The following is a 46191-nucleotide window of genomic DNA, read 5'->3' on the forward strand; positions in this document are numbered from 1 at the left end:
TTGTTAGCCTTGTCGTGGCACCGGCTCGATCCAAGCCCCCGGGCCCAACCTTCGTCCCTCAGAGGGACCACTTGCCGCGAGGCGAGCATGGCGGGTCGGTGCCACTTAGATGTATGTACGAAGTTGAGGTCCCCGTCACCCCTGGTGACGGGGGCCTCTTCAGTTTCCCCAGGGGTTCTCGTATGGTGGAAACTACTTTCCGAAAACAAAATGACCGCATTACCTGCTACCGGCGGGTAGGTGCGACCATCGGAGGGCGCCGCCGGGCAACCAGCCGGGGCGGCGTAGCAACGAAGCTCAGGAAAAGCAGAGGAACTCGGCCATGGCAACGGCGCCCAGCGTCTCGTACTCGATGACGGTCCGGCTGGAGGTTCCCGCGAGCGGAACCGCGGTCTCGCAGCTCACCACGGCGGTGGAGTCCCACGGCGGGTCCGTCACCGGCCTCGACGTGACCGCCTCCGGCCACGAGAAGCTCCGCATCGACGTCACCATCGCCGCGACCTCCACCGCGCACGCCGACGAGATCGTCGAGCAGCTGCGCACCATCGAGGGCGTCACCCTCGGCAAGGTCTCCGACCGTACGTTCCTGATGCACCTCGGCGGCAAGATCGAGATGGCGTCCAAGCACCCCATCCGGAACCGCGACGACCTCTCCATGATCTACACCCCCGGTGTCGCCCGGGTCTGCATGGCGATCGCCGAGAACCCCGAGGACGCCCGCCGCCTCACCATCAAGCGGAACTCGGTCGCGGTCGTCACCGACGGTTCCGCCGTCCTCGGCCTCGGCAACATCGGCCCGATGGCCGCCCTGCCCGTCATGGAGGGCAAGGCGGCCCTCTTCAAGCGCTTCGCCGGCATCGACGCCTGGCCGATCTGCCTCGACACGCAGGACACCGACGAGATCGTCGCGATCGTCAAGGCCATCGCCCCCGGCTTCGCGGGCATCAACCTGGAGGACATCTCCGCGCCCCGCTGCTTCGAGATCGAGGCCCGGCTGCGCGAGGCCCTCGACATCCCCGTCTTCCACGACGACCAGCACGGCACCGCCATCGTCGTCCTCGCCGCCCTCACCAACGCCCTGCGCGTGGTGAACAAGAGCGTCGGTGACGTACGGGTCGTCATGTCCGGGGCCGGCGCGGCCGGTACGGCCATCCTGAAGCTGCTGATCGCGGCGGGCGTCAAGCACGCCGTCGTCGCCGACATCCAGGGCGTCGTGCACGCGGGCCGCGAGGACCTCGTGGACGCCCCGGCGGACTCGCCGCTGCGCTGGATCGCCGACAACACCAACCCCGAGGGCGTCACCGGCACCCTCAAGCAGGCCGTCGTCGGCGCGGACGTGTTCATCGGCGTCTCGGCCCCGAACCTGCTCGGTGCGGAGGACGTCGCCGCGATGGCGGACGGCGCGATCGTGTTCGCGCTCGCGAACCCCGATCCGGAGGTCGACCCGGCCCTCGCCCGGCAGACCGCCGCCGTCGTCGCCACCGGCCGCTCGGACTTCCCGAACCAGATCAACAACGTGCTGGTCTTCCCGGGTGTCTTCCGCGGGCTCCTCGACGCCCAGTCCCGTACGGTCAACACGGAGATGATGCTCGCGGCCGCCACGGCCCTCGCGGACGTCGTCACCGAGGACGAGCTGAACCCGAACTACATCATCCCGTCGGTCTTCAACGACAAGGTGGCCGGCGCGGTCGCCGGAGCGGTGCGCACCGCGGCGAAGGCCGCGGGCGGCGGCTCGGCGGCGACCGGCCGCTGACGGCGCGTCGCGATTCGCGGAGCCGTAAACCCGCCTTTAGGGTGGCGTTTCGGCTCCGCTTCGTTTTCGCGGAGTCGACAGAACGTCACCACCAGGGGGCTCTGGCGCTTTTCGTGTGACCCCAGGGGGTGCCGGATTGGCGTTCCCGCCGCTGGTGGGGGCAGGATGCGTGTTTGGGCGCGAGGGTCTGTCATTAGACCCGGGTCCGGGGACTGTCCGAAGGCCCTGGCAGCATCGGCTTCGCTGTACCCAATCACGCGGCTTCCGCCGCGTGGCACGCCTCACAGGCAAGAAGAACACGGGAGTAACAACATGAACCGCAGTGAGCTGGTGGCCGCCCTGGCCGACCGCGCCGAGGTGACCCGCAAGGACGCCGACGCCGTGCTGGCCGCTCTCGCCGAGACCGTCGGTGAGGTCGTCGCCAAGGGCGACGAGAAGGTCACCATCCCCGGCTTCCTGACCTTCGAGCGCACCCACCGTGCCGCTCGCACCGCGCGCAACCCGCAGACCGGCGACCCGATCGACATCCCGGCCGGCTACAGCGTGAAGGTCTCCGCGGGCTCGAAGCTCAAGGAAGCCGCCAAGGGCAAGTAAGGCAGCCTGTAGGCGACGAAAGGGCGGCCACCCTGTCAGGGGGTGGCCGCCCTTTCGTGTGGGCTCGTACGGGCCCCCCAGGGGCCCGTACGGCGCGCGTCACACCAGCGCGCTGCCCGGGAGCTCGACCTTGGCGCCCAGCTCGACGAGCTTCTCCATGAAGTTCTCGTAGCCGCGGTTGATCAGCTCGATGCCGTGCACCCGGGAGGTGCCCTGCGCCGCGAGCGCCGCGATCAGGTACGAGAAGCCGCCGCGCAGGTCGGGGATGACCAGGTCGGCGCCCTGGAGCCGGGTCGGGCCCGACACGACCGCCGAGTGCAGGAAGTTCCGCTGGCCGAAGCGGCAGTCGGAGCCGCCGAGGCACTCGCGGTACAGCTGGATGTGGGCACCCATCTGGTTCAGCGCGGAGGTGAATCCGAGCCGCGACTCGTACACCGTCTCGTGCACGATGGAGAGGCCCGACGCCTGGGTCAGGGCCACGACCAGCGGCTGCTGCCAGTCCGTCTGGAAGCCGGGGTGCACGTCCGTCTCCAGGTGGATCGCGTTGAGCGAGCCGCCCGGGTGCCAGAAGCGGATGCCCTCGTCGTCGATCTCGAAGGCGCCACCCACCTTCCGGTACGTGTTCAGGAAGGTCATCATCGAGCGCTGCTGGGCGCCGCGCACGTAGATGTTGCCCTCGGTGGCGAGCGCCGCCGACGCCCAGGAGGCCGCCTCCAGGCGGTCCGGGAGCGCCCGGTGGGTGTAGCCGTCGAGGCGGTCGACACCGGTGATCCGGATGGTCCGGTCGGTGTCCATGGAGATGATCGCGCCCATTTTCTGCAGGACGCAGATCAGGTCCTCGATCTCGGGCTCCACCGCGGCGTTCGACAGCTCGGTGACGCCCTCGGCCAGGACGGCCGTGAGCAGCACCTGCTCGGTCGAGCCGACCGAGGGGTACGGCAGCCGGATCTTGCAACCGCGAAGGCGCTGCGGGGCCTCCAGGTACTGCCCGTCCGCCCGCTTCTCGATGGTGGCGCCGAACTGGCGCAGCACGTCGAAGTGGAAGTCGATGGGCCGGCCGCCGATGTCGCAGCCGCCGAGGCCCGGGATGAAGGCGTGGCCGAGGCGGTGGAGCAGCGGGCCGCAGAAGAGGATCGGGATGCGCGACGAGCCGGCGTGGGCATCGATGTCGGCGACGTTCGCGGATTCGACGTGCGTCGGGTCGAGGACGAGTTCGCCGGGTTCTTCACCCGGACGGACCGTCACGCCGTGCAGCTGGAGCAGTCCGCGGACGACGCGGACGTCACGGATGTCGGGCACGTTGCGCAGGCGGCTCGGCCCGCTGCCGAGCAGGGCGGCGACCATCGCCTTGGGCACGAGGTTCTTCGCGCCGCGGACGCGGATCTCGCCCTCCAGCGGGGTTCCGCCATGGACGAGCAGTACATCATGGCTGTCTGTGCCGGTCATGAATCTCGCGTTCCGGAGTGGGTCGGTCGGGTGGCCAGTGAAAAGGGTAAGGGGCCATGAGACCTCTGTTGGGTGCTGCGGGGGGCCTGTCAGATGTAATGAATTCGGCACAACACCCTCTGTTCCCGTGATCTTGCGGAGCGTCACGGTCCGCTTCTGTCGGCGCGGCGCCCCCCGGGCCCCCTCCCGGCAGCGGCGGTCACCGAGCTGAACTGCGACGCTCGTCGACTTCCCGCCATCGCGTCCGTCCATCGCCCCGACAACGCCCGCGAACGCCGAAGATGCGGGATCATGTGTCGCATGACCGAGGTGTCCTCGCTCACAGGACGGCTGCTCGTCGCCACCCCCGCCCTCGCCGACCCGAATTTCGACCGCGCGGTGGTGCTGCTCCTCGACCACGACGACGAGGGCTCGCTCGGCGTGGTCCTGAACCGGCCGACGCCGGTGACCGTCGGCGACATCCTCGCCCCCTGGGCCGGGCTCGCCGGTGAGCCCGGCGTCGTCTTCCAGGGCGGCCCCGTCTCGCTCGACGCGGCCCTCGGCGTCGCCGTGATCCCCGGCGACGAGGGCCCCCTCGGCTGGCGCCGTGTGCACGGCGCGATCGGCCTCGTCGATCTGGAGACCCCGCCTGAGCTGCTCGGACCGGCCCTCGGCTCGCTGCGGATCTTCGCCGGGTACGCGGGCTGGGGCCCCGGCCAGCTGGAGACCGAGCTCGGCGACGGCGCCTGGTACGTGGTCGAGTCCGAGCCCGGCGACGTCTCCTCGCCGCAGCCCGAGACGCTCTGGCGCCAGGTCCTCCGGAGGCAGCGCGGAGAGCTCGCGATGATCGCCACCTATCCCGACGACCCGTCCCTGAACTGAGGCGGGCGGGGCGACGGTCCCTCCCGGGCAGAGGGGAACGCGGCGGTGGTCGCTTCCTTGCGGAAGTGAAGGCTCCGGAGGTTCGAAGTGACGTACGGCTGTCCGAAGGTGGGCGCCATGCGTACGATAATCCGACTCTCCCGAAGCCCAGGTGGCGCGTCGGCGCGCCCAGACGATCAAGAGATGACCACGTGTCTGTCATAACCGCCACCCGGAACGGCCGGGCCTCGAAGCGGATGCCCGTCGAAAGCGCCGGCGCCGTGCTGCCCAACCGCCTCGACACGCTCACGAGTCTGAGGTTCTTCGCGGCCTTCGCCGTGTTCGCCCACCACTTCACGGGAGCGGGCCACCAGACGGGCTTCGGCCTGGCCCCGTCCATCTTCCCGTACTCGGAGATGGGCGGCCACGGTGTGACCTTCTTCTTCGTGCTCTCGGGATTCCTGCTGACCTGGGTGTACAAGCCGCACGAGCACCCGTTCGCCTTCTACATACGCCGGGTGGCGCGCATCTGGCCGGCGACCCTGGTCGCCGCCGTGCTCGCCTACTACGTCTTCTACGAGCGGGCCAACCTGGCCGTGGAGTGGAAGTCGTTCATCGCCTCGATCTTCCTCGTGCAGAACTGGCTCCCCGACGCGACCCCGACGCTTCCCGGCAACCCGGTGACCTGGACCCTCAGCGTCGAGATCCTCTTCTACGCCCTCTTCCCGCTGCTCGCCCGCTTCGTCGTCCGGATGCGCACCCCGCTCCTCGTCGGACTGACGATTCTCGGCCTCGTCTGCATGTGGGCGGTCAACTGGTGGGCGTACGAGAACCTCGCCCCCGGCACGGCCCGCTGGGTCATGCGCCACCCCCTCGTCTACCTGCCGCAGTTCCTCCTCGGCATGACGATCGCCCTGCTGCTCCGCCGGGGCTTCCGGATCCCGATGCGCCCGATCGTGCCGCTGGCGCTGCTGCTCGCCTACGTCTACGGCTTCTTCCAGCTGCGCGCGAGCCTGTCCGCCGACTACGTCGCCCAGCTCGAGTACACGCTGCGGCCCACCGTCGCCGTGATCGCCGGACTGATCATCATCGCCTTCGTGCAGCGCGAGATCGCGGGCCACCGCGGCCTCCTGAACAAGAAGCCGCTCATCCTGCTCGGGGTGTGGTCGTTCAGCTTCTACCTGCTGCACCACGCGGTCATCCGCCTCGCCACCTACGAGTGGGGACGGGGGCAGGACAGGGACTCGGTGCTCTTCACCATGCTCGGAATGGGCCTCGTCATCGTGGCGATGTCCTGGGCGCTCTACCGCTTCGTCGAGGAGCCCGCCAACCGCTGGCTGGTCCGGCGCATCCCCGCCCGCTGGCGGCCCGCGCCCCCGGCCGCTCCCGCCGCCTCGGGGACCCCGGCCGCTCCGGCCGCCTCCGAGGCCTACTCCACCCGTTGAACACCGCCCGCGGGGCACGGGTTCCCGCACCCGCATGGGTACCCTTGGGTCACATGAGCACACTCGAGCCCGAGCGCGGGTCAGGTACGGGGACCCTCGTCGAGCCGACGCCGCAGGTGTCCCACGGTGACGGCGACCACGAGCGCTACGCCCATTACGTCCAGAAGGACAAGATCATGGCGAGCGCCCTCGACGGCACGCCCGTCGTGGCGCTCTGCGGAAAGGTCTGGGTACCGGGGCGCGACCCCAAGAAGTACCCGGTCTGTCCGATGTGCAAGGAGATCTACGAATCCATGGGCGCCGGCGGCGGCGACAAGGACAAGGGCGGCAAGGACAAGTAGCGGGCAGCGGGTGACGATGCCCTGACGTCGGGGACGGCCCCCGTCGTACGTACTCCGGTACGTACGACGGGGGCCGTTTCGCGTCTCGGGGCGAGGAAGTGGTCGAGACCTCTTGTGGGCGTGCCGGAGGCACGCCTAACCTCACGCGTGTTGTGCAGAACGAAACGCGCATTGCGCATGTTGCAACGCACGCATCCGGAGGGGATCCGTCATGAAGCTTCCTGCCCGAGCCGCCGCCCGCCTCACCCCCGGCCTCACCGCCCGCCTCACCGCCCCGGCCACCGCACTCCTGCTCGCCGGCCTCACCGCCACCGCCTGCGCGCCCCAGACCTCCGACGGCAAGGCCACGACGGACGAGAAGACCGGCACCCTGCGCGTCTGGCTCTTCCAGGAGGTGAGCAACAAGCCCAAGGAACAGGTCGTCGAGCAGGCCGTCGCCGCCTTCGAGAAGAGCCACCAGGGGGCGAAGGTCGAGGTCGAGTACATCCCCGTCGAGACCCGCGCCCAACGCGTCAAGGCCGCCTTCAACGACCCGAAGTCCGCGCCCGACCTCGTCGAGTACGGCAACACCGACACCGCCGGATACGTCAAGGACGGCGGACTCGCCGACATCAGCACCGAGTTCGCCGCCTGGGCCGAGGCCAAGGACACCGACCCCACCGCCAAGCAGTCCGTCACCGTCGGCGGAAAGGTCTACGGCGCCCCCCTCTTCGTCGGCGTCCGCGCCCTCTACTACCGCACCGACGTGTTCGGGGAACTCGGCCTCACCGCCCCCAAGACCCAGGCCGAACTCGTCTCCACCGCCAAGAAGATCCGCAAGGCGAAGCCCGAGCTCTACGGCATCGCTGTCGGCGGCGCCTACACCTACGGCGCCATGCCCTTCGTCTGGGCGGAGGGCGGCGAACTCGCCACCGCGAACGGCGACTCGTACAAGGCCGCCGTCAACAGCGAGGCCGCCCTCAGGGGCATCACCACGTACACCTCGCTCTTCGGCGACGACAACTGCCCGGCCGCCAAGTGCGCCCAGATGGGCGGCAACGCCACCGTCACCGCCTTCGCCTCCGGCAAGGCCGCCATGGCCATCGGCGGCGACTTCAGCCACGCCGCCGTCGAGGCCGGCACCGTCAAGGGCAAGTACGCGGTCGTCCCGCTGCCCGGCACCACCCCCGGCTCCATCGCCCCCGCCTTCGCCGGCGGCAACAACATCGGCGTCCTCAAGAGCACCTCGCACCGCAGCCTCGCCGTCGACCTCCTCAAGTCCCTGACCGGCAAGGAGACCCAGGGCCGCCTCTTCGACGCGATGGGCTTCCTCCCCACGTACACCGACGTACGGGCCGCCGCCGCCCAGCGCCAGCCCTTCGTGAAGCCCTTCATCGACACCCTCGGCGCCGGCACCAAGTTCGTCCCGGCGTCCCCCGGCTGGGGGCAGATCGACGCCTCCCTCGTCCTTCCCACGATGTTCCAGGAGGTCGTCAGCGGCCGTAAGGACGTCAAGGCGGCCGCCGACGACGCCGCGAAGAAGATGGACGCGGCCTTCGCGCCGGCGGGCTGAGCGGACCGATACGCATGACGACCCAGACCCCGCTTGCCGAGAAGCAGGCCGCTGCGGCCCCGCGTCCGGCCACCCCCGCCCCGCGCCGCCCCGGCATCAGGGGCCACCGCCCCTGGACCCCCTGGCTCTACCTCCTGCCCGCCCTCGCCGTCATCGGCGGACTCCTCGTCTACCCCGTCTACCAACTCGGCCTGATCTCCTTCCTGGAGTACACCCAGGCCCAGGTCAGCGGCGGCGAACCGACCTCCTTCAAGGGCTTCGGCAACTACACGGCCCTCTTCGCCGACCCCCAGTTCCGGCAGGTCCTCCTCGCCACCGTCCTCTTCGCCGCCGCCTGCGTCATCACCACGCTCGCCGTCGGCTGCGCCCTCGCCGTACTCCTCACGCGCGTGCGTGCCCTGCCCCGGCTCGTCCTGATGCTGGCCGCGCTCGGCGCCTGGGCCACGCCCGCGATCACCGGCTCCACCGTCTGGGTCTTCCTCTTCGACCCCGACTTCGGCCCCGTCAACAAGCTGCTCGGCCTCGGCGACTTCTCCTGGACGTACGGGCGGTACAGCGCCTTCGCCCTCGTCCTCCTCGAAGTCGTCTGGTGTTCCTTCCCGTTCGTGATGGTCACCGTCTACGCGGGCATCAAGGCCATCCCGTCCGAGGTCCTGGAGGCCGCCGCCCTCGACGGCGCCTCGCAGTGGCGGATCTGGCGCACGGTCATGGCGCCGATGCTCCGGCCGATCCTGGTCGTCGTCACGATCCAGTCGATCATCTGGGACTTCAAGGTCTTCACCCAGATCTACGTGATGACGAACGGCGGCGGCATCGCCGGCCAGAACCTCGTCCTCAACGTCTACGCCTACCAGAAGGCCTTCGCCTCCTCCGAGTACAGCCTCGGCTCGGCGATCGGCGTCGTCATGCTGCTGATCCTGCTGGCCGTGACGCTGGTCTACCTGCGCCTGCTGCGACGACAGGGAGAAGAGCTGTGAGCACATTCCGCATCAGGCGGCCCGCACGACCCGGACGCCTCGCCGCCGAGGCCGTCACCCTCCTCGTCGCCGCCGCCGTCGCCTTCCCGCTGTACTGGATGGTCCTCTCGGCCTTCAAACCGGCGGGCGAGATCCAGTCCACGAACCCCCGGCCCTGGACGCTCTCCCCGTCCCTCGACTCCTTCCGGCGCGTCTTCGAACAGCAGGAGTTCGGCCGCTACTTCCTCAACTCGCTGGTCGTCGCGGGCACGGTCGTCCTCGCCTCCGCCCTCATCGCCTTCCTCGCGGCGACGGCCGTCACCCGCTTCCGCTTCCGGTTCCGGACGACGCTGCTCATCATGTTCCTGGTCGCCCAGATGGTGCCGGTCGAGGCGCTCACCATCCCGCTCTTCTTCCTCATGCGGGACGCCGGCCAGCTCAACACCCTCGGCTCGCTGATCCTGCCGCACATCGCCTTCTCGCTGCCGTTCGCGATCTGGATGCTGCGCGGCTTCGTCAAGGCGGTGCCGGAGGCGCTGGAGGAGCAGGCCCAGATCGACGGCGCGAGCCGGACCCGGTTCCTGTGGCAGATCCTCTTCCCGCTGGTCTTCCCCGGCCTGGTCGCGACGAGCGTCTTCTCGTTCATCTCGACCTGGAACGACTTCCTCTTCGCGAAGTCGTTCCTCATCAGCGACACCTCGCAGTCGACCCTCCCGATGGCGCTGCTCGTCTTCTTCAAGCCCGACGAGAACGACTGGGGAGGCATCATGGCCGGGTCGACCGTGATGACGGTCCCGGTGCTCGTCTTCTTCGTACTCGTACAGCGCCGTCTGGTCTCCGGGCTGGGCGGGGCGGTGAAGGACTGACGCGATGACCTCCGACCGTGACCTGATCCCCGTACCGCTCCTCGTGGAGCGCCGTTCCACCCCCGGCACCGCGACGCTCGACGAGCGGACCACGCTCGACGCCGGGCCCGGCACCGGGTCCACCGCCCGCTGGCTCCGCGCCGCCCTCGGGGCCGCCACCGGACTGCCGCTCCCCGACGGCCCCGGCCCGTACGCGATCCGGCTGCGGATCAGCGCCGAGGTGGAGCGGGAGTACGGCCCCGAGGGCTACCGCCTCTCCACCGAGACCGCCGACGCGGCCGTCGTCATCGAGGGCGGCGGCCCCGCCGGGGTGTTCTGGGGCGCCCAGACCCTCCGTCAGCTGCTCGGCCCGGAGGCGTACCGCAAGGCGCCCGTGAGGGCCGGGGGCCCCGTCCTCCCGTACGTGACGATCGAGGACGCCCCCCGCTTCGGCTGGCGCGGCCTTCTCCTCGACGTCTCCCGGCACTTCCTCCCCAAGGACGACGTCCTGCGGTACCTCGACCTCCTCGCCGCCCACAAGCTCAACGTCTTCCACTTCCACCTCACCGACGACCAGGGCTGGCGCATCGAGATCAAGCGCTGTCCCCGGCTCACCGAGGTCGGCTCCTGGCGGGCCCGCAGCAAGTGGGGACACCGGGCCTCGCCGCTCTGGGACGACACCCCGCACGGCGGGTTCTACACCCAGGACGACATCCGCGAGATCGTCGCGTACGCCGCAGACCGGCACATCACCGTCGTCCCCGAGATCGACCTCCCCGGCCACTCGCAGGCCGCGATCGCCGCGTACCCCGAACTCGGCAACACCGACGTCGTCGACACCACCGCCCTCACCGTCTGGAACACCTGGGGCGTCAACCCCAACGTCCTCGCCCCCACCGAGGCCGTCCTGCGGTTCTACGAGGGCGTCTTCGAGGAGGTCCTCGACCTCTTCCCCTCGACCTTCGTCCACGTCGGCGGTGACGAGTGCCCCAAGGACCAGTGGAAGGCCTCCCCGGCCGCGCAGGCCAGGATCAAGGAGCTGGGGGTGGGGGACGAGGAAGGCCTCCAGTCCTGGTTCATCCGCCACTTCGACCGCTGGCTCACCGCCCGCGGCCGGCGCCTCATCGGCTGGGACGAGATCCTGGAGGGCGGCCTTGCGGAGGGAGCGGCCGTCTCCTCCTGGCGGGGGTACGGGGGTGGGATCGCCGCCGCCGAGGCCGGGCACGACGTCGTCATGTGCCCCGAGCAGCAGGTGTACCTGGACCACCGTCAGGCGCCGGGCGAGGACGAGCCGATGCCCATCGGGTACGTCCGCACCCTGGAGGACGTCTACCGCTTCGAGCCTGTCCCGCCGGGCCTCTCGCCCGAGGCCGCCGCCCACATCCTGGGCACCCAGGCCAACGTCTGGACCGAGGTCATGGAGAACCGCGCCCGGATCGACTACCAGGCCTTCCCCCGCCTCGCCGCCTTCGCCGAGGTCGCCTGGTCCGCGCTGCCCGCGCCGGGGGCGCGCGACTACGCCGGCTTCGAGCGCCGTATGGACACGCACTACCGGCGCCTCGACGCCCTCGGCGTCGACTACCGGCCGCCCACGGGACCACGTCCGTGGCAGCGGCGCCCGGGGGTCGTCGGGCGACCGCTGGAGGGCACGCCCCCGATCGTGTGACCTGATCCCGACCCCGCCCCCGACCCGAACCCGAGTCGGCTCCCGAGCCGGCGTCCCCCTGCTCACCCAAGTGCGGCGAAACGGAAGTTACCGTCGCTCCTCGGGGCGTCCCGGACGGAACAGTCCTTCGCGGACCCTCGCGCCGGACCGCTCGGAAGATGTGCCAGAGTTGCCACGTCCGGCGTGTGAGCACGTACGGTACGCCCACACGCAGGCGCGACCGCCGGGCACAGTCGGGGACCACCGGGACACCGGGAAGGGGCAGCGGGTTGACCACGCACGCACCACAGACGGCGCAGTCCGTGACGCTGCCCGCCTCGCTCGACGAGGCCGTGGCGGCGCTCACGGCCATGCCGGCCGCCGTCCCCGTCGCCGGTGGCACCGACCTCATGGCCGCCGTCAACAAGGGCCAGCTCCGCCCCGCCGGACTCGTCGGCCTCAGCCGCATCAACGAGATCCGCGGCTGGCAGTACCAGGACGGACACGCCCTCCTCGGCGCCGGCCTCACCCACGCGCGCATGGGCCGCCCCGACTTCGCCGCCCTCATCCCGGCCCTCGCCGCCGCCTCCCGCGCCGCCGGACCGCCCCAGATCCGCAACGCGGGCACCCTCGGCGGCAACGTCGTCACCGCCGCCCCGACCGGCGACTCGCTGCCCGTCCTCGCCGCCCTCGAAGCCGACCTGGTCGTCCTCGGGCCGCTCGGCAGCCGCGAGATCCCCGTCTCCCACCTGCTCGCGGGCCGCGACCTCCTCGCCCCCGGCGAGCTCGTCGCCTTCGTCCGCGTCCCGCTGCTCCACGCCCCCCAGGTCTTCGTCAAGGCCACCGGCCGCACCGGCCCCGCCCGCGCCACCGCCTCCGTCGCCGTCGTCCTCGACCCGGCCCGGCGCGGGGTGCGCTGCGCGGTCGGCGCCGTCGCCCCGATGCCGCTGCGCCCGCTGGAGGCGGAGCGCTGGATCGCCTCGCTCGTGGACTGGGACAACGACCGGGGCCTCGCGCCCGAGGCGCTCGCGGCGTTCGGCGAGTACGTCGCCGCCGCCTGCATCCCGGACCCGCCGGGCGACGAAGCGTTGCCCCCGGCCGTACTGCACCTGCGGCGCACCGTCGCCGCACTCGCCCGACGGGCACTGGGGAGGGCACTGTCGTGAGCAGCAACGACCAGCAGCACCAGGACTCCGGCGGCTGGGAGCCGATCCCGCAGAGCGAGGGGTACGACGGGGACGCGACCGCGTTCGTCCAGCTCCCGCCGGACTTCATGCTGGACGGCGTACCCCTGGAGGCCCCAGGGCACGGCTACGTACCGCCGATGATCACCCCGCTCCAGCCCCTCACCCCGTCGCCGGCGACGGACCCGGCGGCGACGGGCACGTGGGCGGTGCACCTGCCGACGCAGGCGGAGCAGCCGCGGTACGCCGAGCAGACGCAGTACTTCGACGGGAACGAGTACGCGGAGCAGGGCCAGGCGCGGTACTTCCCGCAGCAGGGCGCCGAGTACGCGGAGCGGCCCGAGCACTTCGGGCAGGCTCCGACGGGGCGGGCCGAGCACTTCGAGTACGGCGAGCAGGACCCGCACGCGACGGCCGAGTGGCGTTTCACGGGGGCGATGGCGCCCCCCGCGGGACCCGGCTCGACGGGCCAGTGGGAGATCCCGGCCGTACCGGCCGCGGTGGACCCGATGGACACGGTGGAGGCTGGAGAGACGGGGGAGGCGGCGGCTGAGACCGAGGCCTCCGGGCCGGGGGCGCCGGGCGACGCGGGCGAGTTCGCCGCGTCGGCCATCAGGCCGTACGCCGAGGCGCCGGCGACCCTGCCGGGCGGCGCGCCCGCGCCGTGGGCGCTCCCGGAGGAGCCGGCGGCGGAGGTCACGGACCGGCAGGTGGAGGCCGGTGGCCCGGTCGAGGCGGAGGCCGAGGCACCGGCGGAGGTGCTGGTAGAGGCCCCGGCGGAGGCTCTGGTCGAGCCGACCGACGACGACGGGACAGACACACCCGAAGGGACGACGGCCGCCACCCCCGAGGACACGCCCACCGCCACGGCCACTGCCAACCAGAGCGTCGACGAGAGCGCAGGCGTCGACGAGAGCGCAGGCGTGGGCGCGAGCACCCACGCCCACGCCTCCACGGACAGCGACGAGCACCCCCACACCTCGTACACCCTCCGGGTCAACGGCGCGGACCGCCCCGTGACCGGCTCCTGGATCGGCGAGTCCCTGCTGTACGTCCTGCGGGAGCGTCTCGGTCTCGCCGGGGCCAAGGACGGCTGCTCGCAGGGCGAGTGCGGCGCGTGCAACGTGCAGGTCGACGGCCGTCTCGTCGCCTCCTGCCTCGTCCCGGCGGCGACTGCCGCCGGGAGCGAGGTGCGGACGGTCGAGGGCCTCGCGGCCGACGGGGAGCCCTCCGACGTGCAGCGGGCCATGGCCAAGTGCGGCACCGTCCAGTGCGGCTTCTGCATCCCCGGCATGTGCATGACCGTGCATGACCTGCTCGAGGGCAACCACGCCCCCACGGAGCTGGAGACCCGCCAGGCGCTGGCAGGCAACCTGTGCCGCTGCTCCGGCTACCGGGGCGTGCTCGAAGCCGTACGGGACGTCGTCGCCGAGCGCGAGGCGAGCGCGGCGGCCACCGCGGCCGAGGGCGCCGACGAGCCCCGTGTCCCGCACCAGATTCCGCACCCGCACGACGGAGGCATGGCGTGAGCACCGACGCGACCACCGCCGTTCCCACGGCTCTGGACATCCCCGGCCCCCTGGGGCCCCTGGGCCAGGAGCAGGCCGCGCACGGCCTCGGCACCTCGCTCCCGCAGGCCGAGGCACGCGCGAAGACCGAGGGCACCTTCCCGTACGCCTCCGACCTGTGGGCCGAGGGGTTGCTCTGGGCGGCGATCCTGCGTTCCCCGCACCCCCACGCGCGCGTGGTGTCCGTCGACACCAGCGCGGCGACGGCCATGCCGGGCGTACGGGCCGTGGTGACGGCCGCCGACGTGCCGGGCGCGGCGACGTACGGCCGCCGGGTCGCGGACCGGCCCGTCTTCGCGTCGGACCTGGTCCGGCACCACGGCGAGGCCCTCGCCGCGGTCGCGGCCGACCACCCCGACACGGCGCGGCTGGCCGCTGCGGCGATCACCGTCGAGTACGAGGTGCTCGACCCGGTGACGGACCCGGAGAAGGCGTTCGCGGCGGAGGCGCTGCACCCCGACGGGAACCTGATCCGGCACATCCCGCTGCGCTTCGGGGACCCGGACGCGGCGGGCGAGGTCGTCGTCGAGGGCCTGTACCGGATCGGGCGCCAGGACCCGGCGCCGATCGGCGCGGAGGCGGGTCTCGCCGTACCGCGCCCGGACGGCGGGGTGGAGCTCTACACCGCGTCCACCGACCCGCACACCGACCGGGACCTGGCGGCCGCCTGCTTCGGCCTGCCGCCCGAGCAGGTTAAGCTGGTCGTCACCGGCGTCCCCGGCGCCACGGGCGACCGTGAGGACCCGGGCTTCCAGATCCCGTTGGGCCTGCTGGCGCTGCGTACCGGTTGCCCGGTGAAGCTCACCGCCACGCGCGAGGAGTCGTTCCTCGGCCACGCCCACCGCCACCCGACCCTGCTGCGCTACCGGCACCACGCGGACGCGGAGGGGCGCCTGGTGAAGGTGGAGGCGCAGATCCTGCTCGACGCGGGCGCGTACGCGGACTCCTCGTCGGAGTCCCTCGCGGCGGCCGTGGCCTTCGCCTGCGGCCCGTACGTCGTGCCGCACGCCTTCGTCGAAGGGTGGGCGGTCCGTACGAACAACCCGCCGTCCGGCCATGTGCGGGGCGAGGGCGCGATGCAGGTGTGCGCGGCGTACGAGGCGCAGATGGACAAACTGGCGGCGAAACTGGGCGTGGACCCGGCCGAGCTGCGCATGCGGAACGTCATGGCGACGGGCGACATCCTGCCGACCGGCCAGACGGTGACCTGCCCGGCACCGGTGGCCGAACTCCTGTCCGCAGTCCGTGACTTCCCGCTTCCCCCCCTCCCCAAGGACACCCCGGAGGGCGACTGGCTGCTGCCCGGCGGCCCCGAGGGCGCGGGCGAACCGGGCGCGGTGCGGCGCGGTGTGGGTTACGCGCTCGGCATGGTGCACATGCTGGGCGCGGAGGGCACCGACGAGGTGTCGACGGCGACGGTACGGGTGCAGGACGGGGTGGCGACGGTCATCTGCTCGGCGGTGGACACCGGTTCGGGCTTCTCGACGCTCGCGCGCCAGATCGTGCAGGACACCCTCGGCATCGACGAGGTGCACGTCGCGCCCGTCGACACCGACCAGCCGCCGGCGGGCCCGGCGGCCCACGGCCGCCACACCTGGGTCTCGGGCGGGGCGGTGGAACGGGCCGCGAAGATGGTCCGCACGCAGCTTCTCCAGCCGCTGGCCCACCAGTTCGGCATGTCGACGGAGCTCCTCCAGATCACCGACGGCAAGATCACCTCGTACGACGGGGTCCTCTCGACGACGGTCACCGAGGCGATGGACGGCAAGGAACTCTGGGCCACGGCCCAGTGCCGCCCGCACCCCACGGAGCCGCTCGACGACTCGGGCCAGGGCGACGCGTTCGTGGGCCTGGCGTTCTGCGCGATCCGCGCGGTGGTCGACGTGGACATCGAACTCGGCGCCGTACGGGTCGTGGAGATGGCCGTCGCCCAGGACGTCGGCCGCATCCTGAACCCGGCCCAACTCGCCACCCGCATCGAGGCGGGCGTCACCCAAGGCGTCGGCGCGGCCCTGACGGAGAACCTCCGCACCGCCCGCGGCCTGGTCCGGCACCCCGACTTCACGGGCTACGCACTCCCGACATCCCTGGATGCCCCGGACATTCGCATCGTGAAACTGGTCGAGGAACGCGACGTGGTGGCCCCCTTCGGTGCGAAGGCAGCCAGCGCGATCCCGGTCGTCACCTCACCGGCCGCAGTGGCCTCAGCGGTACGCGCGGCAACGGGCCGCCCGGTCAACCGCCTCCCGATCCGCCCCCAGGCGGCGGTCGCCGTGCCCAATTCGTAACCATGTGATGTCCGTTGCTTGTGCAACCCCGGGGTGCGCACTGTCGTCGTTCCCAACTACAGTGAACTTCTAGACTTGTGCGGTACACAGCATGGTGGTTCACACGGGGGAGGAGCGCGGGCATGGAAGCCTACGTGGGCGGGGGCGCGTACGGGATGCAGGGCATGAGCGCGGATGCCGTGCGCTACAACACCGAGTCGATGACGGAGTTCAAGTCGAGCATCGACGGTCTGATCGACATGCTCACCTCCTCCGAAGCAGACAAGACCAAGATGAACGCCGAACCGGTGCTGCGCGTTCAGTTCGGCGGCGGCGGTGCGGCCTGGAGCGAGGCGAACGGCGTCCACACGTCGTACACGACCGTCCTCAGGCAGCTGACGGAACTCTCCGGTCTGCTGCAGGACTGCTTGGAGGGCCTCGGGATCGCGGTCGTCGCGTCGAAGGACGGCTTCCAGCAGATGGACGACGACATCAAGCAGAAGATGATCGGGATCCACCAGCGAACCTGGGAAGCCAAGCAGAAGGCCGACCAGGAAGCGGGCCGCGGCGCCTCGGCGAACGAAGCCAACGAGACGGCCGAAGGCGACGACGACGGCCTCAAGTAGGCGGACGCGGACGGAATTTCGGGGACACGGGGAAGAGGCGAAAGATGAGTCCTGCACAGGGCGGCGGAGGCGGCGGTACCAACTTCCACTCCATGACACACCAGGACATGCTGGCCTGGCTGGACGAAGCCAGTGAGCCGGGTGTGAGGATCGCGGGCGACCGCTTGCAGGCGGCGGCCGTGGAACTGCACCGCATCGCCGGCCAGCTCAAGAACCGCACCGGCCGGGTGGAATGGACGGGCAAGGCGGAGAAGGCCTTCACCGAGTGGGCCGAGAGCGTGGTGAGCTCGACGTACAAGCTCGGCGACTACAGCTCCCACTCGGCCGAGTGGATGCACCGCGCGGCGCAGGCCATCGCCCTCGCCAAGAGCGCCATCCCGCGCTACACCTCCCACGAGTCGGCCAAGGCGAACCTGGAAGCCGCGCAGAAGTACCGCAACGACCCCGACTCGGCGACGGTCGCCCGCAACGCCCAGAAGGCGATGGCCGCCAGCGACCAACTCGACGCCATCCTGGCCAAGGAAACGGCGAACAAGCAGGCGGCGGCGGACGAGATGAAGAAGCTCTCGTCCGCGTACCAGTGGTCGAGCTTCCAGATGACGAGCTTCGCACCGCCGACGTTCCCGCCGCCGCCGGGGGACTTCGTGCCGGCGGACCCCGGTCGTAGCCGCATCAGCGAGAACGAGTCATCCGCGTACTCGACGAATCGCGAGAGCAGCACGACAAGCACCACAAGCACCACCAGGGGCGACACGTCGACGACCCGTCAGCAGACCGAGACCCCTGCGACGCCCGACACGCGCACCGTGTCGCCGTCCGATGACCCGACCGGGCCGACGCACGTCATCCGGCCGGAGCCGCGGCCCGACACCCCCGTGGACCTCGGCATCGACAGCGTGGACACCCTGCCGCCGACCACGACCGGTCCGACGACGCAGACCCCCGGCGGTCCGCCGCCGGTCACCAAGCCGGACGGGGCTGCACCCCCGTTCGTCACCACCGGCGTGCCTCCGCTGCAGGTGAAGGGCAACCCGGGGCCCCAGGGCCGCACCATGCCCGTCACCGGCGGCACCGGCAACCCGCGCGGCCCGATCACCGGCGGCCCGCGCGGCCTGCCGGGCGTCCCCGGCCCGCTCGGCGGCACCCGCGAGGGCGTCAGCGGCGGCCGTGCGGTACCCAGCACCACAGGCAGGCCCGCGACTGGCATCCCGCGCAGCACCGTCATCGGCACCGAGGCCGGCGGTCGCAACGGAACGGCCATGGGCCGCGGCCCGATGGGCGGCGGTATGGGCGGCGCGATGGGCGGCGGCATGGGCGCCGGACAGAACGGCATCAGCGGCGGCCGCCGCCTCGCCGGCGAGACCGGCGGAGTGGTCGGCGGCAAGGCGCAGCGCGCCGGCGCCGCAGGTGCCGCGGGTGCCGTAGGCGGTGCCGCACGCCCCTTCACGCCCGGTGGCTCCGGCCTCGTGCGCGGAGGCTCCACGCCGGCCGGTCGCGAGCGCGAGGAACAGAACGGCGAGCGTCCCGACTATCTTGTCGAGGACGAGGAGACCTGGCAGCAGGGCAACCGCCGCACGGCGCCGCCCGTCATCGACTGAACAGCGCGAGGAAGCAGATGCGTACCAGCAGTATTCGTCGGAGCCGTGCCCGAGTCACCGCCTCGGCCGCCTTGGGGATGCTGCTGGTGGGCATCACTTCCGCTCCCGCCCAAGCAGCGGGCGAACGGGATCGTCAGTGGCACCTCACCGCGATGGGCGCCGAAGAGATCTGGCAGATCAGCACCGGTAAGGGCGTCACGGTCGCCGTGATCGACACTGGTGTGGAGGACAACCATCCCGACCTTCGAGGTCAGGTACTCGACGGCAAGGACATGGCCCCCCATGCGCAGGGGGATGAGCACACCGACGTCGAAGGCCACGGCACGGGCATGGCGGGACTCATCGCCGGAACCGGCCAGGCCAATGGAGGCGCGGGCGCCTTCGGGCTCGCCCCTGGGGCGAAGATCCTTCCGATCCGGCTGCCGGCCCCCGATCAGAACGGCAGCGCCGCGGACTCCGACGAGCAGTTCAACAAATTTGCCTCCGAGGCAATCCGTTTCGCCGTTGACTCCGGTGCCAAGGTGCTCAACATCTCGCAGGGTGCCACAAGCGGCTCGGAGCAGCTCACGGACGCCGTGCAGTACGCCTTGGACAAGGGCGCGTTGGTCTTCGCCTCCGTGGGGAACACGGGTGACAAGGCGAACCGGACGGAATATCCGGGGGCGACCCCTGGTGTCGTCGGCGTTGGCGCCGTCGACCGGAAACTGAAGCGTGTCCCGATGTCCCAGTACGGCCCCCAGGTCGACGTCGTGGCCCCCGGCAAGGACATGGTCGCCGCTTGCAGCGGTGGCCGTGTCTGCACGTCGAGCGGTACGAGTGATGCCACCGCCCTCGCCTCCGCCGCAGCCGCGCTGATCTGGTCGAAGCACCCCGACTGGACCAACAACCAGGTCCTGAAGGTCATGCTCAACACGATCGCGGCACCCAAGGACGGCGCGAAGCGCAGCGACTTCATCGGCTACGGAGCCATCCGGCCCCTCCGTGCCCTGAAGACCCCCGGCGACCCCGGCCCGGCCGGCGTCCGGCCCATCGCGGACCTTGAGGAGAACGTGTCCGCCGCACCGTCCGCCTCCGCTTCCGCACCCGCCTCCGCGTCGGCGGACCCGGCGACTTCGGCGCCCTCTGCTCCCGCACCCGCCCCCGCCCCCCAGGCGGCAAGCGCGGACGGCGGCAACAGCGGCCTCTGGATCGGCCTCGGCATCGGCGCGGCGGTGCTGATCGGTGCCGCCGTCGCCGTACCCGTACTCCGTTCGCGGCGGGGCTGAGTCCGACCCGCCGCTGGACGTCCGTAACGCACCCATGGGGAAGTAAGCAGAGATGTCGTTCGACGAGGAGTGGAGCCAAGCCCGCGGCCAGGCCGTGGCGACGAGGCTGAACAGCGTGCCCGCCGACCCCGGCGGTGGCGGTGGCTCCAGCGACTACAAGGTGACGTCCGCCGAGCTCAAGGCGGTCGGCAACGAGGCGCAGGAGCTCTTCCACTGGTTCGAGCGGGACGCGTTCCACGCGGGCGCGCAGACGAACGCGGCCTCCAAGAGCCTGGACGGCGACGGCTTCCTGACCGGGTCGGCGATGTGGACGATGTGGGACACCTGGCGCGGTCAGGCGGAGACGCTCCTCAGCGCCTGCGCGCACATCCACAACCACCTCGAAGACACCGTCATCAGTCATACGAACCATGAAGAAGTGCTGGTCACGAACTTCTCCATCTCCACGATCGACAAGCACTTCAACTGAGCCAAGGCCGGTGACGCCGCCGGCGACGAAGCCGACCGCGTCGGCTGACGAGGGAAACAGATGCTGAAGTTCGACCAGGTCCTCCATGCCCGGCTCGGCAGTCTCAAGGAGGCTGTCACCGTCTGGTCGGAGACGGTGTCCAAGCTGGAGAAGGCCAAGGAGAAGGCGGAGACCGGCCTCCAGAGCAAGGCCGAGAAGGCCGACTGGAAGGGCGAGAACGCCGGGGTGACGCAGGCGTTCGTCCGCAAGACCGCCAAGGAGTTCGGCGACGCCCTCACCGAGGCGAGCAGCATCCGCAACATCCTGCGGGACGCGGAGAGCGAGTTCCGGGCCGCGAAGACCGAGCTGGAGAAGCTGGTCGCGGAGGCCCCCGGCAAGGGACTGCGTATCGACCAGCAGGGCACCGTCAGCCATCTGATCCGCCCCGACAGCCGGTCCAAGGACTACGACGGGCCGAAGCCCGAGGCGGCTGACTTCGAGGCCATGAACGCGGCGATCAAGGCCGCGATCGACCGGGCGAACAACGCCGACGACGTGGCCTCCCGCGCCCTGCGCGGCCTCGTCGGCACGGACCAGAACAACTTCTCCGGTACGAAGTACGACTCCCTCAAGGCCGCCTCGAAGGCGCAGGACGCCGAGGACGCGCACGCCGCCTACGAGCTGTACAAGAAGGGCGACGAAGCCACCCCGCAGGAGATCGACAAGCTCAACGCCCTCTTCAAGGCCAACCAGAAGGACCCGTACTTCGCCGAGAAGTTCGCCCTGGAGGTCGGGCCGAAGGGCAGCATGGAGTACTGGGCCGACATGGGCGACCCCAGCGACGGCTCCCGGCTCGGCGTCGACCACCGCGACAAGCTGAAGGAACTCCAGACGAACTGGAGCATGACGCTCGCCACGGCGACCCACTCCACCAGCCCCGAGATGGAGCAGTGGAAGGCCGACGTCATCAAGGCCGGAAGCGAGCCCATCCAGACGCGCGGCACCAGCCCGTACGGCTTCCAGGTCATGAGCAACCTGATGCGGGTCGGCGACTACGACGACAAGTTCCTGAAGGACTACGGCAACGGGCTCGTCGTCACCGAGCGGAAGATGACCCACGACGGACGGCTGCCCGCCGACCGGGCGTGGCAGCAGATGAGCGGGATGCCGAGCCATCTGAACTGGCAGGGCGGCGACCTCGGCCAGGACCCCGTGATCGGCTTCATGGAGGCGCTCGGGCACAACCCCAAGGCGTCGACGGAGTTCTTCAACAGCTCCATCGACGTCACGCCCGAGAACAGCAAGGACGACAAGAAGCTCGACCCCTTCGACTACTTCTCCAAGGACCGCCAGTGGCCCGAGGAGCTGAACGACAAGGGCGACCGGACGAGGGAGCCGGGCTACAACGCACTCGGCCACGCCCTGGAGTCCGCGACCACCGGCCACCCGTACGACGCCGAGGCCGAGGGCCTCAAGGACGTGCGGACCAAGGAGAACGCGGAGGTCATGCAGAAGGTCGTCGAGCGGTACGGCAGCGACCCGAAGTACATGCACGAGCAGCCGGGCATCGACGACAGCCTGGGCAAGATGGGCGCCGCCTACATCGACGAGCTGAACCGCTCCCTGGAGACGAACAGCGACACGACGATGGAAGAGCAGGAGCGCTCGCCCTTCGGCGCCAACGACGCCAAGGGCAAGTCCCGGTTCGGCGAGGAATTCGACACCGGGCTGCTCTGGAACCGCGGCGATGCCATCAACTTCATGGGCATCGTGTCGCAGAGCGAGAGCGGGCATTCCACTCTCTCGGCGGCCGAGTCGTTGTACACGACGAGCGTCCTCGAGCAGGTGGGCCCGAAGCCCGGCACCGACTTCGAGGAACGGGACCTCACCGACGCGCGGACCACCTTGCGCATCGGATCGGAGGCGCAGGGCATCATGGACGGGTCCCGCATGGCGCAGATCGACATGGACTACGAGAAGGACTCCGAGGAGCACAAGAAGGCCGTCGCCAAGACGACCGAGTGGGTCAAGTTCGGAGTGGGAGCGGTCGCCGCGGGTGGCGTCGTCGCCCTGACCGGCGGCGCCGCCGCCGGCGTCCTCGTACCTCTGGCCGCCGAGACGGTGGGCGGCGCGGTGACGACCTTCATCGGTATGGAAGCCGATGACATGGCGGAGAAGTACGAGAAGGACGAAATGCTCAAGAAGAACTCGGACGAGCTGAAGGAGACAGCGCTGAGCGACGGCAAGGAGAACTCGCTCAGGCCGGGCATCGCCTACGCGACGGCCCCCGGCTGGACCTATGACCAGCGCAACCAGCTCAACGAGGACCTGGTCGACCACATCCGGACCGGGCGCCTGCACGCACAGGACAACAACCTCCCCGACCCGTACGAGAAGAAGGACTGACATGCGGTCTGCGCTGGCGGGTATCGGTGCGGCCCTTGCCATGGCCGCGCTCCTCACGGGCTGCTCCGACGGCGGCGACGGGGAGGCCGCGCAGGAACCGGAGGGCCTGACGGCGGCCGAGGCCTGCGGGGGTTTCGCCAAGGAGTCCTCCACCGCGGCCGCGCTCAAGGCTGTCCTGGATAGCGAGCGTTTCGAGGACGACCGGTCGAAACCGGACAAGGCCCTCGACGCGCTGCGGGGCGATTCCCGTGCACCACGGGCCGACTCCTACCAGCCGCAGGCGGTGCGCTACTGCGGCCTGGACCCGGCCGAGGGCGGGCCGAAGGACCTCAGGATCGAGCTGGTCGCTGTCGGCAAAGGCCCGTACCTCAACTCGGAACTCGCCAAGTCGGTGACCTCCTACGCCACGGGACTGCAGGCCTTCTCCTCCGCCGGGCTCGGCAAGCTCTACTTCACCTGCCGTCTCAAGGCGCCCGCCCACGACATCGTCGTCGAGACGACCATCTGGGGTCCGGCAGGCCACCCCGACACCGACCTGGAACAGCGGACCAGGCTGATCACCCTCGCCAACGCGGCGGCCCGGCAGGTCTCGGCCGAGCTGGGGTGCGCGGACACGGGCTTGGCCGAAGGCGTGCCCGCGACGAAGCGGTCGTGAGAAGGGCGAGGGTGTCGGCTCACGTGCCGTAGACCGGCATGGCCGCGACCCTTCCGCCGCGGGCGATGAAGACGCGATGGGCGTCGCTCGCCATCCGGTAGGGGCCCTCCCGCTGCATCTTCACGGTGAACAGGGAGGCGCCGCCGACGTTCCTCTTGACCACGGTGACGGAGCTGTCGTCGGCTTCCGGAAGCCAGACCGTCGCCCCTTCCACGACGGGTGCGGTGAGGGTGCTCCCCGGGCTCTCCATGATCTGCGTCCACTCGGTGGTCGCGGTTCGGACGTCGGGCACGGTGCGGTAGTGGAGGGCCCTGTAGCCGTCGACCGCGAAGACGGAATCGCCGTCGGCGGTCGGACTGCCCCAGCCGTTCCCTTCGGAGAGGTTGTGGCCCCTTTCCTTCCAGAAGAAGTCGCCGCCGGTAAGGCGTCGGGCCATCAGCTGGGAGCCGCCGAGGTACACGGTGTCGCCACTGATCGAGGGGATCTGGCCGTGGGTGCCCTGGTCCTTGATCTGCCAGGCGGTCTCGCCGGTGGCGGTGTCCAGGACGGTGACGCGGCCGTCCCTGCCGTGGACCACGAGCCGCTTCCCGCCGACTGCGGCCCTGGCGGGACCTTCCGCGGCGCGGGGAGACGTCATCGGGCGGGTCCAGGTGGTGGCGAGGGTCCAGGCGTCGACTGCGCGCAGCTCGTCGTTCTTCGTCACCAGGTAGACGTGGGTGTCGTCCGCGGCGAGTACGTTGCTCACTTCCGACTGGGTCTGCCAGACGGGGCTGCCGGTAGAGGCGACGAAGGAGTGCAGGACGCCGTCGTCGTCGACGCCGACGACGAGCCGGTCGGCGACGGAGACGAATCCGGCGTCCGCGTCGATGTCCTTGGCCCGCCACCGCTCCTTCCCGTCCGTGACGGAGAGGGCGAGCAGCCCGCCCGTCTTCGCCTGCATCAGCACCACGTCTCGCACGGGGAGCAGCGTCTCCCCTTCCGGGGAGGCGACGTCGAGAGGGCCCCACAGCGCGTCCGGGGCTTTGCCCGGCTCGCTGTCGATGAGTGAGACGAAGGCCGCTTCGGGGGTGGCGACGGCCGGGGGCACGTCGGCGGTCGGGGACTTCTCCCCGTCGCGGTTCAGCCACCAGGCGCCGGCGCCTCCGCCTGCCCCCAGGACCGCCACGGCCGCCGCCGCGCCGGTGAGGAAGCGGCGGCGGGACGGCGAGGACGACGGTACGGCGGTGTCCGCGGGTGCCGTCAGACGCTTCGTTGCTGTCTCGCGTCGTTTGATGTCGTCGGCCAGCGGCCCCTTGCGCCAGGCGCGGTCGGCGCCCTTCGGCGGGGCGAACGCCTCGGCGATCCGCGGGGGCGCCGGGCGGTGGACCGGGTCCTTCGCCAGGCACGGGCCGATCAGCTCCTGGAGCCCCGGCGGCACCAGGCTCAGGTCCGGGGCGCCGTGCACGACCTCGTACTGGACCGCCGCCACGTGCGCCCCGTCGAAGGTGCGCCGCCCGCTCGCCGCGTACGCGAGGACCGCGCCGAGGGAGAAGACGTCCGACGCCGGTCCGACGCGCTGACCGAGGACCTGCTCCGGAGCCCCGTACCCCGGCGTCACCGGGATCTGGCCCGTCGTCGTGAGGGTCAGGCCGTGCTCGGGGCGCGCGATGCCGAAGTCGATGACCCGCGGGCCGGTCGAGGTGAGCACGATGTTCGCGGGCTTGAGGTCGCGGTGGACGAGTCCGGCCACGTGGATGTCGTGGAGGGTACGGGCGAGCTGGGCGGCCAGGGCGCGCACGGTGGCCTCGTCCATTGGTCCGTACGCGCGGACGGCCTCGTCCAGCGTCGGGCCGGCGAGGAACTCGGCGGCGATCCACGGCCGGCCGCCCTCGGTCTGCGCCCCCAGGACCCGCGCCACGCCCTTGCTGGTGACGGCCCGCGCCATGTCGGCCTCGCGGACGAACCGCTGGGCGAGGTGCTGGTCGTGGGCGAGTTCGGGGCGGAGGACCTTGACGGCGGCGGGTGTTCCGGCGCCGTCCCTGCCGACGTACACCTTGCCCATGCCACCCTCGCCGAGGACGCCGAGCAGGCGGTACGGGCCGAGCCGGAGCGGGTCGCCGGTGGCGAGGGGCTGTGTGGTCACGTGAGATTCCAGGTCCGTGGGAAGGGAGGGGCGAAAGCAGCGGATCAGGTGGGGGCGAAAGCGGCGGATCAGGTGGGAGGGCGGAGCGGCCGATCAGGAGGGAGTGCCGGAGGTGGCGGCCTCAGGCGAAGGGAATGGCGACGACGGACGACATCCCGGCCCCGATGATCCGGTTCCGTGCCCTGTCGACGACGTACCGGGTGGCATCCGTCGGGAACACCCAGGCCGAGCTGCGGGTCGTCCGGTCGATCGCGCTCAGACCACCCCGGACGGGTGCGTACACGTACTTCGTCCCGACCACGGGGACCGTGAACAGCTCCGGGGTCAGGCTGCGGCCCGAGGGGGCTTCCTCCCAGCGCTTGTCACCCTTCTCGGCGCCGACGACCACGAGCCCGCGGCCGCTCTCGTTCGCGTGGACGAGACCGCCGGCGACGGCAGGCAGCCCGTAGAAAGAGCCGCTGCCGTACTCCCACGCGGTCCCGCCGTCGGTGAGGCGCAGCGCCCGGAGGCGGTCACCGCCGACGTAGAGGTGCCGGTCGTCGGCCGCCAGCTGGCCGGGCTTGAACGACTGGGAGTCCTTCAGGGGGATGGACCGCTGCCACAGTTGCCGGCCGGTGCGCACGTCCCTGGCCTGGACGACGAACGACTCCAGGTCGCCGCTGTTCTTGCCGAGGACCAGCCGGTCGCCGACGACCTGGGAGAGCCAGGGGCGGACGCCGTCCCACTTGTACGGGTGGCGCCATGCCTCCTTGCCCGTGCGCGGATCGACGGCGATCAGATGCCAGCCGGTCTCCCGAGCCTCCAGGTCGTCCGTATGTCTGCCGAGCCGTGAGGCGGCGAAGAGGCGTCCGCCGGCGGCGGTGAGAAGCTGCGTGCCGAACTGCGAACCCTCGAAGCCCTTGAGCTCGATCAGCCGGGCGGCCTCCTCGCCGGTGCGGGGCGCGAGGGTCCGGATCTGCAGGATCCCCGGCCCCTGGCTAGGACCGTCGGACGCGTAGAAGTACGTGCCGTCCGAGGTGACCTGCTGGGGCTCCATCACCCTCCAGTCGGTCCACAGCTCGGCGCCGCTGTCCAGGGCGCGAGCCCGGAAGGAGACGGTCTCGGCGAAGCCCACGACGTCACCGGCGATCAGCTGCGTCGTGCTCTCCTCGCGGTCCAGGGCTTCCTTCCGCCAGAGCGGCGCCGGCGCGCCGTCCGAAGCCGTCGTGGCGGGGATCGCGGTGGGAGCGGGGGCGCCGGCGGACGTCTTGGCGGTGTCCTCCCGCGACCCCAGCCACGCCCACACGCCCGCGCCCGCCCCCGCCAGGCCCAGCAGGGAGCCGCCGCCCAGGGTGAGGGCGCGGCGGCGGGAGAGGGGGGTGCTCGGGGTGGTCTCCGCGATCGCCGACTCCGCCGGGGCCGGGAGGCGGTGCGGTGTGTGCAGCCAGACGTCCGTCGCGCGGCGGGCGATGTCGGTGAGGAGCAGCGGCGGGAGGTGGTCGGCGAACTCGCCGTGGCCGTCGTGGAGGTGGTCGGACAGGGTGCCGGTGGTGGGGCGGGCCGTCGGGTCCTTGGCGAGGCAGGCCGTCAGGAGCGGCAGCAGGGCTTCCGGTACGCCCGTGAGGTCGGGGTCGGCGTAGCGGACGCGGTAGAGGAGGTCGGCGGGGGAGCCCGTACCGAAGGGGCCGTGGCCCGTGGCGGCGAAGACGAGGACGCCGGCGAGGGCGAACACGTCACCCGCCGGGGGGTGTTCCTGGCCGCTCGCCTGCTCCGGCGACATGAAGGCGGGTGTGCCTGCCGCCGCTCCCGTACGCGTCAGGTGGTCGTCGCCGGCCGCGCGGGCGATGCCGAAGTCGATGATCTTCGGGCCGTACGCGGTGACGAGGACGTTCGACGGCTTGAGGTCCCGGTGCACCACGTCCGAGGAGTGCAACTGGGCGAGCGCCCCGGCGAGTGCGGCCCCCAGGGCCCGGACGGTCGGTTCCGGCAGCGGGCCGCCGAGGGCGACGGCGTCGTCGAGCGGCGGACCGAGGACGTACTCGGTGGCCAGCCACGGCGTCTCCGCCAGCGGATCCGCGTCGACGACGGCCGCGCCGTGCCGGGCGCCGATGATCCGCGCCGCGTCCGTCTCCAGCCGGAACCGGGCCCGGAAGGCGGGGTCGGTGGCGAGGCGGGCGTGCACTGTCTTCAGGGCGACGGTACGGCCGCCGGGGGTGCGCGCCAGGTACACCGTGCCCATGCCGCCGGAGCCCAGGCGGGCGAGGAGACGGTACGAGGCGACGGCGGCCGGGTCGTCGTGGGTCAGGGGCGACAGCATGAGGTCAGGTCCGTCAGATCCAGGGAGGGAGGGCGGGGAGGGAGGGGGCTCTGCGAGCCGTGGGGCCTTCAGACCCCGGTCGGCGCCGGGAGTTCGGCGGCGAGGAGTTCGGAGGACTGGCGGGCGAGCGCGGCCACCACCCGGCCCGGCAGCCAGCCGGGGGTGAGGAGGGAGCCGGCCGAGTTCAGGACCGTCTCGTGCGCGGTCGGCGGCGCGAGCGAGGCCATCAGGGCGGCGGCCGTGGGCCGGTCGGCCGGGTCGCGGGCCAGGCAGGAGGCGATCGGCGGGCGCAGCGCGGGCGGGATCTCGTCCCGCTCGGGGACGGTGTGGCCGGTGGCGGCGTACGCGAGGACGGCGCCGAGCGCGAAGACGTCGCCCGGCGGGCGGGGTCGGCCGCCCGCGGCCTGCTCGGGGGCGAGCGCCCCCGGGTCGAGGCCGGGCAGGCCGGTGCGCGGCTCGCCGTCGGCCGCGGCGGCCCGTACCGCCCCGAAGCAGGTCAGCCGGGGGCCGTCCGCGGTGAGCAGGACGGCGGCCGGGGACACCCCGGCGTGCGTGAGGCCCTGGCCGTGCGCGGCGGCCAGCGCCTCGGCCAGGGCGACCCCGACGGCGCGGACGGTGGCCTCGGGCAGCGGGCCGCCGTGGACGGCCAGGGCCACGGGGAGGGGGAGCGCCGGGACGTACGGGCTCGCGTACCAGGGGGCCTCGCCGGGTCCCGCCACGCCCGTCACCGGGGCGATCCAGGGCCCGAGGAGGTAGCGGGCGGCCTCGGCCTCGGCGGCGAACCGCGCGGGGTCGGTGCCCGGCAGCGGGGCGTGGAGCAGGACGGTGTGCTCGCCGTCCTCGGTCCGGGCCACGAACCGGCGGCAGGGCGGCGGGGGGTGGGGCGGGTCGAGCCGGGTGATCAGCCGGTACGGGCCGATCCGGCGGGCGGAATCGTGCGGGGGCCGCGTGGGTCCCTGTGGGGGTTGCGCGGGCGGGTGGGCGGGTCCCTGTGGGGGTTGCGCGGTCGGGTGGGCGTGTCCCTGCGGGGGTTGCGCGGGCGGGTGGGCGTGTCCCTGCGCGGGGGGCGCGGTCGGGTGGGCGTGTCCCTGCGGGGGTTGCGCGGTGCGTCCCGTCGCTTCCTGCGGGGGCTGCGCGGTGCGTCCCGTCGCTTCCTGCCGCGCCCGCCCGGTCCGTCCCGTCGCTTCCGGCTCGGGACGCGCGGACTCCTGCTGGCTGCGCGGCTGTTCCGCCGGCCCTGCTCCCCGTCGTTCCACCGGTCCTGCCCCCGTCGTCCGTGCGCGCCCCGTGGTGACGGGGGCGGGTCGAGCCTATCGAGGTGGGGGCGGGGGGCCGTGCCCGGGAGGGGCGCCGAGGCGCGGGGTCGCCGTGCGGGCGGCCGGGAAAGTCCGGTCTTTCCGGGTTGCGAAGGTGAAGTGGGCATGCGGACGCCGTGAAGATCTCGGGGACGGCGGTGATTCCCCGTGCGTGGCGCTCGAACAGGCGCCCGGGGGTCTACGATCGCCGTGTTTCCGTGGGCACGGAACTTGCTGAGGCGAAGCCGGAACGATCACCGTCACGGGGGAGAGCATGTCGTTCGATCAGGAGTGGGCGTCGGTCCGGTCCACGTCCACGTCCGCGTCCACGGACAGCGTGGGCATGAGGCTCAACCAGGTCGCCCCCGACCCCGGCGGCGGGGGCGGCGGGAACGCCGACCTCAGCGTCGACCAGGACAAGCTCGGCGCCATCGGCAGCGCCGCCTACGCGCTGCACGGCCGGCTGGCCAAGGACGGGAACCACGCGCGTACGAACACCACGGAGGCGGCGTCCGGCATGTCCAGCCACGGCTTCCTCACCGGTTCCGCGATGTCGACCGTGCAGGAGACGTGGAGCTCGCAGCTGAACACGCTGCTCGACGCCTGCGCCAACATCTCCAACCACCTCGACTACAGCGCGGCCTCGCACGCCAAGGAAGAGGCGGACATCAAGGCGGCCTTCTCGGCCTCCAAGATCAACGAGTACCTCAAGTAGGCGGGGGACCTGCTGTGCTGACCTTTGACAACGTGTACCAGGCGCCGCTCGACAAGATGAAGGCCTCGGCCGACGACTGGTCGGCGATGAAGGGCAAGCTGGACACGCTCGCGTCCGACGCCCGTACGACGATGGCGGCGAAGGCCAAGGACGACTACTGGCGCGGGGTGAACGCCGAGGTCACGAAGCCGTTCGTGGACAAGACCGCGAAGGAGTTCGACGACGCGGCCAAGGCCGCCGACGGCATCCACAAGGTCCTGGCGGACGGCTACAACGCCTTCAAGAAGGCGAAGGACGACCTCAAGAAGATCGTCGAGACGGAAGCCCCCGCGAAACGCTTCCGGGTGAGGTCCGACGGCACGGTCGAGGCGGTCGAGCCGCTGTCCAGCACCAAGGACCAGGGGATGCGGCACGACCCCGACTTCCAGGACATGGTCCGCAAGGAGCGCGCCGACATCGCCGAGATGCAGCGGCGGATCGACGCGATCGTCGAGGCCTGCGACGACGCGGACGTGGCCTGCTCCAACGCGCTCAGGGCCAACATCACCGGCGACAAGCACAACTTCAGCGCCCCGAAGTACACCAGCCTCGACGCCGAGGAGGCGCAGCGCGCCGTCGACCTGGCGAAGAAGGGCCGGGACATCTCCCACGAGGAGCTGATGCGCCTCAACGAGCTGCTGAAGGACAACAGCGGCTCGAAGGAGTTCTCCCGGACCTTCTACGACGGCATGGGCCCGAAGGGCGCGCTGGAGTTCTTCGGCCAGCTGTCCACGGACACGTACGACTACTCGAAGGTCGACAAGCAGCGCCTCGCCGACGTCCAGGAGCTCCAGCGGAACCTGGGCATGAACCTGGCAACGGCGACGCAGGGCGGCGACGCGTGGACCGACAAGTGGTCCTCGGAGATGCGCAAGCTGGGCACGGAGCGGATCCCGCTCGTCAAGTACGACAACAACCCGGCGTACGGCTACCAGTTGCTCGGCGGCATCATGCGCTACGGCGACTACGACAAGAAGTTCCTGGTCCCCATCGCGGAGCACGTCACCCAGCTCCACGCCAAGGACCCGTACATGTTCGCCGACAGCAAGCCGATGGGCGGCGGCTGGCTGAAGAACCAGTACAACCCGTCGGGCGTCAACGGCTCCGGCTTCGACCCGATGGTCTCGATGCTGGAGGCGCTCGGGCACAGCCCGGAGGCGTCGAAGGAGTTCTTCTCGAAGGATCCGCTGACCTCGTACAACAAGGACGGCAGCGTCGGCGGGCAGCTGGACCTCGGCAAGGACAAGGACGGCAACAAGATCGAGAACTACCTCGACTTCTTCGGCAACGAGAAGTACGAGTTCTTCCCCGACATCGACGGGCACCACCCGGACGACGCGAAGAAGTCGGCCGACTACATGCCGGACGCACTCGGCCACGCGCTGGAGGCCGCGACCCTCGGCCACGCCTGGGACGACCCGACGCCGGAGCTCAAGCGCGACGAGACCACGGGCAAGATCATGCAGGATGTCGTCGCGAAGTACGGCGACGATCCCGAACTGCTCAAGAAGTGGCAGTCCACGATGGCCGACAGCCTCGGCACCATGGGCGCCGGTTACATCGACGACCTCAACTGGGCGTTGGACGAGAACCGCTCGGACCGGCCTTTCACGCCGACCAAGGACCTGGAGGCGCACCCCCAGTTCGGGCGGAGCACGGCGGTCGGCTTCCTGAGCACTCTTGGTCAGCACCCGGACGCCTACGCGACCCTGTCCACGGCCGAACGCCTCTACACCACCAGCGTCCTTGAGGCGCAGGTCGGCCCGAATGGCAAGATCGACGAGGGAAACGCACAGGCTGCCGTGTACACGGGGGCCACGTTCCAGGGCGTCCTTGACGAGTCGCGTGCCAACCAGGTCGAGGCCGAGGGCATGAAGGCGCACGAGGAGTACGAGAAGGAGCAGGCGAAAAAGGCCGGCTGGGTGCAGCTCGGCGCCACGGTCGGCATTGCGGCGGGTGTCGCCTTCCTGCCCGCCACCGCGGCGGTCGGCGCGGCCGCCGTCCTTGTACCGCTCGCGGTTGACACCGGGTCGGGCGTCATGGAGCAGTTGGCCGGGCAGGTCGTCGGCGACTGGTCGGAGAAGTCTGTCGAGGACCACAAGGACAAGACCGAGGATCAGATCCACGAGGACAACAAAGCCATCTACGAGGCCGGCCGGTACAGCGCCACCTCGCCGATGGAGCGGTTCATGTTCGAGCATCGAGACCAGGTGAGCAGCGGCTTCCGGCAGGACATGATCGAGGCCGTGAACAACGGCTACGGACTTGGCAACGATCATGCGAACCAGACCGGCAACGCCCCTGAGACCGGCTGAACCTCCGCCACCGACTCCATGACCCCACGAGGAATCCGATGAGAAGAGCATCCGCGTCCGTATCGACCGTGCTGGCCCTCGGCCTGCTCCTCAGCGCTTGTGGAAGCGGTGAGGAGGAGCCGCCGCAGGCCGCGCAGCAGTGCGACGAGACGCTCTCGCCCACAGCGGTCGGGTCGCTTGAGTCGGTGCTCGGCACGAAGGAGTTCCACTCGAAGGGAACTGGTCTGGAGCGGACCGCGAATGTGCTGGTCGAGGATCAGGCGAGGGTGGGCAGGCCGCCCGGCCATCCCGACATGTGCGAGGTGATCGCCGACACCGGTCCGAGATTCAGGGTCAAGATAGACTTCCGGGTGTACGAGAACGCCGACCGGTTCGACGACGGCACCAAGTGGACAGCTGCCGGCCGGTATCTCTACGGGATGGGCCGGGAGGCGAGCGCGAACAACAGGACGGCAGACCTCTTCGTAGGGTGCTCCAGCTCGCGGCTGAAGGGGTCGGAGGAAGAGCCGGCCCCCATCGCGGGCTCGCTCAGGTTCGACAAGCCGATCAAGGGCACCTACCCCGCCAACACCCCCGCCACCCGCGAGGCCTATCTCACCGTCCTCCACTCCGTCACCCTCGCGGTGGTTAAGGAGCTGGGCTGCGAGAACAATGCCGGGCTGCCGGAGAAGCCCGTCTTCCAGGTGAAGAAGTGGCGCGGCGAGCAGTAACCGCCGCCGTCCCCCTCAGTCCCCGGCCGTCTCGGCGGCCGGGGACAGCTGGGACAGGAGCAGGACCGTTGATCGGGTGATCAGGGCCGCGAGGAGGATCGTCGCGAAGCCCTCGACCCGGAGTTCCGAGATCTTCGGGCCCAGCCAGGACAGCAGCCACCAGATGAGGGCGTCCTGGACGAAGCCGACCAGGCCGAAGACGGCGAGGAGGGGCAGCGGGACGCGGCCGGTCGGCCCGATGTGGACCAGTTGGGTGAGGACCACCATCACCAGAGCGGCCATGAGGACGGAGAGGACGACGCCCGTCTCCGTACCCAGGGTGATGCCGGGCAACAGGGCGCCGGCGGCGCCCACGCCGACGAGGACGCCCAGCTTGCGTATGCCTTGATCGCTCATGTGGCGGACTGTCGCACACGCGGTGGGCGACTGTGAAGATCCCCGAAGGGATCACTCGGAGACCGTGATCGGATTCGAACCGACGTAACCGGCTTTGCAGGCCGGCCCCTCAACCACTCGGGCACACGGTCGTGTGGTGCGACGAGTACGACGGTAGGCGGCGGCCGCGAGGGGGCTCAAGGGTTCCGGGGGCCGTGCCATGCGACTGCCACACCGCCGCAACATTCCGTTCGTGGTCGTCGCGGTCCTACGCCCAAGGGCTGAACGGGATCGGGACTCCTGACAGGGGTCATTCAGGTCTTCACCTCTTACTCTGGGGGAATGAGTGCCCTCGAACCCCGTGACGCCGACGCAGCCGCCGTCGTCTCCGACAGCTCCGGGCCCCGTGCCGCGGACGACGCGGACGGCGCCGGCCCCAAGGGGTCCGTCCTCGACCCGGCCCACCGGGCGCTCAGTATCGGCATCGTCTCCGTCGTCCTGCTCATCGCCTTCGAGGCGACCGCCGTCGGCACCGCCATGCCCGTCGCCGCCCGCGAGCTGAACGGCGTCTCCCTCTACGCCTTCGCCTTCTCCGCGTACTTCACCACCAGCCTCTTCGGCATGGTTCTCGCCGGTCAGTGGTCCGACCGGCGAGGGCCCCTCGCGCCCCTCACTGCCGGCATCAGCGCCTTCGCCGCCGGGCTGCTGCTCTCCGGGACCGCCGGAGCCATGTGGCTGTTCATCCTGGGCCGGGCCGTCCAGGGCCTCGGCGGTGGCCTCGTCATCGTCGCGCTGTACGTGATCGTCGGCCGGGCCTACGCGGAACACCTCAGGCCCGCGATCATGGCCGCCTTCGCCGCGAGCTGGGTCGTCCCCTCCGTCGTCGGCCCGCTCGCCTCCGGAACCGTCACCGAGCACCTCGGCTGGCGCTGGGTCTTCCTCGGCATCCCCGTCCTCGTCGTCTTCCCACTGGCCCTCGCCCTCCCCGCGATACGCCGCACCGCCTCCGGCCCCGCCGACCCGGACGCGCCCGTCGCCCCCTGGGACCGGCGCCGGATCCGGCTCGCGCTCGGCATCTCGGCCGGGGCGGCGCTCCTGCAGTACGGCGGCCAGGAACTGCGCTGGTTCTCCCTGCTCCCCGCCGCCGTGGGCATCGCGCTCCTCGTGCCCACCGTCCGCGGGCTGCTGCCGCACGGCACCTGGCGGGCCGCCCGCGGCCTGCCGTCCGTCGTCCTCCTCCGCGGCATCGCCGCCGGCGCCTTCATCGCGGCCGAGTCGTTCGTCCCGCTGATGCTGGTCACCCAGCGCGGCCTCAGCCCCACCCTGGCCGGGCTCTCCCTGGCCCTGGGCGGCCTCACCTGGGCGCTCGGCTCGTACATCCAGGCCCGGCCGTGGACGGAGCCGTACCGGGAACGGCTCGTCGTCCTCGGCATGGCCCTGGTCGCCCTCGCGATCGCGGTGGCGCCGAGCGTGCTGATCACGGCGGTGCCGGTCTGGGTCCTCGCGGCGGCCTGGGCCGTCGGCTGCCTCGGCATGGGAGCGGTGATCTCCTCGACGAGCGTGCTGCTCATGAAGCTCTCCGCGCCCGAGGAGGTGGGCGCGAACTCGGCCGCCCTCCAGATCTCCGACGGCCTCTCCAACGTCCTCCTCCTCGCCGCGGGCGGCGCGGCCTTCGCGGCCCTCGGCGGCGGCGCGGTCGGCCACGCGGTCACCGCCCACGCGTCGACGGGCTCCCACCCCCTCGCCTTCGCGGCGGTCTTCCTGCCGATGGCGGGGGTGGCGGCGGTGGGGGCGTGGGTGGCTACGCGGTTGGGGCCGGAGCGGGAGCGTTGAGCAAGACCGCACCGGATCGTCCCCACGCGAGTAATGTGCCGGTATGGCCATGGACCTGCATCTCCGTGACGACCAGACCGAAGCGCTGAGGCGGCGTGCCCAGGAGGAGGGCGTCAGCCAGCACGCGCTCGTACTCCGGGCCGTCGACGCCTACCTGGCCGGGACGGCGCACGAAGCGAGGGTGAGGCAGACCTCTCGCGAGCAGGCGGGCAAGTGGAGCGAACTCCTGGAGCGCCTCGGATGACGTACCTCTACCTCTGAGGCGAGGACATCGTCGGGATCGCCGAGGACGCATGCGGGGCCCGCCGCTGGTGCGCGACGGCGGCCTCGTCGCGGAGGCGGCTTTCCGGCGGTCCTCCGCACCCTTCGGCGAGGCCGTCTACCCGGGTGCCGTGGAAAAGGCGGCCGCACTCCTGCAGTCGCTGGCCTTCGGCCGCCCCTTCATCGGCGGCCACCAGAGAGCGGGCCTGGCTGTCCTGCGTCACCTTCCTCGCCATGAACGGCGTTCAGCTCCGGCCAGACATCGACGCCGCGGAACGCCTGGTCATCGCCGTAGCCACCGGTGAGACCGACGAGGTCGGGGCGATCGCGCGGGGACTTGGTGAGCTGATCGTCCCCGACGTGAGCTGAATCGCACCCGGGCCGCCCCCGCCCCGTTTCGTACGTCGTTCCGGTCGGGCCGCCGGTAAGGTGGCCCGGTTGTCATATCTGGACGAGCGTCGAACCCGGAGATCGTGACTACTACCACCACCTCCTCCCATCACCTCTCTCCCGCCTTCCCCGGCCGGGCCCCGTGGGGTACCGCCGGCAAGCTGCGCGCCTGGCAGCAGGGCGCCATGGAGAAGTACATCCAGGAGCAGCCCCGTGACTTCCTCGCCGTCGCCACCCCCGGCGCCGGCAAGACCACCTTCGCGCTGACCCTCGCCTCGTGGCTGCTGCACCACCACGTCGTGCAGCAGATCACCGTCATCGCGCCGACCGAGCACCTCAAGAAGCAGTGGGCCGCCGCCGCCGCGCGGATAGGCATCAAGCTGGACCCGGAGTACAGCGCCGGGCCGCTCAGCAAGGAGTACGACGGCGTCGCCCTCACCTACGCGGGTGTCGGCGTCCGGCCCATGCTCCACCGCAACCGCTGCGAGCAGCGCAAGACCCTCGTCATCCTCGACGAGATCCACCACGCCGGAGACTCCAAGTCCTGGGGCGAGGCCTGCCTCGAAGCCTTCGAGCCCGCCACCCGGCGCCTCGCGCTGACCGGTACGCCCTTCCGGTCGGACACCAACCCGATCCCCTTCGTCACGTACGAGGAGGGGAACGACGGCATCCGGCGCTCCTCGGCCGACTACACGTACGGCTACGGCAACGCCCTCGGCGACGGTGTCGTCCGCCCCGTCATCTTCCTTTCCTACAGCGGCAACATGCGCTGGCGCACCAAGGCCGGCGACGAGATCGCCGCCCGCCTCGGCGAGCCGATGACCAAGGACGCCGTCTCGCAGGCCTGGCGCACCGCGCTCGACGCCAAGGGCGACTGGATGCCGAACGTCCTGCGCGCCGCCGACCAGCGGCTTACCGAGGTCCGCAAGTCCATCCCGGACGCCGGCGGCCTCGTCATCGCCTCCGACCAGGACTCGGCCCGCTCGTACGCCAAGCTGATCCGCGAGATCACCGGCACCAAGGCCACCGTCGTCCTCTCCGACGACACCGGCGCCTCGAACCGGATCGACGAGTTCAGCGAGAGCACCGACCGCTGGATGGTCGCCGTCCGCATGGTGTCCGAGGGCGTCGACGTACCCCGCCTCTCCGTCGGCGTGTACGCGACGACGATCTCGACGCCGCTGTTCTTCGCGCAGGCCGTCGGCCGTTTCGTACGTTCGCGCAGGCGGGGCGAGACCGCGTCCGTGTTCCTTCCGACGATCCCCAGCCTCCTCGGTTTCGCCAACGAGATGGAGGTCGAGCGCGACCACGTCCTCGACAAGCCGAAGAAGGCGGGCGAGGACGAGGACCCGTATGCCGAGTCCGAGAAGGAGATGGCCGAGGCCGAGCGGCAGCAGGACGAGGACACCGGCGAGCAGGACATGCTGCCCTTCGAGGCGCTGGAGTCCGACGCCGTCTTCGACCGCGTGCTCTACAACAGCGCCGAGTTCGGCATGCAGGCCCACCCCGGCAGCGCCGAGGAGCAGGACTACCTCGGCATCCCCGGCCTCCTCGAACCCGACCAGGTCCAACTGCTGCTTCAGAAGCGCCAGGCCCGGCAGATCGCGCACAGCCGCAAGAAGCCGGACGACGAGGCGGACCTGTTGGAGCTTCCTGCCGAGCGGCGTCCCGTCGTTTCCCACAAGGAGCTCCTCGAACTGCGCAAGCAGCTCAACACGATGGTCGGCGCGTACGTCCACCAGACCGGCAAGCCGCACGGCGTGATCCACACCGAGCTGCGGCGGGTGTGCGGCGGGCCGCCGAGCGCGGAGGCGACCGCCGGGCAGATCCGGGAACGGATCAAGAAGGTGCAGGAGTGGGCCACGCGGATGCGGTGATCCGCGGGAGTGGTGTGGCTGAGGCCCGTACGACGGCGTTCGTACGGGCCTCACTCGTCCCGCCGCGGCGGGACCCGCGCCGGAACCGGCACCGGGGACCGGCCCCCACGGTCGGCCTCCGGGCGGCTTCCACGCTACGGGCACGACAAAGCCGATCTTGTCCGCCAAAGTCCCGCGTGTGACCGACGAAGGTCCCGAACCGTCTCTATCCGGTCGCCGGCGCCCGGATTCTGGACGAGGTCTTCCGCTGAGCGGAGCGGGTCGCTACTGTCCCGGCTCAAAGCAATCGCCCCGTGGCAGCGCCGCCGCGGAGCGCAGCCGGTGTACCCCTTCCTGCCGGCGGCCTCTGACGTGCGTCGCCGACGGGACCGGCGTCGTAACCCCGTGGGAGCCCGCCACCACTCACTTTCGAAGGAGAGGTGTGGGCGTCGTGACCGCGGAGACCTCCCAGACGCTCGACCGGGGACTCAGAGTCCTCAAGCTGCTCGCCGACACCGACCACGGCCTGACGGTCACCGAGTTGTCCAACAAACTCGGTGTCAACCGGACCGTGGTCTACCGGCTGCTCGCCACCCTCGAACAGCACGCCCTCGTCCGCCGCGACCTCGGCGGGCGCGCCCGCGTCGGCCTCGGCGTGCTGCGGCTCGGCCGCCAGGTCCACCCCCTGGTGCGCGAGGCCGCGCTGCCCGCGCTGCGCTCGCTCGCCGAGGACATCGGGGCGACGGCCCATCTGACGCTGGTCGACGGGGCGGAGGCGCTCGCGGTCGCGGTCGTCGAACCGACCTGGACCGACTACCACGTCGCCTACCGGGCCGGCTTCCGCCACCCCCTCGACCGGGGAGCGGCCGGCCGCGCGATCCTCGCCGCCCGGCAGGGCGGCCTGATCGAACCCGGCTTCACCCTCACCCACGGCGAACTGGAGGCGGGCGCGAGCGGCGCCGCGGCGCCGCTGGTCGGCGTCACGGGCGTCGAGGGCAGCGTCGGCGTGGTGATGCTGGCGGACGCGGTACCGGAACGGGTGGGGCCGAGGGTGGTGGACGCGGCGAGGGAAGTAGCCGACGCGCTGCGCTAGAGCGCGCGGCAACGGGGCTGCCACGGGCCCGGCAGAGCCTTGTGCCCACCCGTTCCGCCCACAACGGGGGCCCGGGTTCGCTACCGGGTGCCCGTCACGGAGGCGGTCCCCGGCGCCGTAGGGGCTATCAGCAGCGTGCCCAGCGGTGTTCGTTCGTGGTGGACCGCGCGGCCCCTGCGCGTCGTCGTCAAGAGGCCCGCCGTTCGCAGCGCCGCCGCCTGGGCCGAGGCCGTCGCATTGCCGACGCCCAGCCGCCGCGCCAGCTCCGTCGTCGTACGGGGCACCCCCACGGCCACCAGCAGCTCCGCCCTCGTCCGGCCCAGGACCCCCGCCAGCGCGTCCTCCGACGAGGGGGCGGTGGTCGGCGCGAGCGGCAGGCCCCCGCCCGCCGGGTACGCGAGCACCACCGGCCGGTCCGGCAGGTCCTGGACCAGGGGGCCGCCACGCCAGTGGAACGTCGGCAGCAGGACGAGTCCCCGGCCGCCGAGACGGACCTCCCGCCCGCCTCCTCCCGGCCACTCCCAGACCCCGTCCGCCCGCAGCCGCGAGCCCGGCACCAGAGACTCCAGGCCGGCCCCGAGGCCCCCCTCCGCGACGGCTGTCGCGTACCGGGTGAACTCCCCCCGGTGCAGGTCCTGCACCAGCGGCCACACCGGCGCGAGCACCGTCTCGTACGCGGCCCGCTGAGCCCGCTCCACAGTCCGCCACGCCCCGCTGTCCCCGTCGTACAGCCCCCGCACCCACGGCGGAACCCGCCGCCCCGCGTACACCCGTACGATCTCGGACCGTACGAGCGCGGGCGGAGCCGACCGGATCCCGGCGAAGCCGTCCTCCCGCGTCTCGCCGAGCACGTCGAGGAAGGACGGCGCCACCCCGCCGGGCGCCAGGTCCGCGAGCGGCCCGGCCGCCCCCGGCAGGGCTCGCAGGAGTCTGCCGCGCCAGCGCCCGAAGAGCAGTTCCTCGTGCGGGGCGCCGAGCATCAGCAGCGCCGCGTGGAGTTCGGGCACGGGCGAGGGCCGCGCCGCGAACCGCACCCGCGGGTAGTCGCCCTCCGTGAATCGGACCCACGTCACCGCGCACAACCCCCCGCCGACCGCCAGCCTTTCGGGCAGGGCCGCAAGCTTCGCCCGCCCCTCCCGTCCGCCTCCAGGATGCCGTGCATGACATCCCCTTCCCCCGGCCGCCGTGCCGTCACCAAGGCCGCCGCCCTCGCTCTCCTTCTCGGCACCGCCTCCGCCGCCCAGGCCACGCCCGCCGCCGCCCGCTCCGAAGGCCCCGTCCTGCGGCTGCCCGCGCCCACCGGCCCGTACCCCGTCGGCGCCGTCGTCCATCACCTCGTCGACCCCACCCGCAACGACCCCTGGGTGCCCGCGATCGGCGTACGAGAGGTGATGATCACCGTCCTCTCGCCCGCCACTACCGGCCGGGGCCTCCCCCGTATGCCGCAGCTCACCCCGGAGGCCGCCGGTGTCTTCACCGTCCTCGGCCCGCTGGTCCGCCCGTGGCTCCCGGCCGCAGGGGTCGACTGGGCGGCCACCCTCACCCACGCCCGCGTCTGCGCCCCGCCGCTGGCCGGCCGGCGACCCGTGCTGCTGTACAGCCCCGGCGGCGGGGACTCCCGCGCCATGGGCAGCTCACTGGCGATCGACCTCGCCTCGTACGGTTGGACCGTCGTCACCGTCGACCACCCCGGCGACGCGAGCGAGGTGGAGTTCCCCGACATCAGGCCGGGACGCGACCGGGTCCGGGCGACGGCGCTGAGCCCCGACATCGACGCGGCGACCTTCCGCACGATGGTCGACACCCGCGTCGCCGACCTCCGCTTCGTCCTGGACGCCCTCGGCCTCGACCGGGTCGGTCTGTACGGGCACTCCGCCGGCGGCACCGCCGTCGCCCAGGCGCTCCACGAGGACCGGCGGATCGCCGCCGCGGCCGTCCTCGAGGGGTACCTGGACCTGATGGACGGCGAACTCCTGCCCGTGGCCCGGGAGGGAGCGGACCGGCCCGTGCTCCTCGCCGGCACCGACGGCTTCCGCGACGCCCGCCTCGACCGGTCCTGGTCGGCGCTGCTCGCACACGGCGGCCCCGTCGTCCGGCGGCAGCTCGACGACAGCGACCACTGGGTCTTCACCGACTACGCGGCCCTGGCCCCGCAGCTCCAGAAAGCCGGCCTGATGACCGCCGAAGGCCGGGCCGAGATGGTCGGCGCGATCGATCCGAGGGCGTCCGTGCCCGCCGTACGGAGGCTCGTACGGTCCTTCTTCGCCCGCCACCTGCCCGTACCGGCGTACGTGCCCCCGGGCCGGCGGCCTCTCACGTCCCAGTAGATTGGGGGCGTGCTCTCCGGTCTCTCCCGTCCCCGTGCGCTCGCCCTCTGCGCCCTGCCCGTCGCCGCGCTCCTCGCCGTCGCCGGCCTCGCGCCGCTGCCGTACGCGATCGCCCAGCCCGGCTCCACCGCCGATGTGCTCGGCAAGGACAAGGGGCGTGAGGTCATCACCATCACCGGCGCCCCCGTCCGCGCGCCCATCGAGGGCCAGCTGCGGATGACGACGATCCTTGCGACCGGGCCGTCCACGGACGTGGACCTCGCGGACGTGGCCGACGCCTGGTTCCGTACCGACCGGGCCGTCCTGCCCCACGACTCCGTCTACCCCTCCGGGAAGTCCGACGCCGAGATCGAGAAGCACAACCTCGGCCAGATGAAGAAGTCGCAGGACTCGGCCACCCTCGCCGCCCTCGGGTACCTGAAGAAGGACCCCGACGAAGTGAAGGTGACCCTGCACCTCGCCGACATCGGCGGGCCCAGCGCCGGACTGCTCTTCTCCCTCGGCATCGTCGACAAGCTCGCCGGCGACGGTGCCGGCGGAGACCTCACCGGCGGCCGCGTCGTCGCCGGTACGGGCACGATCGACGCGGCCGGCGCCGTCGGCGCGGTCGGCGGGGTGTCCCTCAAGACCCAGGCCGCCGCCCGGGACGGGGCCACCGTCTTCCTCGTACCGAAGGCCGAGTGCTCGGAGGCCCAGGCCGGGCTGCCGAAGGGCCTGCGGCTCGTCCCCGTCACCGCGCTCAGCGACGCGGTGGCGTCCCTCCGGGCGCTGGAGCAGGGCCAGGAGTCGGAGATTCCGGCCTGCTGACCGGTCCGTCCGCGCGGGTGGCGCCCGGGGGAGCCGGTGGCTCGTCCCTCTCCGGTGGCTTGTCCATCTCCCGCCACGCCGGGAACACCAGCGGCGCGAGCGTGGCGAGGAAGTAGAGCCCGCCGATCCCGAGGAGCGTCGCCGTCAGCCCGACCCGCTCGACCAGGAGGCCCGCCGCGAGGCCCCCGAGCGGCGTCGTGAGCAGCACCCCCGCCGTGCTCGCGCCCATCACCCGACTGCGCAGACCGTCCGGCACCTGCTCGTACATGACCGTGGTCAGGATCGGGTTGAGGACGCCGACGCCGAACCCGGCCGCGGCCACCGTCACGAGCAGCGGCGCGGTGGTGTCCGTGAGCGCGGCCACCACGTACGGCGGGGCGCCGCCGACGAGGAAGCCCGCCGTGAACACGGCCCGGCGCCCGAAGCGCTCCCCGACCGCCCCGTACAGCAGGGCCCCGACGAGGGCGCAACCGCCGAAGACCGAGACGAGCAGGCCCTGCGCGGCCGGACCGCCGAGCTGCTCCTGGGCGTGGACGGGAAGGAGTACGGCGCTCCAGCTCTGGCTCAGACCGTTGGTCACCATCACCATGACCGTGATCCCGAGCAGCAGCCGGGCGCGGAACAGGAAGGCGTACCCCTCGCGCAGATCGGCCCGGTAGCGGGCGGGGGAGAGGCGGGGGCCGTCCCGTACCGGTTCCGCCGAGCGCACCCCGCGCAGACCCGCGCCGACGAGCAGCGCGGAGAGGCCGAAGGTCGCCGCGTCGAGCAGCAGGACCGTTTCGGCGCCCATGAACGCGACCAGCAGCCCGGCCGCCGCCGCGCCCGCCATCCGCGCGCCGCGCGACACGGCGTCGTACAGGCTGGCCGCCCGGGGCAGCGAGGTCCCCGCGCGCTCGGCGAGGTCGGGGACCAGGACGTGCCGGGCCATCTCTCCGGGCGCGTGGCAGAGGCCGTTGAGCGCCATCAGGGCGCACAGCATCCAGAACTCCAGCGCCCCGGCGCGGTGCAGCAGCGGGATCGCGGCGAGGGCGAGCGCGCAGACCAGGTCGGAGGCGATGCTGACCCGGCGCCGGCCGAGCCGGTCGATGACGGGGCCGCCTGCGATCGCGGAGACGAGGACGGGGAGGGCCGCGCAGAAGGCGACGAGCCCGGCCTTGCCGGGGCTGCCCGTGGTGTCGAGCGCGAACCACGGGACGCCGATGAGGGTGAGTGAATTACCGGTGATCGAGACGGCGTTGGCGGCGAGGAGTGTGGCGAGCGGTCGTTTTCGTCCCCCCGGGGCGGTCATGCGGCCAGGGTGACGCGCGCGGGCGGTACGGCCAACCGCAGGCCCAGCTCGACGAGGGCCCAGCCGACGTGGGTCCGGAGGGGGGTGCGGGGGAGGGGGCGGGCCGGAGCGCTCTGGTGCGCGGCGGTGAGTTCGGCGGTGAGTTCGGTGGCGCGCAGGCGGTGGAGTGCGAGGTGGATGTCGGAGTGCATGGCGGTGTAACCCTTCTGCCGGGGTCTGGTCAGTCCTCGTGCTGGGGGAACGCGTGCAGGTGCATCCGTACGCGGGCGGCGCCGGGCGCGTCGGCATCGGCGCTCTTCTGGTAGCCGTCGATCAGCGCGTGGATCTCGTCCCTGAGTTCCCGCAGGCGCTCGGGCGGCAGCCGCAGCGTGAAGTCGCTCATGTCGGTGGAGCCGGCCCAGACCCCGTCCCAGTCGTGGCGCGTACCGAGCCAGGTGTTCAGCTCCTGGGTGTGGATGGTCGCGATCTCGTGCAGATAGACCTCCATCGCGCCACGGACCTCCGGGTCCGCGTTCTGGTGCAGCGACTCGTCGACGGACGTGCCCTGCTGGGCCGCCTTCCACCACCGCTCCCGGCCCTTGCCCCGGCCCGGGTCGTCCTCGACGAAGCCGTGGGCCGCGAGCTGGCGCAGGTGGTAGCTGGTCGCGCCACTGGACTCGCCGAGCCGCTCGGCCAGTTGGGAGGCGGTGGCGGGCCCGTGGTGGCGCAGGGCGCGCAGCAGGCGGATGCGGAGGGGGTGGGCGAGCCCGCGCAGTGAGCGCGGGTCGAGCGAGCGGCTGACGCGTTCGTCGGGTGGGCTCATGGGATGAGCGTAGAGTTGCAAAGAACTCATTGCAAGTACTTCTTTGCAATCACTCCTTTGCGTCGACTTCTCCGTGCTCCTCCGTGCTCCTCCGTGCTCCTCCGCGCTCCTCCGCGCTCCTCCGCGCTCCTCCGTGCTCCTCCAGAACTCAGCCCGCGTCCTCCGCCGCCTGCTCCACCAGCGGAATCACCCGCAACGGCACCGGGTTCTCCATCACGATCGCCGTCGACGCCCGTACGATCCCCTCGAAGGCGACCACCTTGTCGATCACCCGCTGGAGGTCGGCGTTCGAGCGGGCGACGAGCCGGCACAGCATGTCGCCGTGGCCCGTCGTCGTGTGCAGTTCCAGCACCTCCGGCACCGTCGCCAGGTGCTCCCGTACGTCCGCGCCCTGGCCCTGCTTGATCTCCAGGGTCGCGAAGGCCGTCACCGGGTAGCCCAGCGCCGCCGGGTCCACCTGCGGGCCGAACCCCCGGATCACCCCGCTCGCCTGGAGCCGGTCGAGCCGCGCCTGCACCGTGCCCCGTGCCACCCCGAGACGCCGGGACGCCTCAAGCACGCCGATGCGCGGCTCACGCGCCAGGAGCACGATCAGCCGGCCGTCCAAATGATCGATCGCCACAGCGGGCTCCCCATGGTCAGGATGTACAAGTCGCAGAGCCATACTCGTCCTCTGCTGTGCACATTGACCAGTGGATCCGCCAACTCTTGCGCACCTTGCCGAACGGCGGGACATTGCTGCCATGACTGAGACCATCGATCACACCCCTTCCACGGCGCGGCAGGCCGATCCCTTCCCCGTGAAGGGAATGGACGCGGTCGTCTTCGCCGTCGGCAACGCCAAGCAGGCCGCGCACTACTACTCCACCGCCTTCGGCATGAAGCTCGTCGCCTACTCCGGACCGGAGAACGGCAGCCGCGAGACCGCCAGTTACGTGCTCACGAACGGCGCCGCCCGATTCGTGTTCACCTCCGTCATCAAGGTCTCCACCGACCGGGGCCGGTTCCTCGCCGACCACGTCGCCGAGCACGGTGACGGCGTCGTCGACCTGGCGATCGAGGTGCCGGACGCGCGCGCCGCGTACGCCTACGCCGTCGAGCACGGCGCGACCGGGCTCACCGAGCCGTACGAGGTCAAGGACGACCACGGGGTTGTCGTCCTCGCCGCCATCGCGACGTACGGCAAGACCCGCCACACCCTCGTCGAGCGCTCCGGCTACACCGGCCCGTACCTCCCGGGCTTCGTCGCCGCGAACCCGATCGTCGAGCCGCCGGCCAAGCGCACCTTCCAGGCCATCGACCACTGCGTCGGCAACGTCGAGCTCGGCAAGATGAACGACTGGGTCGGCTTCTACAACAAGGTCATGGGCTTCACGAACATGAAGGAGTTCGTGGGCGACGACATCGCGACCGAGTACTCGGCGCTGATGTCGAAGGTCGTCGCGGACGGCACCCTCAAGGTGAAGTTCCCGATCAACGAGCCGGCGATCGCGAAGAAGAAGTCGCAGATCGACGAGTACCTGGAGTTCTACGGCGGCGCGGGCGTCCAGCACATCGCCCTCGCCACCAACGACATCGTCGCCACGGTGCGGGCGATGCGGGCCGCGGGCGTCGCCTTCCTCGACACCCCCGACTCGTACTACGACACGCTCGGCGAGTGGGCGGGCGAGACGCGCGTGCCCGTGGAGACCCTGCGCGAGCTGAAGATCCTCGTCGACCGCGACGAGGACGGGTACCTGCTGCAGATCTTCACCAAGCCGGTCCAGGACCGGCCGACGGTCTTCTTCGAGATGATCGAGCGGCATGGGTCGATGGGCTTCGGGAAGGGCAACTTCAAGGCGCTCTTCGAAGCGATCGAACGCGAACAGGAAAAGCGCGGCAACCTGTAGCCGACGGACGCCGCCCCCGCGGGCAATCGCCCCGGTGGGCGGCGCCCACCTGCCCGGCAGCCGGCGCCGCCCGGGGCTCACGCCCGCGCGGGGCGGGGCCGCCTGGGGCTCCCACCCGCCGCGGGACGGCGCCCACCCGCCGGTGCTCCCGCTGCCGCGGGACGGCGCCCGCCCGCCCCGGTGCTCCCGCCCCTCGCGGGGCGGCGCCGCCCGTTCGGGGCCCACGCCCCGCCGTGTGGGCAATCGTCCCGCAGGGCGGGACGGGTGGGCACACGGGACGGCGCCCCCTTGCCGGGCCTAGGCTTCCGGGCCTGGACGTGCACCACGGGTGCGGCGCCGTCGTG

Annotated in this window: 39 protein-coding genes and 1 tRNA gene; 29 read left to right on the plus strand and 11 right to left on the minus strand. The window is 71.5% G+C overall.

The window, feature by feature from the left end; all coding sequences use genetic code 11:
- Positions 1–322: 322 nt before the first annotated feature.
- Complete coding sequence (locus ABT034_RS25960) at positions 323–1753, plus strand: NAD-dependent malic enzyme (protein ID WP_351219196.1); 1431 nt, start codon at positions 323–325, stop codon at positions 1751–1753.
- A gap of 312 nt (positions 1754–2065) precedes the next feature.
- Entirely contained in the window at positions 2066–2347 is a 282-nt protein-coding gene (locus tag ABT034_RS25965; RefSeq protein ID WP_015033921.1) for an HU family DNA-binding protein, read from the plus strand.
- Between the two features lie 99 nt (positions 2348–2446).
- Here the strand turns inward: ABT034_RS25965 and murA are convergent, their stop codons facing one another.
- Positions 2447–3793 carry a UDP-N-acetylglucosamine 1-carboxyvinyltransferase gene (gene murA, locus ABT034_RS25970; RefSeq protein ID WP_030324469.1) on the minus strand — a complete coding sequence of 449 codons (1347 nt, stop codon included), beginning with the start codon at positions 3791–3793 and terminating at the stop codon, positions 2447–2449.
- Positions 3794–4093: 300 nt separating this feature from the next.
- On the opposite strand from murA, the gene ABT034_RS25975 reads away from it, so the two are divergent.
- From ABT034_RS25975 to ABT034_RS26050, 16 genes are all read left to right on the plus strand, one after another.
- A complete protein-coding gene (locus tag ABT034_RS25975; RefSeq protein ID WP_351219198.1) occupies positions 4094–4654 on the plus strand; it encodes a YqgE/AlgH family protein in 561 nt (186 codons plus the stop codon).
- 191 nt (positions 4655–4845) lie between these two features.
- Positions 4846–6078 carry an acyltransferase family protein gene (locus ABT034_RS25980; protein ID WP_351219200.1) on the plus strand — a complete coding sequence of 411 codons (1233 nt, stop codon included), beginning with the start codon at positions 4846–4848 and terminating at the stop codon, positions 6076–6078.
- Positions 6079–6131: 53 nt separating this feature from the next.
- Complete coding sequence (locus ABT034_RS25985; protein ID WP_351219202.1) at positions 6132–6419, plus strand: DUF3039 domain-containing protein; 288 nt, start codon at positions 6132–6134, stop codon at positions 6417–6419.
- Positions 6420–6630: 211 nt separating this feature from the next.
- On the plus strand, positions 6631–7971 hold the full coding sequence (locus ABT034_RS25990; RefSeq protein ID WP_351219204.1) for an extracellular solute-binding protein: 1341 nt from the start codon (positions 6631–6633) through the stop codon (positions 7969–7971).
- Positions 7972–7985: 14 nt separating this feature from the next.
- Complete coding sequence (locus ABT034_RS25995; RefSeq protein WP_351219206.1) at positions 7986–8948, plus strand: carbohydrate ABC transporter permease; 963 nt, start codon at positions 7986–7988, stop codon at positions 8946–8948.
- The gene (locus ABT034_RS26000) at positions 8945–9793 is read left to right on the plus strand and encodes a carbohydrate ABC transporter permease (protein WP_351219208.1); all 849 of its coding nucleotides are present in this window, start codon (positions 8945–8947) and stop codon (positions 9791–9793) included. Before ABT034_RS25995 ends, ABT034_RS26000 begins: the two co-directional genes overlap by 4 nt.
- A 4-nt stretch (positions 9794–9797) precedes the next feature.
- On the plus strand, positions 9798–11438 hold the full coding sequence (locus ABT034_RS26005) for a beta-N-acetylhexosaminidase (protein ID WP_351219210.1): 1641 nt from the start codon (positions 9798–9800) through the stop codon (positions 11436–11438).
- 269 nt (positions 11439–11707) lie between these two features.
- Positions 11708–12583, plus strand: coding sequence for an FAD binding domain-containing protein (locus tag ABT034_RS26010; protein WP_073913361.1), 876 nt, complete (start codon positions 11708–11710; stop codon positions 12581–12583).
- Entirely contained in the window at positions 12580–14130 is a 1551-nt protein-coding gene (locus ABT034_RS26015; protein ID WP_351219213.1) for a 2Fe-2S iron-sulfur cluster-binding protein, read from the plus strand. Before ABT034_RS26010 ends, ABT034_RS26015 begins: the two co-directional genes overlap by 4 nt.
- Positions 14127–16457: a xanthine dehydrogenase family protein molybdopterin-binding subunit gene (locus ABT034_RS26020; RefSeq protein WP_502973056.1), complete on the plus strand. Its 2331-nt coding sequence runs from the start codon at positions 14127–14129 to the stop codon at positions 16455–16457. Before ABT034_RS26015 ends, ABT034_RS26020 begins: the two co-directional genes overlap by 4 nt.
- 122 nt (positions 16458–16579) lie before the next feature.
- Entirely contained in the window at positions 16580–17062 is a 483-nt protein-coding gene (locus ABT034_RS26025) for a DUF2563 family protein (protein ID WP_351219215.1), read from the plus strand.
- 92 nt (positions 17063–17154) lie between these two features.
- The gene (locus ABT034_RS26030) at positions 17155–18660 is read left to right on the plus strand and encodes a hypothetical protein (RefSeq protein ID WP_351219218.1); all 1506 of its coding nucleotides are present in this window, start codon (positions 17155–17157) and stop codon (positions 18658–18660) included.
- Positions 18661–18737: 77 nt separating this feature from the next.
- Positions 18738–19925, plus strand: coding sequence for a type VII secretion-associated serine protease mycosin (gene mycP / locus ABT034_RS26035; protein WP_351219268.1), 1188 nt, complete (start codon positions 18738–18740; stop codon positions 19923–19925).
- Positions 19926–19977: 52 nt separating this feature from the next.
- Positions 19978–20394: a hypothetical protein gene (locus ABT034_RS26040; protein WP_351219220.1), complete on the plus strand. Its 417-nt coding sequence runs from the start codon at positions 19978–19980 to the stop codon at positions 20392–20394.
- 60 nt (positions 20395–20454) lie between these two features.
- Positions 20455–22779 (plus strand): DUF6571 family protein, encoded by a 2325-nt coding sequence (locus tag ABT034_RS26045; RefSeq protein WP_351219222.1) that lies wholly within the window; start codon positions 20455–20457, stop codon positions 22777–22779.
- A gap of 1 nt (position 22780) precedes the next feature.
- Positions 22781–23434: a hypothetical protein gene (locus ABT034_RS26050; protein ID WP_351219224.1), complete on the plus strand. Its 654-nt coding sequence runs from the start codon at positions 22781–22783 to the stop codon at positions 23432–23434.
- A gap of 19 nt (positions 23435–23453) precedes the next feature.
- On the opposite strand, the gene ABT034_RS26055 is transcribed toward ABT034_RS26050, so the two are convergent.
- The 3 genes from ABT034_RS26055 to ABT034_RS26065 all read right to left on the minus strand — a co-directional run bounded on the left by ABT034_RS26055 (position 23454) and on the right by ABT034_RS26065 (position 28772).
- On the minus strand, positions 23454–25556 hold the full coding sequence (locus tag ABT034_RS26055) for a serine/threonine-protein kinase (protein WP_351219226.1): 2103 nt from the start codon (positions 25554–25556) through the stop codon (positions 23454–23456).
- Between the two features lie 121 nt (positions 25557–25677).
- The gene (locus tag ABT034_RS26060; RefSeq protein ID WP_351219228.1) at positions 25678–27852 is read right to left on the minus strand and encodes a protein kinase domain-containing protein; all 2175 of its coding nucleotides are present in this window, start codon (positions 27850–27852) and stop codon (positions 25678–25680) included.
- 68 nt (positions 27853–27920) lie between these two features.
- A complete protein-coding gene (locus ABT034_RS26065) occupies positions 27921–28772 on the minus strand; it encodes a protein kinase family protein (RefSeq protein WP_351219270.1) in 852 nt (283 codons plus the stop codon).
- Between the two features lie 649 nt (positions 28773–29421).
- Between ABT034_RS26065 and ABT034_RS26070 the strand changes: the two genes are divergently transcribed.
- The 3 genes from ABT034_RS26070 (at position 29422) to ABT034_RS26080 (ending at position 32926) form a co-directional block, all read left to right on the plus strand.
- Positions 29422–29862, plus strand: coding sequence for a hypothetical protein (locus ABT034_RS26070; protein WP_351219230.1), 441 nt, complete (start codon positions 29422–29424; stop codon positions 29860–29862).
- A gap of 14 nt (positions 29863–29876) precedes the next feature.
- Positions 29877–32216 (plus strand): hypothetical protein, encoded by a 2340-nt coding sequence (locus ABT034_RS26075; protein WP_351219232.1) that lies wholly within the window; start codon positions 29877–29879, stop codon positions 32214–32216.
- 68 nt (positions 32217–32284) lie between these two features.
- Entirely contained in the window at positions 32285–32926 is a 642-nt protein-coding gene (locus tag ABT034_RS26080) for a hypothetical protein (protein ID WP_351219234.1), read from the plus strand.
- A gap of 15 nt (positions 32927–32941) precedes the next feature.
- On the opposite strand, the gene ABT034_RS26085 is transcribed toward ABT034_RS26080, so the two are convergent.
- Both ABT034_RS26085 and ABT034_RS26090 read right to left on the minus strand, forming a co-directional pair.
- Positions 32942–33322 (minus strand): phage holin family protein, encoded by a 381-nt coding sequence (locus ABT034_RS26085; protein WP_351219236.1) that lies wholly within the window; start codon positions 33320–33322, stop codon positions 32942–32944.
- 59 nt (positions 33323–33381) lie between these two features.
- A tRNA-Cys gene (locus tag ABT034_RS26090) sits at positions 33382–33453 on the minus strand.
- Between the two features lie 190 nt (positions 33454–33643).
- On the opposite strand from ABT034_RS26090, the gene ABT034_RS26095 reads away from it, so the two are divergent.
- From ABT034_RS26095 to ABT034_RS26115, 5 genes are all read left to right on the plus strand, one after another.
- A complete protein-coding gene (locus ABT034_RS26095; RefSeq protein WP_351219238.1) occupies positions 33644–35134 on the plus strand; it encodes an MFS transporter in 1491 nt (496 codons plus the stop codon).
- Positions 35135–35177: 43 nt separating this feature from the next.
- Positions 35178–35378, plus strand: a complete 201-nt coding sequence (locus ABT034_RS26100; protein ID WP_351219240.1) for a CopG family transcriptional regulator — start codon at positions 35178–35180, stop codon at positions 35376–35378.
- A gap of 251 nt (positions 35379–35629) precedes the next feature.
- A complete protein-coding gene (locus ABT034_RS26105) occupies positions 35630–35764 on the plus strand; it encodes a hypothetical protein (RefSeq protein WP_351219242.1) in 135 nt (44 codons plus the stop codon).
- 101 nt (positions 35765–35865) lie between these two features.
- Positions 35866–37662, plus strand: coding sequence for a DEAD/DEAH box helicase (locus ABT034_RS26110; protein WP_351219272.1), 1797 nt, complete (start codon positions 35866–35868; stop codon positions 37660–37662).
- Between the two features lie 430 nt (positions 37663–38092).
- A complete protein-coding gene (locus tag ABT034_RS26115) occupies positions 38093–38734 on the plus strand; it encodes an IclR family transcriptional regulator (RefSeq protein ID WP_015033894.1) in 642 nt (213 codons plus the stop codon).
- A gap of 80 nt (positions 38735–38814) precedes the next feature.
- Here ABT034_RS26115 and ABT034_RS26120 read toward each other — a convergent pair whose 3' ends face one another.
- Positions 38815–39807 carry an ArsR family transcriptional regulator gene (locus ABT034_RS26120; RefSeq protein WP_351219244.1) on the minus strand — a complete coding sequence of 331 codons (993 nt, stop codon included), beginning with the start codon at positions 39805–39807 and terminating at the stop codon, positions 38815–38817.
- 87 nt (positions 39808–39894) lie between these two features.
- On the opposite strand from ABT034_RS26120, the gene ABT034_RS26125 reads away from it, so the two are divergent.
- Positions 39895–41061, plus strand: coding sequence for an alpha/beta fold hydrolase (locus tag ABT034_RS26125; protein WP_351219246.1), 1167 nt, complete (start codon positions 39895–39897; stop codon positions 41059–41061).
- A 9-nt stretch (positions 41062–41070) separates the two neighbouring features.
- Positions 41071–41868 carry a S16 family serine protease gene (locus ABT034_RS26130; RefSeq protein ID WP_351219248.1) on the plus strand — a complete coding sequence of 266 codons (798 nt, stop codon included), beginning with the start codon at positions 41071–41073 and terminating at the stop codon, positions 41866–41868.
- Here ABT034_RS26130 and ABT034_RS26135 read toward each other — a convergent pair.
- From ABT034_RS26135 to ABT034_RS26150, 4 genes are all read right to left on the minus strand, one after another.
- Entirely contained in the window at positions 41801–43156 is a 1356-nt protein-coding gene (locus ABT034_RS26135; RefSeq protein ID WP_351219250.1) for an MFS transporter, read from the minus strand. The genes ABT034_RS26130 and ABT034_RS26135 overlap by 68 nt on opposite strands.
- Complete coding sequence (locus ABT034_RS26140; protein WP_351219252.1) at positions 43153–43347, minus strand: hypothetical protein; 195 nt, start codon at positions 43345–43347, stop codon at positions 43153–43155. Before ABT034_RS26140 ends, ABT034_RS26135 begins: the two co-directional genes overlap by 4 nt.
- 29 nt (positions 43348–43376) lie before the next feature.
- Positions 43377–43958 carry a helix-turn-helix domain-containing protein gene (locus tag ABT034_RS26145; protein WP_351219254.1) on the minus strand — a complete coding sequence of 194 codons (582 nt, stop codon included), beginning with the start codon at positions 43956–43958 and terminating at the stop codon, positions 43377–43379.
- Between the two features lie 148 nt (positions 43959–44106).
- Complete coding sequence (locus ABT034_RS26150) at positions 44107–44580, minus strand: Lrp/AsnC family transcriptional regulator (protein ID WP_351219256.1); 474 nt, start codon at positions 44578–44580, stop codon at positions 44107–44109.
- 121 nt (positions 44581–44701) lie between these two features.
- Here ABT034_RS26150 and hppD point away from each other — a divergent pair, with 121 nt between their 5' ends.
- Positions 44702–45847 (plus strand): 4-hydroxyphenylpyruvate dioxygenase, encoded by a 1146-nt coding sequence (gene hppD, locus ABT034_RS26155; RefSeq protein ID WP_351219258.1) that lies wholly within the window; start codon positions 44702–44704, stop codon positions 45845–45847.
- Positions 45848–46191 lie beyond the last annotated feature (344 nt).

Origin of the sequence: Streptomyces sp. NPDC002773, from assembly GCF_040295605.1 — a bacterium.
Taxonomy (GTDB): domain Bacteria; phylum Actinomycetota; class Actinomycetes; order Streptomycetales; family Streptomycetaceae; genus Streptomyces.

Coding starts and splice junctions, on each gene's coding strand:
- ABT034_RS25960 (WP_351219196.1), top strand. CDS start 323: ATGGCAACGGCGCCCAGCGTCTCGTACTCGATGACGGTCCGGCTGGAG.
- ABT034_RS25965 (WP_015033921.1), top strand. CDS start 2,066: ATGAACCGCAGTGAGCTGGTGGCCGCCCTGGCCGACCGCGCCGAGGTG.
- murA (WP_030324469.1), bottom strand. CDS start 3,793: ATGACCGGCACAGACAGCCATGATGTACTGCTCGTCCATGGCGGAACC.
- ABT034_RS25975 (WP_351219198.1), top strand. CDS start 4,094: ATGACCGAGGTGTCCTCGCTCACAGGACGGCTGCTCGTCGCCACCCCC.
- ABT034_RS25985 (WP_351219202.1), top strand. CDS start 6,132: ATGAGCACACTCGAGCCCGAGCGCGGGTCAGGTACGGGGACCCTCGTC.
- ABT034_RS25990 (WP_351219204.1), top strand. CDS start 6,631: ATGAAGCTTCCTGCCCGAGCCGCCGCCCGCCTCACCCCCGGCCTCACC.
- ABT034_RS25995 (WP_351219206.1), top strand. CDS start 7,986: ATGACGACCCAGACCCCGCTTGCCGAGAAGCAGGCCGCTGCGGCCCCG.
- ABT034_RS26005 (WP_351219210.1), top strand. CDS start 9,798: ATGACCTCCGACCGTGACCTGATCCCCGTACCGCTCCTCGTGGAGCGC.
- ABT034_RS26025 (WP_351219215.1), top strand. CDS start 16,580: ATGGAAGCCTACGTGGGCGGGGGCGCGTACGGGATGCAGGGCATGAGC.
- ABT034_RS26030 (WP_351219218.1), top strand. CDS start 17,155: ATGACACACCAGGACATGCTGGCCTGGCTGGACGAAGCCAGTGAGCCG.
- mycP (WP_351219268.1), top strand. CDS start 18,738: ATGCTGCTGGTGGGCATCACTTCCGCTCCCGCCCAAGCAGCGGGCGAA.
- ABT034_RS26040 (WP_351219220.1), top strand. CDS start 19,978: ATGTCGTTCGACGAGGAGTGGAGCCAAGCCCGCGGCCAGGCCGTGGCG.
- ABT034_RS26045 (WP_351219222.1), top strand. CDS start 20,455: ATGCTGAAGTTCGACCAGGTCCTCCATGCCCGGCTCGGCAGTCTCAAG.
- ABT034_RS26050 (WP_351219224.1), top strand. CDS start 22,781: ATGCGGTCTGCGCTGGCGGGTATCGGTGCGGCCCTTGCCATGGCCGCG.
- ABT034_RS26060 (WP_351219228.1), bottom strand. CDS start 27,852: ATGCTGTCGCCCCTGACCCACGACGACCCGGCCGCCGTCGCCTCGTAC.
- ABT034_RS26070 (WP_351219230.1), top strand. CDS start 29,422: ATGTCGTTCGATCAGGAGTGGGCGTCGGTCCGGTCCACGTCCACGTCC.
- ABT034_RS26085 (WP_351219236.1), bottom strand. CDS start 33,322: ATGAGCGATCAAGGCATACGCAAGCTGGGCGTCCTCGTCGGCGTGGGC.
- ABT034_RS26095 (WP_351219238.1), top strand. CDS start 33,644: ATGAGTGCCCTCGAACCCCGTGACGCCGACGCAGCCGCCGTCGTCTCC.
- ABT034_RS26100 (WP_351219240.1), top strand. CDS start 35,178: ATGGCCATGGACCTGCATCTCCGTGACGACCAGACCGAAGCGCTGAGG.
- ABT034_RS26105 (WP_351219242.1), top strand. CDS start 35,630: ATGAACGGCGTTCAGCTCCGGCCAGACATCGACGCCGCGGAACGCCTG.
- ABT034_RS26125 (WP_351219246.1), top strand. CDS start 39,895: ATGACATCCCCTTCCCCCGGCCGCCGTGCCGTCACCAAGGCCGCCGCC.
- ABT034_RS26135 (WP_351219250.1), bottom strand. CDS start 43,156: ATGACCGCCCCGGGGGGACGAAAACGACCGCTCGCCACACTCCTCGCC.
- ABT034_RS26140 (WP_351219252.1), bottom strand. CDS start 43,347: ATGCACTCCGACATCCACCTCGCACTCCACCGCCTGCGCGCCACCGAA.
- ABT034_RS26145 (WP_351219254.1), bottom strand. CDS start 43,958: ATGAGCCCACCCGACGAACGCGTCAGCCGCTCGCTCGACCCGCGCTCA.
- hppD (WP_351219258.1), top strand. CDS start 44,702: ATGACTGAGACCATCGATCACACCCCTTCCACGGCGCGGCAGGCCGAT.